This window comes from Mesoflavibacter sp. CH_XMU1404-2, assembly GCF_037029465.1.
Lineage (GTDB): Bacteria > Bacteroidota > Bacteroidia > Flavobacteriales > Flavobacteriaceae > Mesoflavibacter.
The window spans coordinates 1-57,671 of the sequence record NZ_JAYMEM010000026.1 but is presented as its reverse complement, the minus strand read 5'-3'; the positions used below and the strand labels follow the sequence as shown (position 1 = coordinate 57,671).

General features: G+C 31.1%; 57 protein-coding genes and 1 tRNA gene (1 of these 58 running past the window's edge). 33 read left to right on the top strand and 25 right to left on the bottom strand.

Going from position 1 to position 57,671, the window contains the following annotated elements:
- Positions 1-240: the end of an acyl-CoA dehydrogenase family protein gene (locus WA327_RS08715; protein ID WP_336068719.1), read on the top strand. The gene continues 1,569 nt to the left of window position 1, outside the view; only the last 240 of its 1,809 coding nucleotides appear in the window; the start codon falls outside the window, past its left edge; it ends in the stop codon at positions 238-240.
- A gap of 95 nt (positions 241-335) precedes the next feature.
- Positions 336-1,667, top strand: coding sequence for a M28 family metallopeptidase (locus WA327_RS08710; protein WP_336068716.1), 1,332 nt, complete (start codon positions 336-338; stop codon positions 1,665-1,667).
- Between the two features lie 40 nt (positions 1,668-1,707).
- Here the strand turns inward: WA327_RS08710 and WA327_RS08705 are convergent, their stop codons facing one another.
- On the bottom strand, positions 1,708-3,513 hold the full coding sequence (locus tag WA327_RS08705) for a glycoside hydrolase family 15 protein (RefSeq protein ID WP_336068713.1): 1,806 nt from the start codon (positions 3,511-3,513) through the stop codon (positions 1,708-1,710).
- A gap of 79 nt (positions 3,514-3,592) precedes the next feature.
- Here WA327_RS08705 and WA327_RS08700 point away from each other — a divergent pair, with 79 nt between their 5' ends.
- Together WA327_RS08700 and WA327_RS08695 are read left to right on the top strand one after the other, a co-directional pair.
- Positions 3,593-5,803 (top strand): bifunctional alpha,alpha-trehalose-phosphate synthase (UDP-forming)/trehalose-phosphatase, encoded by a 2,211-nt coding sequence (locus WA327_RS08700; RefSeq protein ID WP_336068711.1) that lies wholly within the window; start codon positions 3,593-3,595, stop codon positions 5,801-5,803.
- A gap of 8 nt (positions 5,804-5,811) precedes the next feature.
- The gene (locus tag WA327_RS08695) at positions 5,812-7,455 is read left to right on the top strand and encodes a M1 family metallopeptidase (RefSeq protein ID WP_336068709.1); all 1,644 of its coding nucleotides are present in this window, start codon (positions 5,812-5,814) and stop codon (positions 7,453-7,455) included.
- Positions 7,456-7,492: 37 nt separating this feature from the next.
- On the opposite strand, the gene WA327_RS08690 is transcribed toward WA327_RS08695, so the two are convergent.
- Together WA327_RS08690 and WA327_RS08685 are read right to left on the bottom strand one after the other, a co-directional pair.
- Entirely contained in the window at positions 7,493-8,959 is a 1,467-nt protein-coding gene (locus WA327_RS08690) for a magnesium chelatase (RefSeq protein ID WP_336068706.1), read from the bottom strand.
- Between the two features lie 8 nt (positions 8,960-8,967).
- On the bottom strand, positions 8,968-10,095 hold the full coding sequence (locus WA327_RS08685) for a VWA domain-containing protein (protein ID WP_106689098.1): 1,128 nt from the start codon (positions 10,093-10,095) through the stop codon (positions 8,968-8,970).
- 99 nt (positions 10,096-10,194) lie between these two features.
- Here WA327_RS08685 and WA327_RS08680 point away from each other — a divergent pair, with 99 nt between their 5' ends.
- The 5 genes from WA327_RS08680 to WA327_RS08660 all read left to right on the top strand — a co-directional run bounded on the left by WA327_RS08680 (position 10,195) and on the right by WA327_RS08660 (position 16,131).
- Positions 10,195-13,407 carry a VPS10 domain-containing protein gene (locus tag WA327_RS08680; RefSeq protein ID WP_336068702.1) on the top strand — a complete coding sequence of 1,071 codons (3,213 nt, stop codon included), beginning with the start codon at positions 10,195-10,197 and terminating at the stop codon, positions 13,405-13,407.
- 93 nt (positions 13,408-13,500) lie between these two features.
- Positions 13,501-14,058, top strand: a complete 558-nt coding sequence (locus WA327_RS08675) for a superoxide dismutase family protein (RefSeq protein WP_336068699.1) — start codon at positions 13,501-13,503, stop codon at positions 14,056-14,058.
- A gap of 21 nt (positions 14,059-14,079) precedes the next feature.
- Positions 14,080-14,706 carry a YceI family protein gene (locus tag WA327_RS08670; RefSeq protein WP_336068696.1) on the top strand — a complete coding sequence of 209 codons (627 nt, stop codon included), beginning with the start codon at positions 14,080-14,082 and terminating at the stop codon, positions 14,704-14,706.
- Between the two features lie 99 nt (positions 14,707-14,805).
- Complete coding sequence (locus WA327_RS08665; protein ID WP_336068694.1) at positions 14,806-15,333, top strand: RNA polymerase sigma factor; 528 nt, start codon at positions 14,806-14,808, stop codon at positions 15,331-15,333.
- A gap of 3 nt (positions 15,334-15,336) precedes the next feature.
- Positions 15,337-16,131 (top strand): anti-sigma factor, encoded by a 795-nt coding sequence (locus WA327_RS08660; protein WP_336068692.1) that lies wholly within the window; start codon positions 15,337-15,339, stop codon positions 16,129-16,131.
- A 396-nt stretch (positions 16,132-16,527) separates the two neighbouring features.
- On the opposite strand, the gene WA327_RS08655 is transcribed toward WA327_RS08660, so the two are convergent.
- The 4 genes from WA327_RS08655 to WA327_RS08640 all read right to left on the bottom strand — a co-directional run bounded on the left by WA327_RS08655 (position 16,528) and on the right by WA327_RS08640 (position 21,374).
- Positions 16,528-18,750, bottom strand: coding sequence for a TonB-dependent receptor domain-containing protein (locus tag WA327_RS08655; RefSeq protein WP_336068690.1), 2,223 nt, complete (start codon positions 18,748-18,750; stop codon positions 16,528-16,530).
- A 22-nt stretch (positions 18,751-18,772) separates the two neighbouring features.
- Positions 18,773-20,056, bottom strand: coding sequence for a tetratricopeptide repeat protein (locus tag WA327_RS08650; RefSeq protein WP_336068687.1), 1,284 nt, complete (start codon positions 20,054-20,056; stop codon positions 18,773-18,775).
- Positions 20,057-20,140: 84 nt separating this feature from the next.
- Positions 20,141-20,701, bottom strand: coding sequence for a DUF4331 family protein (locus WA327_RS08645; RefSeq protein ID WP_027878601.1), 561 nt, complete (start codon positions 20,699-20,701; stop codon positions 20,141-20,143).
- A gap of 22 nt (positions 20,702-20,723) precedes the next feature.
- A complete protein-coding gene (locus WA327_RS08640; RefSeq protein WP_336068683.1) occupies positions 20,724-21,374 on the bottom strand; it encodes a DUF4331 family protein in 651 nt (216 codons plus the stop codon).
- Between the two features lie 153 nt (positions 21,375-21,527).
- On the opposite strand from WA327_RS08640, the gene WA327_RS08635 reads away from it, so the two are divergent.
- Positions 21,528-22,715, top strand: coding sequence for an LETM1-related biofilm-associated protein (locus WA327_RS08635; RefSeq protein ID WP_336068682.1), 1,188 nt, complete (start codon positions 21,528-21,530; stop codon positions 22,713-22,715).
- On the opposite strand, the gene WA327_RS08630 is transcribed toward WA327_RS08635, so the two are convergent.
- From WA327_RS08630 to WA327_RS08615, 4 genes are all read right to left on the bottom strand, one after another.
- A complete protein-coding gene (locus WA327_RS08630; RefSeq protein ID WP_336068681.1) occupies positions 22,716-23,471 on the bottom strand; it encodes a LytTR family DNA-binding domain-containing protein in 756 nt (251 codons plus the stop codon). It abuts the gene before it with no gap.
- Positions 23,472-23,606: 135 nt separating this feature from the next.
- Positions 23,607-23,948: a 2TM domain-containing protein gene (locus tag WA327_RS08625; protein ID WP_336068679.1), complete on the bottom strand. Its 342-nt coding sequence runs from the start codon at positions 23,946-23,948 to the stop codon at positions 23,607-23,609.
- A 21-nt stretch (positions 23,949-23,969) separates the two neighbouring features.
- Positions 23,970-25,328, bottom strand: a complete 1,359-nt coding sequence (locus tag WA327_RS08620; protein ID WP_336068677.1) for a histidine kinase — start codon at positions 25,326-25,328, stop codon at positions 23,970-23,972.
- Position 25,329: 1 nt separating this feature from the next.
- The gene (locus WA327_RS08615) at positions 25,330-25,509 is read right to left on the bottom strand and encodes a hypothetical protein (protein WP_336068676.1); all 180 of its coding nucleotides are present in this window, start codon (positions 25,507-25,509) and stop codon (positions 25,330-25,332) included.
- 173 nt (positions 25,510-25,682) lie between these two features.
- Between WA327_RS08615 and WA327_RS08610 the strand changes: the two genes are divergently transcribed.
- Genes WA327_RS08610 through WA327_RS08600 form a run of 3 tightly spaced genes read left to right on the top strand, consistent with a single transcriptional unit; the run spans position 25,683 to position 27,312 of the window.
- A complete protein-coding gene (locus WA327_RS08610) occupies positions 25,683-26,177 on the top strand; it encodes an RNA polymerase sigma factor (protein ID WP_336068674.1) in 495 nt (164 codons plus the stop codon).
- Positions 26,178-26,180: 3 nt separating this feature from the next.
- Positions 26,181-26,813 carry a hypothetical protein gene (locus WA327_RS08605; protein WP_336068672.1) on the top strand — a complete coding sequence of 211 codons (633 nt, stop codon included), beginning with the start codon at positions 26,181-26,183 and terminating at the stop codon, positions 26,811-26,813.
- A 1-nt stretch (position 26,814) separates the two neighbouring features.
- On the top strand, positions 26,815-27,312 hold the full coding sequence (locus tag WA327_RS08600; protein WP_336068669.1) for a hypothetical protein: 498 nt from the start codon (positions 26,815-26,817) through the stop codon (positions 27,310-27,312).
- Here WA327_RS08600 and WA327_RS08595 read toward each other — a convergent pair.
- Positions 27,309-28,112: a lysophospholipid acyltransferase family protein gene (locus WA327_RS08595; RefSeq protein ID WP_336068667.1), complete on the bottom strand. Its 804-nt coding sequence runs from the start codon at positions 28,110-28,112 to the stop codon at positions 27,309-27,311. The two genes, WA327_RS08600 and WA327_RS08595, sit on opposite strands and share 4 nt — an antisense overlap.
- Positions 28,113-28,159: 47 nt before the next feature.
- The gene (locus WA327_RS08590; RefSeq protein ID WP_336068665.1) at positions 28,160-28,801 is read right to left on the bottom strand and encodes a CoA pyrophosphatase; all 642 of its coding nucleotides are present in this window, start codon (positions 28,799-28,801) and stop codon (positions 28,160-28,162) included.
- A gap of 7 nt (positions 28,802-28,808) precedes the next feature.
- Here WA327_RS08590 and WA327_RS08585 point away from each other — a divergent pair, with 7 nt between their 5' ends.
- Positions 28,809-29,516: a peptidylprolyl isomerase gene (locus WA327_RS08585; protein WP_304143739.1), complete on the top strand. Its 708-nt coding sequence runs from the start codon at positions 28,809-28,811 to the stop codon at positions 29,514-29,516.
- 4 nt (positions 29,517-29,520) lie between these two features.
- Here the strand turns inward: WA327_RS08585 and WA327_RS08580 are convergent, their stop codons facing one another.
- Both WA327_RS08580 and WA327_RS08575 read right to left on the bottom strand, forming a co-directional pair.
- Positions 29,521-30,123: a trimeric intracellular cation channel family protein gene (locus WA327_RS08580; RefSeq protein WP_336068659.1), complete on the bottom strand. Its 603-nt coding sequence runs from the start codon at positions 30,121-30,123 to the stop codon at positions 29,521-29,523.
- A gap of 105 nt (positions 30,124-30,228) precedes the next feature.
- Entirely contained in the window at positions 30,229-30,975 is a 747-nt protein-coding gene (locus WA327_RS08575) for an RDD family protein (RefSeq protein WP_336068656.1), read from the bottom strand.
- A gap of 79 nt (positions 30,976-31,054) precedes the next feature.
- Between WA327_RS08575 and WA327_RS08570 the strand changes: the two genes are divergently transcribed.
- The 9 genes from WA327_RS08570 to WA327_RS08530 all read left to right on the top strand — a co-directional run bounded on the left by WA327_RS08570 (position 31,055) and on the right by WA327_RS08530 (position 39,590).
- Complete coding sequence (locus tag WA327_RS08570) at positions 31,055-32,038, top strand: stage II sporulation protein M (protein WP_336068654.1); 984 nt, start codon at positions 31,055-31,057, stop codon at positions 32,036-32,038.
- On the top strand, positions 32,019-32,960 hold the full coding sequence (locus WA327_RS08565) for a hypothetical protein (RefSeq protein ID WP_336068651.1): 942 nt from the start codon (positions 32,019-32,021) through the stop codon (positions 32,958-32,960). The genes WA327_RS08570 and WA327_RS08565 overlap by 20 nt, the downstream gene beginning before the upstream one ends.
- Complete coding sequence (locus WA327_RS08560; RefSeq protein WP_336068649.1) at positions 32,953-33,723, top strand: DUF4129 domain-containing protein; 771 nt, start codon at positions 32,953-32,955, stop codon at positions 33,721-33,723. The genes WA327_RS08565 and WA327_RS08560 overlap by 8 nt, the downstream gene beginning before the upstream one ends.
- On the top strand, positions 33,720-34,916 hold the full coding sequence (locus WA327_RS08555; protein WP_336068646.1) for a DUF4350 domain-containing protein: 1,197 nt from the start codon (positions 33,720-33,722) through the stop codon (positions 34,914-34,916). Before WA327_RS08560 ends, WA327_RS08555 begins: the two co-directional genes overlap by 4 nt.
- Before the next feature lie 3 nt (positions 34,917-34,919).
- The gene (locus tag WA327_RS08550; protein WP_336068644.1) at positions 34,920-36,014 is read left to right on the top strand and encodes a MoxR family ATPase; all 1,095 of its coding nucleotides are present in this window, start codon (positions 34,920-34,922) and stop codon (positions 36,012-36,014) included.
- A gap of 5 nt (positions 36,015-36,019) precedes the next feature.
- A complete protein-coding gene (locus WA327_RS08545; RefSeq protein ID WP_336068642.1) occupies positions 36,020-36,331 on the top strand; it encodes a DUF805 domain-containing protein in 312 nt (103 codons plus the stop codon).
- A gap of 50 nt (positions 36,332-36,381) precedes the next feature.
- Positions 36,382-37,713: a DUF58 domain-containing protein gene (locus WA327_RS08540; protein ID WP_336068639.1), complete on the top strand. Its 1,332-nt coding sequence runs from the start codon at positions 36,382-36,384 to the stop codon at positions 37,711-37,713.
- A 97-nt stretch (positions 37,714-37,810) separates the two neighbouring features.
- A complete protein-coding gene (locus WA327_RS08535) occupies positions 37,811-39,055 on the top strand; it encodes an OmpA family protein (RefSeq protein WP_336068637.1) in 1,245 nt (414 codons plus the stop codon).
- Positions 39,056-39,158: 103 nt separating this feature from the next.
- Positions 39,159-39,590 (top strand): DUF2141 domain-containing protein, encoded by a 432-nt coding sequence (locus WA327_RS08530; RefSeq protein WP_336068635.1) that lies wholly within the window; start codon positions 39,159-39,161, stop codon positions 39,588-39,590.
- 68 nt (positions 39,591-39,658) lie between these two features.
- Here the strand turns inward: WA327_RS08530 and WA327_RS08525 are convergent.
- The 3 genes from WA327_RS08525 to WA327_RS08515 form a co-directional block, all read right to left on the bottom strand.
- Positions 39,659-39,740 (bottom strand) — tRNA-Tyr (locus tag WA327_RS08525).
- A gap of 166 nt (positions 39,741-39,906) precedes the next feature.
- The gene (locus WA327_RS08520; protein WP_336068633.1) at positions 39,907-41,034 is read right to left on the bottom strand and encodes a PepSY-associated TM helix domain-containing protein; all 1,128 of its coding nucleotides are present in this window, start codon (positions 41,032-41,034) and stop codon (positions 39,907-39,909) included.
- 70 nt (positions 41,035-41,104) lie between these two features.
- Entirely contained in the window at positions 41,105-43,483 is a 2,379-nt protein-coding gene (locus WA327_RS08515; RefSeq protein WP_336068632.1) for a TonB-dependent siderophore receptor, read from the bottom strand.
- 173 nt (positions 43,484-43,656) lie between these two features.
- Here WA327_RS08515 and WA327_RS08510 point away from each other — a divergent pair, with 173 nt between their 5' ends.
- Positions 43,657-44,259 (top strand): DUF1801 domain-containing protein, encoded by a 603-nt coding sequence (locus tag WA327_RS08510; protein WP_336068629.1) that lies wholly within the window; start codon positions 43,657-43,659, stop codon positions 44,257-44,259.
- A gap of 102 nt (positions 44,260-44,361) precedes the next feature.
- Here the strand turns inward: WA327_RS08510 and yajC are convergent, their stop codons facing one another.
- The 4 genes from yajC to WA327_RS08490 all read right to left on the bottom strand — a co-directional run bounded on the left by yajC (position 44,362) and on the right by WA327_RS08490 (position 47,393).
- Entirely contained in the window at positions 44,362-44,655 is a 294-nt protein-coding gene (gene yajC, locus WA327_RS08505; protein WP_336068627.1) for a preprotein translocase subunit YajC, read from the bottom strand.
- Positions 44,656-44,657: 2 nt separating this feature from the next.
- Entirely contained in the window at positions 44,658-45,140 is a 483-nt protein-coding gene (locus WA327_RS08500) for a DUF1573 domain-containing protein (protein ID WP_336068625.1), read from the bottom strand.
- Between the two features lie 83 nt (positions 45,141-45,223).
- Positions 45,224-46,168, bottom strand: coding sequence for a transcription antitermination factor NusB (nusB, locus tag WA327_RS08495; RefSeq protein WP_336069837.1), 945 nt, complete (start codon positions 46,166-46,168; stop codon positions 45,224-45,226).
- 121 nt (positions 46,169-46,289) lie between these two features.
- On the bottom strand, positions 46,290-47,393 hold the full coding sequence (locus tag WA327_RS08490) for a Glu/Leu/Phe/Val dehydrogenase (RefSeq protein ID WP_336068622.1): 1,104 nt from the start codon (positions 47,391-47,393) through the stop codon (positions 46,290-46,292).
- A gap of 149 nt (positions 47,394-47,542) precedes the next feature.
- On the opposite strand from WA327_RS08490, the gene WA327_RS08485 reads away from it, so the two are divergent.
- Positions 47,543-49,285: an ABC transporter ATP-binding protein gene (locus WA327_RS08485; RefSeq protein WP_336068619.1), complete on the top strand. Its 1,743-nt coding sequence runs from the start codon at positions 47,543-47,545 to the stop codon at positions 49,283-49,285.
- Between the two features lie 83 nt (positions 49,286-49,368).
- Positions 49,369-49,740: a PUR family DNA/RNA-binding protein gene (locus WA327_RS08480; RefSeq protein ID WP_407942458.1), complete on the top strand. Its 372-nt coding sequence runs from the start codon at positions 49,369-49,371 to the stop codon at positions 49,738-49,740.
- Between the two features lie 265 nt (positions 49,741-50,005).
- On the opposite strand, the gene WA327_RS08475 is transcribed toward WA327_RS08480, so the two are convergent.
- Positions 50,006-50,314, bottom strand: coding sequence for a GIY-YIG nuclease family protein (locus WA327_RS08475; RefSeq protein WP_336068616.1), 309 nt, complete (start codon positions 50,312-50,314; stop codon positions 50,006-50,008).
- Positions 50,315-50,611: 297 nt separating this feature from the next.
- Positions 50,612-50,947, bottom strand: coding sequence for a tRNA-binding protein (locus WA327_RS08470; protein WP_336068613.1), 336 nt, complete (start codon positions 50,945-50,947; stop codon positions 50,612-50,614).
- Between the two features lie 45 nt (positions 50,948-50,992).
- Here WA327_RS08470 and WA327_RS08465 point away from each other — a divergent pair, with 45 nt between their 5' ends.
- Positions 50,993-51,562, top strand: coding sequence for a hypothetical protein (locus WA327_RS08465; RefSeq protein ID WP_336068611.1), 570 nt, complete (start codon positions 50,993-50,995; stop codon positions 51,560-51,562).
- Positions 51,562-52,245 carry a DUF2490 domain-containing protein gene (locus WA327_RS08460; RefSeq protein ID WP_336068608.1) on the top strand — a complete coding sequence of 228 codons (684 nt, stop codon included), beginning with the start codon at positions 51,562-51,564 and terminating at the stop codon, positions 52,243-52,245. Before WA327_RS08465 ends, WA327_RS08460 begins: the two co-directional genes overlap by 1 nt.
- A gap of 386 nt (positions 52,246-52,631) precedes the next feature.
- Here WA327_RS08460 and WA327_RS08455 read toward each other — a convergent pair whose 3' ends face one another.
- The gene (locus WA327_RS08455; protein ID WP_336068605.1) at positions 52,632-53,699 is read right to left on the bottom strand and encodes a tyrosine-type recombinase/integrase; all 1,068 of its coding nucleotides are present in this window, start codon (positions 53,697-53,699) and stop codon (positions 52,632-52,634) included.
- A gap of 203 nt (positions 53,700-53,902) precedes the next feature.
- Between WA327_RS08455 and WA327_RS08450 the strand changes: the two genes are divergently transcribed.
- The 5 genes from WA327_RS08450 (at position 53,903) to WA327_RS15070 (ending at position 57,468) form a co-directional block, all read left to right on the top strand.
- Positions 53,903-54,787 (top strand): hypothetical protein, encoded by an 885-nt coding sequence (locus tag WA327_RS08450; RefSeq protein WP_336068603.1) that lies wholly within the window; start codon positions 53,903-53,905, stop codon positions 54,785-54,787.
- A gap of 149 nt (positions 54,788-54,936) precedes the next feature.
- The gene (locus WA327_RS08445; protein WP_336068601.1) at positions 54,937-55,500 is read left to right on the top strand and encodes a hypothetical protein; all 564 of its coding nucleotides are present in this window, start codon (positions 54,937-54,939) and stop codon (positions 55,498-55,500) included.
- Between the two features lie 155 nt (positions 55,501-55,655).
- Complete coding sequence (locus tag WA327_RS08440) at positions 55,656-56,186, top strand: hypothetical protein (protein WP_336068599.1); 531 nt, start codon at positions 55,656-55,658, stop codon at positions 56,184-56,186.
- Positions 56,187-56,800: 614 nt separating this feature from the next.
- Complete coding sequence (locus tag WA327_RS08435) at positions 56,801-57,112, top strand: DUF3784 domain-containing protein (protein WP_336068597.1); 312 nt, start codon at positions 56,801-56,803, stop codon at positions 57,110-57,112.
- Positions 57,113-57,249: 137 nt separating this feature from the next.
- Positions 57,250-57,468: an SdpI family protein gene (locus tag WA327_RS15070; protein WP_407942457.1), complete on the top strand. Its 219-nt coding sequence runs from the start codon at positions 57,250-57,252 to the stop codon at positions 57,466-57,468.
- Positions 57,469-57,671 lie beyond the last annotated feature (203 nt).

Here is a 57,671-nt window from a genome sequence, read left to right as displayed (position 1 = left end):
TTTGGTGAAGACGCACAATCTGCGCAAATCGCAATGTCTAAATTATACTTATATCACGCTGTAGAAACTATAGAGAAAAAAGGAAAAGAAAGCATTATTTCTTTCGCTGAAGGTGATGAACAACGTATGATGTTAATGGGACTTAAGCGTTTTACTAAGTACCAAAACTATCCAGATATTGTAGACTTACGCAATGAGATTGCCGAAAAAATAAAAGAAGAAAACAAATATTGTTTCTAAGAATTTAAGTGAGTTTTAGTTTTAATTTCGAAAAGGCTGATTCAAGTATTTGAATCAGCTTTTTTATTTTAGTATTTTAGAGAAAAATTAGAAAAATGAAAAGACTAATCATTCTCCCACTACTATTCTTTGCTTACATTTCGTTAGGTCAAACTAGCCAAAAGATTTATGATATTATCGATTCTGTTTCAGCAAAACGAATAGAGAAAGATACACAAACATTAGTAGATTTTGGAACAAGAAATACGTTTAGTGATACTATTTCTGATACTAGAGGAATTGGAGCCGCAAGACGTTGGATAAAATCTGAATTTGAATCAATTTCTAAAAACTGTAATAACTGTCTTGATGTTTTTTATCAAAAAGATTTCGTAACTAAAGAAGGTAATAATCGTGTACCACATGATGCTTGGGTTGTTAATGTTGTTGCTATTCAAAAAGGCACAAAATACCCAAATAGATATATTATAATGAGTGGAGACATAGACTCTAGAGCTAGTGATACTATGGACTTTACCACAGACGCTCCAGGAGCAAATGATAATGCATCTGGTATGGCAGGAACCATTGAAGCTGCAAGAGTCCTATCTAATTATCAATTTGAAAGCAGTATTGTTTATGTAGGTCTTTCTGGTGAAGAACAAGGTCTTTTTGGAGGTAGTGGTTTAGCTAAATATGCTAAAGAAAACAATTGGGATATTATTGGTATTCTTAACAATGACATGATAGGAAATATTAAAGGTGTTGATGGCGTAATAGACAATCGTACTTTTAGAATTTTTTCTGAACCTGTTCCTGCAAACGAAACAGAAAGAGAAAGACAACTTAGACGCTTTTATGGTGGTGAAGTTGACGGAATATCAAGACAATTGGCTAGATATGTACACAAAACGGTGAAGACATATATGCCAGAAATGAATCCTATGATGGTTTACAGATTAGACCGTTTTGGTCGTGGCGGACATCACAGACCTTTTAACGATTTAGGTTTTGCAGGAATTAGAATTATGGAAGCGCATGAAAATTATAATCAGCAACATCAAGATATACGTGAGGAAAACGGAATTAAATATGGTGATGTAATTGAACACGTTAATTTTGAATATGCTAAAAAACTAACTGCTGTTAACGCAATAAATATGGCTAGTTTAGCTTCTGCACCGCCAGCTCCAAAAAACGTTGCTATTGGTGGTATTGTAGAACCTTCTGCTAAATTTAAATGGGATAAAGTTGAAGGTGCTGTTGGCTATAAAATATATTGGAGAGACACAACTTCTCCTACTTGGGATTACAGTAGATATGTAGGTGATGTATCAGTATTTACTTTAGAAGGTATTGTTATAGACAACTTCTTTTTTGGGATTGCTGCTGTAGGAAAAGATGGTTTTGAAAGTCCCGTTGTTTTTCCTAATAAGGTATTTAGATAATAAAAAAGGACTTCAAATTTGAAGTCCTTTTTTTGTTTATTTAATTAGCTATACTACTTTTTACTTTTTCATCTGTTGTAACATTAGACAAGTTAATCGCTGTTTCAATTAAAGCTAAATGAGAATATGCTTGCGGGAAATTACCTAACAATCGTTTTGTTTTAAAGTCTATATCCTCACTAAACAATCCTAAATGATTACTGTAAGATAATAGTTTATCAAACATAGCTTTAGCTTTTTCCTCCTCGCCTATTTTATACAAACTGTTTATAAACCAGAACGTACAAATTGTAAATGATGATGATGGTAAACCAAAATCGTCTTTATTTTTATATCTATAAAGTAATCCGTCGTTACTTAACTCTCTTTCTATTGCGTTAACTGTGCTAACATATTTTGGGTCTTTAGCATCTATAAATCCATAAGGTTCCATTAATAATACAGACGCATCTAAATCTTCTACACCATAAGCTTGTGTAAATGCATTAGCAGTATCACTCCAAGCATTACTCATAATGTCATTTTTAATTTCTTCTTTAATAATTTTCCATTTATTTGCTTTATGGTATTTATTCAGTATTTCAGCAACTTTAATAGCACGATCTATAGCAACCCAACATAACACTTTAGAAAACGTAAAATGCCTATCCTCACCTCTAAATTCCCAAATTCCTTTATCTGGTTCTTTCCAGTGTTTGTTTACTACCCAAACAATTCCTTTAGTAATTGTCCAAAGTTCTTCGGTATTTTCTATGTCTAAAGAAAAAGACACAAATTGCTGATGGATTACATCCATTAAAATACCATAAATATCATTTTGTTTTTGCTTATAAGCAGCATTACCAACACGCACAGGTTTAGAATCTTTATAACCGCTTAAATGATCTAAACTATACTCGGTTAACTTTTTCTCCTTATTGATTCCATACATGATTTGCAGTTTTTCATCTTTATCAGGAATCAAATCGATAATAAAATTTAAGTAGCGTTTAGCCATATTTTTATGACCTAATTGTGATACTACTTTTATCACCATAGATGCATCTCTAATCCAGCAAAAACGGTAATCCCAGTTTCTTACTTCACCTATTGTTTCTGGTAAAGAAGTCGTTGCTGCTGCAAGTACAGCACCAGATTTATCGTAGGATAATAATTTTAATGTTAATGCACTGCGTAAAATTTGTGCGTTATACATATTATATTTTGGTGTTTTATCTATCCAATTTAACCAATATACTTTGGTACGTTGGTGATCTAGATAAATACTTTCTACTGTCGGATTAAAAATCTTTTCGTTGTAACCGACTAAAAAGTAACCGTCTTCGGTTAAAGTAATTTCTTTTTTATCTACAATTGCATTTTTATCAAATGACGTATATAAAAAAAGCGTATCAAACTTTTCACCATGAGTTAGGCTAGCTATAAAATCATCTTTTACGTAAATTTCTGTTTTACCTTTAGCATACTCTAATTTTGGGTTATAATCCACTGTAAATGTAGGTTTACCTGAAATATGTTTAAAATATCTTACTAATTCTGGTGGATAATAATAAGTTCCGTCTTGCTTATGAAATCTTGGCATAAAATCATGCACTTCAAAAACATCCATACCATTACTAAATCTAGTAACCAAGATATTTGTTTTATCAATGTAAAATTGATTAATTGTATAACTTTCATCTACATTAATAGAAAAGTGACCACCAATTTTTTCATCTAAAAGTTTAGCAAAAACAGATGACGAATCAAATTCTGGCAAGCAACACCAATCTACAGATCCTGTTTTTGATATTAATGCTGCACTTCTACAATTTCCTACAATTCCGTAATCTAAATTATTTCCCAAATCTTTTGTTTTATAATGTTTTCAATCAATTTTTCATTAAATTAACGAAAATCTTAACTTTAAACCAAAGCAAACCCTTATGAATAAAACAATTATTGTTTCTAATCGTCTTCCTTTACAAGTCAAAATTGAAAATAATACTTTAAACATAAAACCTAGTGTTGGCGGATTAGCTACAGGTTTAAAATCGGTTCATGAAGAAGGGAATGGTATTTGGATTGGTTGGTCAGGATTGACCGAAGAAGAGTTAAATAAAGACTTGTCTAATCAAGTTAATAAAGAAGTTACTAAAGCAAAATGTGCTACTGTACCGTTAACACAAGATGATGTAGACAATTTTTACTTCGGATTTAGCAACAAAACCCTTTGGCCTTTATTTCATTATTTTATGGAATATACCGAGTTTGACAACGACCAATGGGAAGCTTATAAAACCGTTAATCAAAAATTTGCAGATGTTGTTTTAGACAATATCGAAGATGGTGACACAGTTTGGGTACATGATTATCAATTGCTGTTACTGCCAAAGCTTATCAAAGACAAAAAACCAAATACGACCATTGGTTTCTTTTTACATATTCCTTATCCGTCTTATGAAATTTTTAGAACGTTTCCTTGGCGTGAAGAATTGCTGCACGGTATGCTTGGTGCCGATCTTTTAGGATTTCATACGTATGATTATGAGCGTCACTTTTTAAGTTCTGTAAAACGAATTTTAAGATTAGATGTTCAGTTTAACGAAATTTCATATTTAGATCGTGTTGTTAAGGTAGATTCATTCCCAATGGGAATAGATTACAAAAAATTTCATAACGCAGCGCTTTCTCATTTAAATCAATCAAATACTGAAAAATCCGAGCTTCAAAAACGATTAGACGATCATATTCAGGCTGGTCCAGACACCAAATTAATCTTGTCTATAGACCGTATGGATTACACCAAAGGTATTCCAAATCGTATTCGCGCTTTTGAATATTTCCTTAATAAATATCCGCAGTTTAAAGAAAAAGTAAGGTTGGTGATGTTGGCGGTTCCGTCGCGTTCTGATGTGCCTCAATATCAAAAATTGAAACGAGAAACAGACGAACTTGTTGGTCGTGTTAACGGAGAATTTTCTACCGTTAGTTGGACGCCAATCTGGTATTTTTATAGATCTATGCCTTTTGATAATTTAATAGACTTGTATACCTCATCACAAATTGCATTAATTACGCCAGTAAGAGATGGAATGAATCTTGTTGCTAAAGAATACGTTGCAACACGCGTTAACCAAGATGGTGTTTTGATTTTAAGTGAAATGGCTGGCGCATCTAAAGAAATGAACGAAGCATTACTTATTAATCCTAATAACTTCGAACAACTAGCTGATACTTTAAAACATGCTATTGAAATGCCTGCTGAAGAGCAATCTAAAAGAATAAAAATTCTTCAAAAACGTCTACAACGTTACAGCGTAGAAAAATGGGCAGATGAGTTTATGAAATCCTTAAACGACACCAAAAAAATAGGCAAGACAATTGTTGCTAAAAAAATGGATAAAGACCATCAAGCAACTATGATTTCAGATTTTAAAAAGGCTAAAAGAAAGCTATTATTCTTAGATTATGATGGCACTTTGGTTGGGTTTAAAGACAATCCTCAAGATGCTAAACCAGACGATAAATTAATACAACTTTTAGACCAATTAAATCAAACAGAACATACAGATGTGGTTATTGTTAGTGGTCGCGATCGCGAAACTTTTGAAGACTGGTTTGCAGACAAATCTTATAACCTAATCACAGACCACGGAGTATGGTTAAAGGCTAAAAACGACGATTGGCAAATGTTAGAAATCTTAAAAACTAACTGGATGGATAACATACAACCGATACTTCAAACCTTTGTAGATCGTACTCCAGGAACATTTATCGAACAAAAAAAATACTCGTTAGCTTGGCATTACCGCAAAGCCGATCCAGAATTAGCTCAAATAAGAACTATAGAATTAAATACAGTTTTAACACATTTAATATCTAACAACGATCTATCTGTTTTAAAAGGAAATAAAGTCATCGAAATTAAAAGTAGTAGCGTTAATAAAGGTCGTGCAACTTCACGCTGGTTAACAAAAGCTAATTACGATTTTGTGTTTGCTATTGGTGATGATTGGACAGACGAATTTATGTTTGAAGATTTACCAGAAAACACCTATTCTGTAAAAGTTGGCTTTAAAAAAACAAAAGCAAAATATTACGTAAAAGATACAGACAAAGTCAGAGATTTATTAGCTAATTTTACGCAACAATAATTTATTAAATGAAATCAATTTTCACCTTTGCTATTTGCTGTTTGGCATTTACAATATCTCACGCACAATTACTTCATAAAAAGAAAAATTTTACACGACAAGATACGCTGCGCGGAAGCATTACACCAGAGCGAGAATGGTGGGATTTATCATATTACCATTTGGATATAAAAGTAGAACCAGAAACCAAAACAATTTCGGGTAAAAACACCATTCAATACAAAGTGTTACAACCATATCAAGTCATGCAAATAGATTTGCAACCGCCTTTAGAGCTGACTAAAGTCACTCAAAATGGAGAACAACTTAATATTAAACATGATGGAAACGCTCATTTTGTCACACTTAAAAACACCCAAAAAATAGGAGAAGTAAATAGCGTCGTAGCCTATTACGAAGGTCAACCACGTGAAGCTGTTCGTGCACCTTGGGATGGCGGTATTTCTTGGAAAAAAGATAAAAATGGTAATCATTTTATAGCATCATCTTGTCAAGGACTTGGCGCAAGTGTTTGGTGGCCAAATAAAGATCACATGTATGATGAAGTAGATAGTATGTTGATTAGTGTTGAAGTCCCAAAAGGATTAACAGATGTATCCAACGGAAGACTAAGAAGCGTTGAAGAACATAAAAACACTACTACATTTAATTGGTTTGTAAATAACCCAATTAATAATTACGGAGTTAATATTAACATAGGTGATTACGCTAATTTCTCTGAAGTTTATGAAGGTGAAAAAGGCGATTTAGACATGAATTATTATATACTAAATTACAATCTAGACAAAGCCAAAACACACTTTACAGATGCTCCAAAAATGATGAAAGCTTTTGAGCATTGGTTTGGTCCGTATCCATTTTACGAAGATAGTTTTAAGCTAGTTGAAGTACCATATTTAGGCATGGAACATCAAAGTTCTGTTACCTACGGAAATCAATATTTAAAAGGATATTTAGGTAACGATCTGTCTGGTACAGGTTGGGGATTAAAATTTGATTTTATCATTATTCATGAAGCTGGACACGAATGGTTTGCTAACAATATTACAAATGTAGATATTGCAGACATGTGGATTCATGAGAGCTTTACAGCATATTCCGAAAGTTTATTTTTAGATTATTACTATGGTAAACAAGCAGCATCAGAATATGTAATTGGAACCAGAGGAAGCATACAAAACGACAGACCTATTATTGGACATTACAACGTAAATAATGAAGGCTCTGGAGACATGTATTACAAAGGTGCTAACATGCTTCATACCCTAAGAACTATGGTGAATGACGACGAAAAATGGCGTCAGATTTTGAGGACTTTAAATAAAAAATTCTATCATCAAACTGTTACAACACAGCAAATTGAGAATTTTTTAGCTGAAGAAACTGGTTTAGACCTAACAGGTTTCTTTAATCAATATTTACGCACGACTATAATTCCTGTGTTTGAGTATAAAATTGAAAACAAAACTCTGAAATTCAGATTTTCAAACACTGTAGAACATTTTAAAATACCTTTACTAATTAATATTGATGAAAAAGAACATTGGATCAATCCAACTAATGAATGGAAATCTATTAAAATCCCTTCAGCAAATTCTTCAATTAGTGTTAACAACAATTTTTATATAAAATCATTACAAATAAAGTCTTAGATAAAAAAAGCATCGTAATAACGATGCTTTTTTTTATTTACAAACCTTTAATAAAGCTTCCGTAAGGATCTTTAAATTGAATTCCTTTTGTAAATCTGTATTTACTCAATTGCTTATATTCTACTAAAGCCCAAAGCACAAACTCTTTCATAAAGTAGCTATCTTCTTTACTTAAATTTGATTGATGTTTTGCAATTAAATCATCTAAAGGTGAAACAGCTTCTAGTAACGATTTATATTCTTTATCTCTTAAATCATCCAGCAATTCAAAACCATCAGATTGGTTAAAAAACCAAGATATAATATCATCATATGGATCAACATCATCTTGTTTTTTAAGTTTTTCAATTTCAGGAAAGTATTGAATAAATAATGTTTTTACCGCTTCTCCAATTAAATTATAAGCCACATTTGCTGCGCCTTCTTGTTCGCCTTCATAAACCAATTCTACTTTACCAGTTATTGCAGGAATAATTCCTAAAAAATCAGATAAACGTACAGCAGTTTTCTCTTCATTGTTTTTTAATGCTCTTAGTTCGGCAGCACTTAATAAGTTTTCATAAGCTGTAATACTTAAACGTGCGCTCACTCCACTTTTTTCGTCTATAAAATCGCTATGTCTTGCTTCAAAAACTACTTGTTCTAAAACATCTTTTGCTAATTCTGGTACGTAAATAGCCTCTTGTTGTCTTATGTCCGATTTTGCTTCTTGCTGTGTAATGGTTTTTGCGGTTTCTATATCACTTGGATAGTGCGTTAATATTTGCGAGCCAATTCTATCCTTTAAAGGCGTTACAATACTTCCTCTGTTGGTATAATCTTCTGGATTTGCGGTAAACACAAATTGCATATCTAATGGCAATCTTAGTTTAAAACCACGAATTTGAATATCGCCTTCTTGTAAAATATTAAATAATGCCACTTGTATTCTGGCTTGTAAATCTGGTAATTCGTTAATCACGAAAATACAACGGTTAGCACGTGGAATCATTCCGTAGTGAATAACACGATCATCTGCATAACTTAATTTTAAATTGGCTGCTTTTATAGGATCAACATCACCAATAATATCTGCTACAGTAACATCTGGCGTTGCTAATTTTTCGGCAAAACGCTCGCTTCTATGTAACCAACTAATCGGTGTATCATCACCTTTTTCTTCAACTAATTGAATAGCGTATCTTGAAATGGGTTGTAACGGATCGTCATTAATCTCGCTACCTTCAACAACAGGAATGTATTCATCTAACAAAGTCAACATTAATCGTGCTAATCGTGTTTTTGCTTGACCACGTAATCCTAGCAAATTAATGTTATGTCTTGATAAAATGGCACGTTGTAATTCTGGAATTACTGTGTTTTCATAACCATGAACACCGTTAAAAATGGTTTCCTTATTTTTTATTTTTTCTATTAGATTATCTCTTAATTCATCTTTTATAGATTTTGGTTGATAACCAGATTTTTTTAGTTCTCCTAAAGTTGTTATGTTTTCTATTTTCATTTTAGCTTTTATCTTCTAATTCTTTTTTTTCTGTTGGTTTCGTAATCTTCAAAAATCATTTCCCCCAAACCTTTTAAACCTGTATAAAATGCTTTTCCTTGATTGGCTTGTGTAAATTCTCTTACAAATTGCATTAAATAACGGTCTTGAGCAATCATAAACGTTGTGATAGGGATATGTAATTTTCTGGCTTGTTGCGCCATAGCATAACACTTATTAGTAATGTATGGGTTTAGTCCGTTACTATCTTTATAATATGTACCATCAGGTAAGCGCAAGCAACTTGGTTTACCATCTGTAATCATAAAAATTTGCTTATTGGTGTTTCGTTTTCGTCTTAATAAATCCATTGCTAATTGCAAACCAGCAACTGTATTTGTGTGATACGGACCAACGTTTAAATACGGTAAATCTTTAATTTTTATTGGCCAAGCATCGTTACCAAAAACCAAAATATCTAAAGTGTCTTTTGGGTATCTAGTCGTTATTAATTCGGCTAACGCCATAGCCACTTTTTTAGCTGGCGTGATTCGGTCTTCACCATACAAAATCATACTGTGACTAATGTCTATCATTAATACCGTACTCATTTGTGATTTGTGGTTAGTTTCTTCTACAACCAAATCGTTTTCAGTAAGATTAAAATTACCTATACCATGATTGATTTGCGCATTTTTTAAGCTTTCAGTAACTGAAACTTTATCTAAGTTATCACCAAATTGGTATGCTCTAAAATCGCCAGTATGCTCGTCTCCTACTCCAATACTTTTGCTTTTGTGGTTTCCGCTACCGCTCTTTTTAATATTCCCAAAAATTTGCTCTAAAGCAGATTGTCTAATAGCTCTTTCGGTTTTAGCGGTAATGGCGTTACCTTTTTTTCCGTCAGGTTTAATTTCTTCTCTTATGTAACCTTTCTTTTTTAGGTCTTCTATAAAGTCGTCTATGGTATACTCTGCTGTGGTTAAGTTATACTCGTCGTCAAGTTGTCTTAACCAATCTATAGCTTCATCAAAATCACCAGAAGTATGTGTAATTAACTCTTTAAAAATTTCAAAAAGTTTTTCGAAAGGTGTTTGCGAAGGTGCTTCGTAGGGTTTAAAAACAAAGCCTTTTCTATGTGTTTTTTCGTTTTTCATTGCACTATAAAAATACAATAATTTAAAGTGAATTTAACCGCCTTAACAGCTTTTTAATAATTTGTTACTTAACTTTAAGGCTGACTAAATTGACTAATTATGAAAAAACTTTCCCTTTTACTGCTTTTAATGATTTCTTTTTCAGGTTTTTCACAAGAAATAAACTTGGATTTACTTAAAAATATGAAACCAAGAAATATTGGTCCTGGCGGAATGTCTGGTCGTGTAACTGCTATAGATGTTGTACATAAAAATCCAGACATAATGTATGTTGGTACAGCTTCAGGTGGACTTTGGAAATCTACTTCTGGCGGCATAAATTGGGAACCTATTTTTGAAAAAGAAGCGACTGCATCTATTGGTGCTGTGGCTATCCAACAATCAAATCCTAGCGTGATTTGGGTTGGAACTGGTGAAGGAAATCCTAGAAACAGTTTAAATGGCGGTTATGGTATTTATAAATCTTTAGACGCCGGAAAAACATGGCAACTTATGGGATTGGAAAAAACAAGACATATCCATCGCGTCATTGTAGACCCTACAAATCCTAATATTGTTTACGTAGCTGCTATTGGTAGTCCATGGGGAGAACATCCAGAACGTGGTGTTTTTAAAACTATTGATGGCGGAAAAACATGGAACAAAATCTTATTTGCTAATAATAAAACTGGTGCTGCAGATTTAGTAATGGATCCATCAAATCCTAACAAATTAATTGCTGCACTTTGGGAACATAAACGCGATCCTTGGTTCTTTAAATCTGGTGGAGAAGGTTCTGGTTTACACATTACCCATGATGGTGGAGAAACTTGGAAAAAAATAACCGACGAAGACGGTTTCCCTAAAGGCGAATTAGGTCGTATTGGTGTTGCGATTGCTAAAAATAAACCTAATGTTATTTATGCTTTAGTCGAAGCTAAAAAAAATGCACTTTATAAAAGTGAAGATGGTGGTTTTAAATGGAAAAAAATAAACGATAAATCTGATATTGGTAACAGACCTTTTTACTATTCTGAAATTTATGTTGATCCAGAAAATGAAAACCGTGTTTACTCTGTTTTCACCTATGTAAATGTAAGTGAAGATGGTGGTAAAAACTTTGATCAATTAATGCCAGCATATGGTTCTAGTAACGGTGTACATCCAGATCATCATGCATGGTGGATACATCCAGATAATGGTAATTTTATGATCGATGGTAATGATGGAGGATTGAATATTACTAAAGATGGCGGAAAAAATTGGCGCTTTATTGGCAACTTACCTGTGGCGCAATTTTATCATATTAATGTAGATAACGAGTTTCCTTATAACGTTTATGGCGGAATGCAAGATAATGGATCATGGCGCGGACCAGCTTATGTATGGAAAGCACAAGGTATTCGTAACAGTTATTGGCAAGAAATAAGTTTTGGAGATGGTTTTGATGTTATTCCTGATAGAGATAACTCACAATATGGATGGACCATGAGTCAACAAGGATATGTAAGTCGTTACGACTGGAAAACAGGTAATAATTATACTGTACAACCAACACATCCAGATAAAGATGTAAGACTTCGTTTTAATTGGAATGCTGCCATAAATATCGATCCCTTTGATAATAGCACGATTTATTTTGGTAGTCAGTTTGTACATAAATCTACTGACAAAGGTTTAACATGGGAAGTAATTTCACCAGACTTAACCACTAATGACCCAGAAAAATTAAAACAACACGAAAGTGGTGGTTTAACGATGGATGCAACAGGTGCAGAAAACCATTGTACAATATTAGTTATAGAACCGTCTCCTGTAGAAAAAGATGTATTTTGGGTTGGTACTGACGATGGTAAAGTGCATATCACACAAAATGGTGGAGCCACTTACGACGACGTATCTAATAACTTACCTGATTTACCTAAAGGAAGTTGGATTGCACAGATAAAAGCAAGTAACAAAAATAAAGGTGAAGCATTGCTAGTAGCAAACGATTATAGACGTTTTAACTATACTCCTTATGCTTACAGAACTAAAAACTACGGAAAAACTTGGCAACGTATTGTAGACCAAAACGATGTAAAAAGTTATGCTCTTGCTATAATTGAAGATTTAGAAGAACCAAACCTTATGTTTTTAGGAACAGATGAAGGTTTATACATGTCGATAGATGCCGGAAACCAATGGACCAAATGGACTAATAACTTCCCTACTACATCTGTAAAAGATTTGGTAATTCATCCTCGTGAACATGATTTAGTCATTGGTACTTTTGGTCGCGCTGCATGGGTTTTAGACGATATTAGACCGTTAAGAGCAATTGCAAAAAATAAAAACACTCTAACAGAAACCATAACTTTATTTAATCCTCCAACTGCTTATCAAGCTGCTTACCAACAACCAACAGGAAGTCGTTTTGGTGCAGATGCTATGTTTAATGGCGAAAATCGTGGTAGCGGCGCACGTTTTAGCTACTTCATTAATCCAAAAGATATTAAAAAAGAAAACGATAAAGACGAAGAAAACAATGATGAAGCTGAAGAAGATAGTCTAGAAACTGAAAATAAAGAAGACATCAAATGGGATTCTATTTCACTAAAAATCTATGACAACAACAAGCTAATTAGGACTTTAAAACAAAAAGCGCCAAAAGAAAAAGGCTTACAAAAATGGACGTGGTATATGGATGAAAAAGGTGTAGACAGACCTTCGCGTTCAACAAGAAAAAGAAAAAGTGAACCTAGCGGAGTTGATGTAAAACCTGGTACTTATAAGGCAGTTTTAGAATATGGCGATCAAACTTCAGAAACAACAATCACCGTAAAATCTGACCCTAGATTAGAGGTTTCAACAACACATATCAATGAAGTCTATACTACTTTAAAGCAATTAGAACAAATGCAACAAGTAGCTGCAGATGCCACAAAACAACTCGCTGAAAGTAAAGCATTAGCCGAAAAATATAAAAAAGAACTTACAGATAAAGATAAATATGAAGATGAAATAAAAGCATCTAAAGACATCATTAAAAAAATAGATGAAATTTTAGATATTTATCTTGGTAAGCAAGATAAAAGACAAGGTATAACAATGACTTTAGACGTAAGTATAACAGACAGATTAAGTACTGCAAGATGGTACGTAAGCTCACGAAAAACAGGAGTTACAGACACAGAAAGAACTTTAATCTCTCATGTGAAAACAGATTTAGAAGCAGCTTTACAAACAACAAATTCATTTTTTGAAGACAACTTTAAACCTTATTATCAAAACATGCAAACTATAAATATGACTAAATCTTTAGAGAATATCAAAAACTTTAATTTAGACTAAAAGTTCAATTTTTAAACAATTATTAACTCTTGATATTTGCATAAGCCTTTATTACTGCTTAACTTTCTAATTCGAACCAAAACCATATTTATAATGAAAAAAATAAGCCTTATTACACTAATATTAACTTTGGCAGTTATTGTTGGATGTAAAGAAGATAAAAAGAAAATGGACACCGAAAAAACGGTTGCTGAAACTTCAAAAAAAGTAAAACTAAAGCTTGAGCCAAAAAGCGGAAGTAACGTTTCTGGATCTGCAGTATTTACAGAAACTAATGGTGTTGTAGAGTTTACAGCATTGCTAAGCGGTTTAGAACCAGGTACGCACGCTATCCATATTCACGAAAAAGCAGATTGCTCTTCAGACGATGGAAAAAGTACTGGCGGACATTGGAATCCTACAGGAGCACCACACGGAAAATGGGGTAGCCCGGATGGTTTTCATAAAGGAGATATTGGAAATTTAACTGCTGATGAAAACGGTAACGCAACCGTAACTGTAAAAACAGATTTATGGTGTATTGGTTGCCAAGACGACACTAAAAATATAGTTGATAAAGCCATCATTGTACATGCAGGAACAGACGACTTTACAACTCAACCTACTGGCGCTGCTGGTGGACGCGTAAGTTGTGGAGGAATAATTAGATAATCAAATATAAACAAACAACAAATGAGAAAAATTTCAATTTTACTATTAGCTATTACATTAAGTGTTTTTGTTAGTTGTAAAGAAGAAAAAAAAGAAACAACTACAACTGAAGAAGTTAAAACCTCAACACAGTTTGTAGTTAAACCAGAAGCTACTTCTGTTAAATGGACAGCCTATAAAACTACCGATAAAGTTGGTGTTAATGGAGAATTTACAACTGTAAAATTTGATGATAAATCAGGAGCTACACCAGAAGAAGCTTTAAATAATTTAAGTTTTTCAATTCCTGTAAGTAGTCTTTTTACAAACGATGCTACCAATACAAGAGATGCAAAAATCAAAACTTCCTTTTTTGGATCTATGATAGATACAGATTTGATTTCAGGTAAATTAATGTATAAAGATTCTAAGTATATAGCAAGCTTGACTATGAATGGTGTAACCCATGATTTACCTTTAGAAGCTACCATTAAAGATGAAAGACGCGTTACCTTAAAAGGAATAATGGATTTAAAAAATTGGAATGCTATTGATGCATTAAATGCATTAAATAAAGTATGTTTTGACCTACATAAAGGTGCCGATGGTGTTAGTAAAACTTGGGAAGACGTTGCAATAGAAATTGAAACTTACCTAAGAGAAAATTAATTATAAGATTTAAATTATTGTTACAAATAAAAAATCGCTTTCCAGCGATTTTTTTTTGGCTTTTATCCTTATCTTTAAAAAATAACCTCAAACCAAACTATGCAATTAGAATTTTTAGTTTCACAATTTCAAAAGAAAGACGAAAAAGCTTTTGAAAAACTTTATAACATGTACAGTAAAAGTATGCATGGTGTAATATTTAATATTGTTAGAGACCACGAATTAGCCGAAGAAGTCATGCAAGACGTATTTATAAAAGCATGGGAAAAAGCAGATAGTTATAACTCAAGTAAAGGCAGATTTTTCACTTGGCTTTTAAATATTTCTCGTAACGCTGCAATTGATAAAACAAGATCTAAGGCTTTTAAAAAATCTAGTAAAAACCTCAACTCCGATTATTTCGTAGATATAATACACTCATCAGATAACTTAGGAAGTAAAACTGATGCTATAGGTATAAAAAAGTTTGTAGATAAGTTAGCCGATAAGTGTATAAAAATTATCGAGCTACTTTACTTTAAAGGTTACACACAAAAAGAAGCCTCTAAAGAACTTGATATGCCTATAGGAACAATAAAAACAAGAAATAGAAATTGTATCCAAGAATTAAGAGATTCAGTATTATAAAAAATGAATATTAACGAATATATACAGTCCGGAATATTAGAGCTTTATGTTGCAGGTCAACTTTCTGAAGAAGAAAACAAGGAAGTTTATAACCTAATGCTAAAACATCCAGAAGTTTTAAAAGAAGTTTTAGAAATTGAAGCTGCTTTTATTAAACTTTCTAACAGTTTAGCACCAGAAAAAAATGTAGACTTTAACCTTATTAAAGCGCATATAGATCACAACAATAAAGTAGTAAGCTTACCAAAACAGAAAAACAGAAACTGGATAACTTACACAGGTTGGGCAGCAGCAGTAATTGTTGGTGCTGGATTATTTTGGACTTTAAACCAAAAACAGCAGTTAGAAACTGAAATTACAACAATAAATACAGAAAAAGAGTTTTTAGAAATTCAGATAGAAGAATCTAGAGACAAGTTAGCCGAAACTAAAAATCTACTTAACGTCATAAGAGATAGAAATATCATCAAAGTACCTTTAGAAGGACAAGCAGCTTATCCTGATGCTTACGCTACAGTATATTGGGATGAAAGTAATGATCAAGTCTATTTAGATTTACAAGGCTTACCAGAACCTCCAGAAGGCAAAGTCTATCAAGTATGGTCTTTATTATTAGATCCGCTTACTCCAACTAGTTTAGGTACTATAGACGACTTTTTACAAGACGACAACAAAATCTTTAAGTTAGATAACGCTAATCAATCTCAAGCATTTGGTATAACGCTAGAACCTGCTGGTGGTAGCCAATCACCAACATTAGAGCAACTATATACTTTAGGTGCTTTAGCTTCTAATTAAAAATCATTTTAATACATAAATAAAAAGCACTTCTTTGTAGAAGTGCTTTTTATTTATACCTTATTTATGTTTGCTAGAATCGCTTTAAGAACGAAATAAAGCTTATCAAAACTTATTCTACTGCTTATAAATTGCCTTACAGCTATTCTAATTTCAGTATTAAAACTTAATTTTAATTAGCTATTTTTTTATCTAACCCAATAAAAATTTTTATAAAAAAGAAATGCCTAAAAAGTGTTTACTAATTAGACATTTCCTACAAACTAACAAAAAACAAACCTTACTTTTTCATAGCATTAACCTATTTGTTAGTTGTATTTATCAATTCCCTTAAATCGATAGCTAACATACATACGTAATAATTATGAGCAAGGTTTTACTTTTTTACTCTTTTTTTTAAAAAGAATAACTTAATGTTGTTTTAAAGTTGAAAGGTGTACCTGGTATAAAGTGAATTTCTTCTACTGGTGCAACTTCATTTTGTAATCTAGACTCGGTTAAAAACTGAGTTTCTTTCCAGTCAGTATCAAATAAGTTTTCAATAATAACACCTAGTTTCCAGTGTTTATCAAAACTATAATTTAAGTTAAAATCGGTTACAAAATACCCTTCTGCAATCACGCTATTATCTTCATTTGCTGGTCTATCATCAATATATCTATAGTTAATTGCTCCAGAAAATTTATGAAAATCTTTAACCGATAATCCACCAACTAAAGTAAAATCTGGAGCTAATGGGATATAATCTTCACCATCTTCTGCCTCAAGACTTCTTGCTTTTGTAAGCGTTGCATCTGTGTTGAAATAGAAATAATCATTTAACTGAAATCTTACGCCTAAATCTAACCCGTAGCGTTCAGATTTTCCGCTAGGTTCAACAATTCCGGCATCACCTACGTAAACAAATTCTTCTTCAGAAAATAAATACCACAACGTTGTATTAAGCACAATTTTTTGTGATGGTTTCCAGATATTTCCAAAATCTACACCATACGCTTTTGGTAAAGCTTTATCTACTTCGTTATTAAGAACAATTCTGGCATCGTTAGAGTGAAATCCTATTCCTGATTTTAAAAACCATTGTAAATTTTCATTTTGATTAAATTGAAAATTAAGTTTTGGCAATACAGCAACTTCTGTATTTGTTTGCAAATCATAAGCTTCACTTAATTTATTATTGTATTGAAAGTTGAAATATTCGACTCTTAAACCTGTAGTAATGCTAAATTTTCCTAAGTCAATTTCGGCATTAAAAAAGGCATTCATATTACGTTGATACACATCTCCTAACTGAATATAGTCTAAAGTTGTTTTTCTGTTTAAAGTGTGTGATAACTCTATATCTTTAATATCATCAAAACGCAACCCTAAACCAGCTGTATAGTTTACGTCAAAAGAATTATAGTCTACGGTCTTTCTAAATTGGGTATTTAACCCAAAAATATCACGATTTTCTTTTTGTTTGATTTGGTCACCGTTTACAGGATCTTCTAAAAAGAAGGTAAAGTTTGAGTATAATTCAAAATTATATTTAGAGTAAAACACATTGCTTTGCATAGCAATATCATTTTCTAATACAGTACTAAATTGCACATTAGCATTACTTCTGCTTGTGTAACCACCTTCTGTATCGTCTATTGCTCCAAAGTTGGAAATGTTACCATTATTAACTTCTCTAACTGGAATTTGACCTGATGCGTCCCATTTACTTGTAAAATGACTAACCGTTAACCCTATTTTAGAATTATCATTTAAATACGCATTATACTTACCCATAAGATTGATTCTGTCAAAATTTTGAGGCGACTCAAAAGGTCCATCAGTTTCTATATATTCTAAAGCTACATAAGCATTTTGCGATGCTTTTTTATCTAAAAGGTTGAATAAACCTAAGGTGCGTAACGTGTTGAATTGTCCAGCAGTAAAACTAATCGTACTAAAATCTAAGCTGCTTTTTGTTTTAAAATCTACAAAACCTGCAGTATTAAAATCGCCATGGTCTGAGTAATATGGACCTTTACCAAAGTTTATTTTTTCAATAGTTTCTGGTATTAAGAAGTGTAAATCACTATAACCTTGTCCGTGTGCGTGAGACACCATATTTACTGGCATACCATCTACAGATAATGCTACATCTGTACCATGATCTACATCAAAACCACGTAAAAATATTTGTTCTGCTTTACCACCACCAGCATGTTGACCGATGATTAACCCTGGAACTTTTCTTAAAATTTCTTGAGAAGAATTTATTGGATTAGTTTCTAAATCTATTTGTACAATGCTGTTTAGCACATCTATAGGCTGAGATAAAACCAACTCATCTAAAACAAATGCTTTTGGTTTTAAATTTATGGTTAAGCTTTCTATTAAATTTTGTGTTAATCTTATTTCTTGCTTTTCATAACCTAATAATCCAACTAGTAAAGTATCTCCTACTTTAGTATTATTGATTTCAAATTGACCAAACTGATTAGAATGCGCATGATTATTTGAGGTTTTATTATAAACATAAGCAGATTCTAAGGGTTTGTTTTCGCTTGTAACTGTTCCTTTAATTTGTGCAGATAAGGACATAGTCATCCCTATCATTACAAACAGTAATAATAATTTTTTCATGTTTTTTGTTGTTTAGGTTTGTTTACAGTTGAGCGACCTGTTTCGTAGTTACTGGTCCAAGCTCGTAACTACTATTTAGTAGTTCTTCTTTTAAAGCTGTTACTTTGTCAAATTGACCGTTTGCTTTATAGATTTTTGCCATATGGTATTGCGCTTCTGGTTCAAAGGTTTTGTTTGCCACAAAAGTATCAATAATTTCTAAAGCTTTTTGCTTTTTACCTATGTTAAAATAACTCCAAGCCAGTAAATCATAAGACATTGGTGTTGGTCTATTTTGCACTTCTATTTTAGCTAATTCTACTGCTTTTTCATTGTTGCTGTCTGCCAATAATTTAGAAGTATACACATTATACATGTCTCCATAATTTGGATTATTTACTTCTTCTAAATAGGCTTTAAGATGAAGGTTTTTTTGCTCATCAAGACCTTCAAATTCAGCTAACTCTGCTTTAAACAAATAGTAATCTGGAGATTGATGCTGTTTTTCAATCTTTTCTAAGATTCTTTTAGCCTCTTCAGGATTATTTTCATGTGCGTAAACAATCCAAGCTATTCCTTTTTTTGCGTAAGCATTATCTGGGTTTAATTGTAATGCTTTTAAATAATTATTATAAGAGTTTTCTATTTGACCATCATGACCATAAAAATCGGCTAGATTAGTATATGTCCATTGTTTAATTTCGTTTAATTGAGAAGATTCTGCTATAGTCTGTGCTTTTTCTAGATATTTAATTGCAGAAGCTAAGTCTCCTTTATAGTCACTCCATTTTGACAATCTAATTAAATACCCAAAATCACTTAAGTCTTTAACTTTAGTTAAATAGTCTTTTGCTTGTTCATAATTACCAAGTTCCATGTGCACATCAAAAAGCATTTTTTGTGTTCCTTCAAGGTTTTCTCCATTAATTTTAGCTTTTTCTAATACGTTTAAAGCTTCTTTAAATTTGTGTTGAGAAATGTAATTTCTTGCTAAGCTTCGTAAATAGCCTGCATTGTTGTATTTGGTAATTTTATTTACCTCTAAAAGATTTTCTTCAGCTTTTTTTAAGTAGTCTATATTTCCTGTAGCTGTAAACAACTTACTTTCTGCAGCTGCTAACTTAGCTAGATATGGATATTGGTTTGGAGTCTCTTTATATTTGTTTTTCCAGAAACTATAATCTTCTTCTATTTTACTTAATATCGTATTATCTGGATTAGTAATGTAGATTTCGTAATCTGATGTTTTAGTAATCTTACTGGGTTTTTCTTTACAACTACTTGCCAAGACAAATGCAAATAGTAATAATATAATATTGGTTTTCATTGTTTTTGTTTTTTGTGTTTGTTTGTTGTAATAAGTAGGTAAATTAAGGAGTACTTTGGGGAAATACTCCTTAATTAAAATAGTCTACCAAGGAGATGCTAAGTAAGGAAAAGACGTCAAAAACGGCTTATCATTTGCATCTACATGATCATCTGAAAGCGAAGGGTTTTCTGTACCATCTTCACCACCAAAGATAAGTAGTAGTTCTACTGAAATAACATCGTCTGCTAATGCACGACCTGTTAATACGTTAGTCCCGTCAAAGAAAGTAGTTGTACCATCTAGTGACACATTAAGTACATCTGTAGCTAATAACCCAGTAAATGTTGGCGCATCTAAACCTAATGCATTTTGGTCTCCTGGATTTGCATATGCAGGACTTAAACCTGTTAAGTTAGTTTCGAACATAGATTGAAACGCTGCATTTTGATCTGTAGGAATAGTTGTATTAAACATATCTTTTGAAGAAGAAGATACAAATACTGTATTTACAGCTGGTCTACCCATTTGATCATTTTGAGCATACGTCCCTGAAAAATCTGGTTCTTGTTGCGTTGGTATTTGAGTAAAGTCATCGTCGTTAGAACAACTAACAGCAGCTAATGCAAATACTGCGATGCTAAATATTTTATATATAGATTTCATAATTTTTAATTTAAAAGTTTAATTATTGTTTAGTTTTAGTTTCTACCCAAGTATTGATAGTTCCTGATCCTCCAATAGAAGATTTTGGCACTTCAATAACAACAGACATTACATTTGTTCCTGCAAAAGTATCTGTACCTGGATCATTAAAACCTGAAGCATTTCCTGCAATAATTTCGCCATATTGCGCAAAATCCATAAAGAAAGGATCGTCTCTTGGTCCTGCAAATGCTTTAATGTTTCCGTTAGTTTCTACAATAGCATTGCTTCCGTAAGAAGTAATATCTACAACTGTCACATCGGCATTAGTATTAATCATACTATTTAAGCCTGTTGAAGAAGGTGCAAATGGACCAAAAAAGTACATTTTCCCATCTCTTGGCACAGCTTGTATTACTAAATCTTCAACATTGTCGCCTGTGTTATCAATATTAAATTCTATCATAACATTTTCGTCAAAAGCAGCACTTGATGTCGCAGAAGGACTTAATAATCCTTGTACATTTGCTGCAAAAACTAAATTGTTATTGTCTTGACCTTGAAAGGCATAAAAATCTGTGATATCACTTGTACCACCTGAAACTGCAGGCGCGTCAATATGGTCTGCAGATAAAAAGAAGTAGCCTGCTATTGCAAAAATGCTAACTCCTAATACTAGTTTTAAATTTTTCATAATGTTTGAGATTTTGTTAATTATTATTTTTGGTTCTCTATTCTACCTACGCAATAAAAACAGTGTCGGTTTTATTAAAATTTTGTTAAAGAAGAAATCAGGCAATAAAATGAGATTAATAATATATCTTTACGACCTATTTATTTTTAAGGCATGAACCCATCGGCAACAGGTTGGATAAAAAAATTAATTAAAGACTTAAATCCTAACAAAGTCTTAAATAACACGAGTCTTGAAAACTACTACGAAGCATTTAGACATTGTGGTTTTATCTATGGAAGCAATGTGGAAATTGTAGCAAACCTGATAAAAAACAGAGATTACGAAAGCGAAGAACTTTGTAAAATAAATCTTGTAATTGCCTTACTTATTATTCATATTAATAGTGAAAGTGACAATGATTTTTATACAGATGTAGATGCTTTTTACAATGCACTAAATAAAAAAAGACCTTCTTTTCTTAATATTTTTATAGGAAACAAAGACAAAGAAGACAGCGTTGAAAGAATTATTAATAAACGCATACAAATAGACGACAACTTAATTGACAAAAGCTTTAACTACTTTATAACCAATGCGCTTTTATTTATAGATGTTATTGCATTTAGAGTCTATTTAGAAAATCAAAACATTAGTGATGACTTTTTAAAAGATCACGAAATTATTATTGAAAGTATCGTTATTAATACGCTTAACGCGAAAAAGAATAAATCTGATTACGACGAAAATTTAATTGCTCTTTTTGAACAATCTGCAAGATATGAACACGAAAAAGTATTAGATTTTGACCAAGCTATCACTAAGATAGAAACTGAGATTTTTGCAAAATACTGTTTAGATATGGCAGCTATGGCAACTTGGACAGATGCAAAAATAGATAGTAAAGAAGAAAACTTTTTGTCTCAATTAGGAAGTAGATTAGATTTAAGTGAGCTGCATGTACATCAAGCCGCAAGTAGCATTGAAAGTTTCTATAAAAAGTTTAAAGAAGATGTACCTTTATTAGGATCTAAAAATATTGTAAAAACCTTTTATGATAATTCTACTAGCTTTGTTTTAAAATTAATTAAAAGAAACGGAAAACGTTTAACCAAAGAACTTGTTGAAAGTAAAGAACTACTACTTTTATTATCACAATCTACAATAAGAGACCTATCTAAAGAAGAACAGAAAAAAGTACAAGATCAACTATTAGATATTTTTAAATCCATACCAAGCCTTGCTATCTTTTTATTACCTGGCGGCGCATTGTTATTACCAATCGTCGTAAAGTTTATACCTAAGTTATTGCCAAGTGCTTTTGATGACAACCGTATTGAAGAAGAAGAAAAAAAGGAATAGTTAATTTAACCATTCCTTAAAATCTTTTACGCGTTCTCTAGCTACAATTACTTCGCTTTCATTATAAGTCTTTAGCTTTATTTGCAACCTAGAGTTGGTGTAACTAATAATATCCTTGATAGCTTCTATATTTACGTAAAACTTTCTATTTACTCTAAAAAATTGTGTTGGATCTATCTCGTCTTCTAATGCTTCTAAAGTGTTTTCTAGCAAATAATTTCTGTTATCTGTGGTATGTAAATAAGTGCCTTTATTTTCACTATAAAAACATTCAATTTCATCAGTATTAACAAGCTTAATATGTTGTCCAACTTTTATCGAAAAACGCTTTTTATACGCTCTGTCTATTGGATTGACCAATAACTTTTTTATGTCTTCAAAATCTAAAGACATATTAGTTTTTTGTGGTAATCTTGACTTATATTTTTGTACCGCTTGTTCTAAATCTTCAGCATCAATTGGTTTTAACAAATAGTCAATACTGTTTAACTTAAAAGCTTGCAAAGCATACTCATCATAAGCTGTTGTAAAGATTATTGCTGAGTTAATTTCTATGGTTTCAAAAATTTCAAACGATAAACCATCACTTAATTGAATGTCTAAAAATATCAAATCTGGATGCGTGTTATTTTTAAACCAATTAATAGACTCTTCTACAGAATGCAAAAGCGTTTCGGCTTCTACATTTAGGTTGGTTAGCATACGCTGTAGACGTCTTGCTGATGGTTTTTCGTCTTCTATAATTATAACTTTCATGTTTATTATTTAATGAATGGTTGATGATTGTTGACAGAAGTAATAAATTGCTTACTGCTTACTGCTTACTGCTTACTGCTTACTGCTTACTGCTTACTGCTTACTGCTTACTGCTTACTGCTTACTGAAAACTAACTATTCCCACATGGATTCTTCTTTATCCATAAATTCTTTAATTTTTCGTTGTTCCCAATCTTTTCCAAAGAATACTCTTGGTCCAAATACACCAAGAAAGTGAAATAATAAACCTACGCCCCAAAACAATGGTGTTGATAATGTACCAAAGTGCCATAATGGTCCGCCATTTAATACAATAACTAAAATAATTAGAACATTAATAACAATGTAAACCGCTAAATGCCAGTAAAAACCAACTATTTTTTTCACTTTTTCTTTAGCTCTTTGGTAGGCTTCTTCTTTTAAAAATTCTTTTCTAGAAAAATTATCTTCGTAAGGTTGTATATCTGTATTTCTCATGATTTTTAATGTTTTTTTTTATTAATTCCAACGTTTTTCTTGTTCTTCTTCTCTCATAAATTGGTCTATTTTTCTTTGTTCCCAGCTGCGTCCAAATTTGCCGTTATTTACAAATACTCTAAAGGCTTGTGCTGTTAGTCCAAATCCCCAACCTATCATAGGAAACCAAAACCATTGAATTGCAAATGGTGTAAATTTGTACCAAATAAAGTATAAACTTGGTATAACAATACAGTAAGCTGCTAGGCTAAAATAAAACCCTTTTAGTTCTTCTACGTGTTGTCTTGCTCGTGCATAACTGTCAAGCATTTTTGATTGTGATAATTGTTGTTGTCTCATAACTGATACTTGTTTTGTAAGCATTGGTAATGCTACTGCAAAACTGTTTGCTTCTTGATTGATGATTACTTTTTTATTTGTTAATAATTGGTAGCGTTGTCTAATGTTTGCTAATCCAACACCACTACTCTTTTTCAATATTTTTTTGGGTTGCAGATTATTTTCTACAACTAAATTTCCTCTGCTTTCAAATATTTTAATGTGTAACGGTTTACTACTTGTTACTACATTATGTTTTACAGCATTTTCTAATAGTAATTGTAATGAAAGTGGTACAACTTTACTTTCTGGATTTTGTGCTTGTTCTGGGATTTCAAAAATTATACTATCTTCAAATCTGTTTTTTAATAAAGACATGTAGGTTTTTGCAAACTTTAGCTCTTCGTCTACTGTCACTAATTCTTTATTTTTCTGCTCTAATACATATCTATATACTTTTGATAAACTGGTTGTAAATTGCTGTGCTTTGTCTGGATTCTCTTCAATTAAACTGGTTAATACATTTAAGCTATTAAATAAAAAATGTGGATCTAATTGATTTTTTAAAGCATCAAACTTAGCACTTGCTGTTCCTGCAATTACTTTTTGCTCTTTTACCTTAGTTTCTTGTTTAGATTTTATATAGTAAACCGTATAAAATATAGCTGTTATGACTACAGATATAGTTAAAGACATCCAATAAAAAACTACTTTCTCGTTTTGTAAAAACGATGTAGCGTCTTGGTTATACCCATAAACTATTATTAAAAATCTAAGTATAAAAATGGTTGCTAATGATATAAATACTGAAGACAATAAAGCAACTAAAAGACGATTAAGTTTAAATAAATCTTGCTTGTATTTATTCATCATAAACGTCACAAAATAGGCGTTAGCTAGATATAAACACACTGCAAATAATTGATTGTAAAAAAACTCTAAAGCTAAATCTTGGTTAAAATCTAATGTGGTACCATTAGCCAACATAAATATGCCTCTAATTAAAAAGACTAATACACCAATTGAAAAGGCTTTAGCGGTTTCTCTTAAAAATTTAATCATCTTACTTTTTGTTAGTTTCTAAAATTAACAAGCATTTATTTTTGCTGTAAATATTAGTGTTTTGACATGGATTAAAGGTAGTAAAAATAGGTGTTTTATCTGCCTTTACCACTAAAGGTTTGTTTAAGCTTTTTACTTGTCCTGTTAGTGCCATTACAATTATTAATACGAGTTTAAACATGGTTTGTGTTTTAATTACAAGGCAAATATCTATCAAGAGTTTAAGTTTTTAAAAAGTGAAATACTGAACTGTTATTTTTTTATGATGAATTGTAGCTGCACAAAAAATAATTCTAAATTTGTGTAACAACTTCTTTATTTAAGCTACAAATAAGTACAACTAACTAAAATATATTGGATAAACCATCAGAACATAATTTTGTAGAATTACTAGAAAAGCATCAAAATATTGTGCATAAAGTATGTAGACTTTATACAGATAATTATGATGCGCATAACGACTTATTTCAGGAGATAACCATACAATTATGGAAAGCGTTCCCGAAGTTTAGAGGCGATAGTAAATTTACAACTTGGATGTACAGAGTTGGCTTAAACACTGCTATTACCTTGTATCGTAAATCAAAACGTCGTATAAAAACGCAAGAGTTTGATGCCATACAATTTAAAATTAGTGCAGAAGAATATGATAGTACAGAAGAAGAACAATTAAAATTAATGTATCAAGCTGTACACCAATTAAACGATATTGAAAAAGCTCTGGTATTTTTATATCTAGAGGATAAAGATTATAGAGAAATAAGCGACACTTTGGGAATTAGCGAAGTTAATGCAAGAGTGAAAATGAATAGAGTGAAAAAAAAGCTAAAAACCATTTTAAATCCGTAAGCTATGGATGAATTAGAGTTATTAAAAAAAGATTGGCAAAAAAGTGATAACACTTTTGAAAAAAAATCAAGTAGTGATTTGTATGCCATGTTACATAAAAAATCGTCAAGCATAGTTAAAACATTGTTTTACATTAGTATAGCTGAACTTGCGTTTTGGATACTGATTAATACAATTCCAATGTTTTCTTCAGATGGCTATAAGCAGCAGCTTCAAGACATGTACAAAGACAACCTATTTATTGGTATTACAATTTTCACCTATGCTGTAATTTTACTTTTTGTTTATCTGTTGTATAAATCATACAAAAACATTTCGGTTACAGATAGCGCCAGAAAGCTAATGAAAAACATACTTAAAACTAGAAAAGTTATAAGATATTATGTGATTTATAACCTTGCAATGGTATTTGTTTCTATGGTATTTGGATTTGTTTATACTTCTGGTCACGATCCACAATTAGCCGCTCAAATAGAGCACTTTAACACTAAACAATACATTTTTATGATAGGTGCTTTTGTTATAGCTACTTTAATTTTTGGAGTTGTAATTTGGTTGTTTTATAAATTACTTTATGGTATTTTATTAAAACGTCTTAATAAGAATTATAACGAACTTAAGAAAATGGAAGTTTAGTTTGGAGAGTTTAAAAAAGTATGAAATAATTACTCTTTTAGGGATAGGTGTTTTTGGAATTTATTTCATTTTTGAATCTTCAATTTTCCTAACAGAAAACATTAAAAACATACTTATAATTAATGATTTAGATGCAATCTATATTTCATTAATTGAGAACATTGTATATGTCCTATATTTTATAATAGCTTCAAATTTTGCTATTAATTGGATTACAAAAAACAGTAAAAAAATACTAGAGAAACCTTTAAGATACTTAGTCTTAGTAATAGTAACTTTTTTTACAATACAACCTTTAGAGTTTTTTCAGTTTTCATTTATCAATTCTTATGTAAATGATACATATGCTGATAATTTCAAAAACTACATTGAAGGACAAAAATCAAATATTTACCTACACGGAATCCGTTCAATTACTTACTATATTAATTTGATATATCTAGCAATTTTATTTTATCAAAAAACAAAAAATGAAATTGCAGAAAATGAAGAATTTTAACCTAAAAATTCTCGTTGCTTATTAAGTTCTTCTTGAGCAAGTAATTCTTTTTCTGGGATTACTTTTAAAAATGAAGGATGCTGCTCTATAGCGTATTCTATTTTTTCAACAATATCTTGGATACTTTCATTCTCGTAATCAATTTGTAAAGGTTCTTTAATTTCAAAAGTTTGATAGACGTTTTTCTTTTTAATTCTTAGTCCTTTTTTATCAAAACTTCTTCTAAAACCATCAATTACAATAGGTACAACTACTGGTTTGTAATGTTTTATAATATGAGCTGTTCCTTTTCTAATAGGCTTAAAAGGTGTTGTGGTTCCTTGCGGAAATGTAACAACCCAACCATCATCTAAAGCGCGTTTTATTGCAGAAATATCACTCATTTTTACTTGACGATTAACATCTTTTCCTTGACTACGCCAAGTACGCTCTATACTTATAGATCCAGTGTAAGCAAAAATCTTTGGTATTAAACCAGATTTCATGGTCTCTTTTGCTGCCACATAATACATATTAAGCTTAGGATTCCATAAATAACCTACATTTTTAATATTATCTTGACGGTTTGATAATGCAGCGTTAAACACATGAAACATAGCAATAACATCTGCAAAATACGTTTGATGATTTGATATAAATAAAACGTTTGTATCTGGTAATTGTCTAATAATTTCAGAACCTTCAATTTGTAGCTCATTAAAGCCTCTATAGCGTCTGTGCGTTAAAAGACCTAAGATTCTGATTAACCATTTTTTTACAAAAAGTATATGTCCGAAAGGATTTTTTTTAAATAATCCCATAGTGTAATTTCATTTTTAGGAGATACAAATATAATAAATCAAAGCACTTATAACGCTTGTTTTAGTAAGTCTTTAACTTCACTAAGCATCATTGCTGTTGCTCCCCAAACTAAATGATTGTTTAAATAAAAAGCAGGCACCTCAACCTCAATACCGTAACTGGTCTGTACTTTTTTGTGTGTTAGGTTGTTATCACTTAGCAAATCTTTTAAGTAAACTTCTATCAAATCTTCTACTTCCGTCTCTTGTTTGACAAATTTTGGTGTTTGCTCTGCAATGCCTAAATAAGGCTGAACTACAAAGTTGCTTGGCGGAATATAAACTTGCGTCATTTCTTTATACACCTTAATTATTTTTGGATGTACACCAACTTCTTCGTGGGTTTCTCTTAAAGCAGTTTGCATTAAATTTTGGTCAGAATGTTCTACTTTTCCACCAGGAAAACCAACTTGTGCCGAGTGTACACCTTTGTAAGTTTTTCTTAGAATTAAAATAAGCTTGGTTTGTAACTCTAAATCTGGGTAAAACAACGCCATAACAGCACTTTGCCTAGCATGTTTCATCTTCTCTTTTTGCTGTTTTAATAGCGCTTCACGATATGGTGGCGCCATTTTAAATTGAGATGCTTCGGCTGGTAGTGGGATATTTTTTATTTTTGGCAATGCTATGCTAAAATCCTTAAAATTCATTTTAAAAATGCGCCTATTACTTTTTTTTAGTCTTTGTCTTGTTTTATTTAATTGTGAAGATAAGCAATCTAAGACTAAATCTAATAATACCGAAACCAAACAAGTTATAGATACAGTAAAAACTGAAACTAAAACAGTAAAAAAAGATACCGTTAAGAAAAAGAAATATCCTTACCTAACGGAAGAAAACGCAATGGACTTTTTCTTAGAATACGAAAAAGACAACCCAGAAAATAAAGTGCGAATTAAAACAAATAAAGGCAATATTGATATTTTATTGTTTAATGAAACTAAGTTTCATCGTGCTAACTTTATCTATCTAGCAAAAATTGGTGCTTTTGACAATACTCAGTTTCATCGTGTGGTTAAAAACTTTATTATTCAAGGTGGAAATACAGATGATATTAGAGTTGCAAGAAAACGCAGAAAAATAGGTCATTATCTATTACCAACCGATACAAAACGCGGATTTACACACCATCGTGGTGTCATTTCTATGCCTAGTAGTGAAATTGAAAACCCTCATAAATTGGCGTCTCCATACGAGTTTTTTATCACGCAACAAGACGCTTTTCATCTTGATGGTGATTATACCATTTTTGGAAAAGTGATTGAAGGCATGGACGTTGTTGATAAAATAAACACCGTAAAAACAGACGAGTCTGATTGGCCTTTTATTAATGTATATATAGAAACTGTAGAGGTTTTAGAGTAGTCTTTTAATCTTTGTAAAGACTTGGTAAACTTACTTTAAACTTTACTGCAATTAACCTAACAATAATAACAACTGCTCCAGAAATTACAAACACAAAATTAGTAACAATTGGTAATTGGCTAACTGCAAAGTATGTAACGCCTCCTAAAATACATGCTGTTGCATAAACTTCTTTTCTGAAAATTACAGGTATTTCGTTACATAAAATATCTCTTATTACGCCGCCAAAACACGCACTCATCGTACCTAAAAAAACACAAATTACGGGATGTAAATCTGCTGAAATTCCTTTTTCAATTCCAATGACAGTATATAAACCAATACCGATAGTATCAAATAAAAACAGTGATTTACGTAAGTAATCTATTTTATTTCTGAAGACAACAGCAAAAACAGTTGCTCCAAAAATAAAGTAAGCATAGCTCATGTCTTTCATCCAACTTACAGGTGTTTCGCCAATTAAAACATCTCTTAACGTTCCGCCACCAACAGCTGTTACAAACGCAATTATTAAAATACCAAATGCATCCATACGCTTATTTAGCGCAACAAGTACTCCAGAAATTGCAAAAGCAATGGTTCCTAAAATATCGATGATGTAAAACATTGGATTGTAATTGTATTTAAAGTTTTAATTGTAAAAGATACTTCGAATTTGCTCAATATGAAACTCAGTAAAAATGATTCAAACTTAAAAAAAGTGGTTCTCTGCTTACATGTTTTGGGTGTAATAGTTGTAATCTTTTATAACTGTTGAAATAAATTCCATATCATTACTTTCAACTTGTTGTCTTATTTCCATTACATCTATTACCTTGGTTCTTAACTTAATTAAAGTAGCGTAGTCTTTAGATTTTTTTGCCGCTAAATAGGTTTCTTTAATTATACGTACATCATTATCAGACAACTTAATAACTGATGGATATGTTGGTGTATAATCTTCCTTTAATTCTTCTAAAATAGTATGACTAATATTTACTTTATTTTTTAAAGCAATAACACCTGTTCCTGCGGTCATATCTCCTATTCTTTGGTTTTTATTGCTAGTAACAACAGCTATTAAACCAATAATACCAGAAAACATATTTAAGTCTACTATTCTAAAAAACCATCTTACGATAAAATCTGGAAAAGAGGCTTGATAACCATCAATTTTAACCACTTTTATTTTTAATACGCGCTTACCTGGTGTTTGTCCGTCTAAAACAGATTCAAAAATTAGAGAGTAAAAAATAACAGGAAGATAAAAGAAAACTACTACCGCACCGATAGACCATTGGTCCATATCTCTTGCCCAATCTTCAAAATTAAAAGCATTAAACATAATTTGGTATACAACAATTGAATATGCTATTTTAATAATCCAATCTATGATATATGCGAGTAAACGTTCGCCAACACTAGCAGCGACAAAGTTTATGTTAACGTTTTGTGTGGTATTTATTGATATATTGACCATAAGCTAAGGTCAAATGTAAGCATTTTTTTAACGCTTAAAAGTGGTTTTAAAATAAAAAATATGTAGATTTGGTTGCTTTATGAGAGAAGTCGCTTTTATCAAAACCAACAAAGAAAAATGGCTAGAATTTGAACAAGCTATTTTTGGAAAACAACTAAAAAACCCTGACGAATTAGCCTCACTTTACACACAATTGGTTAATGATTTGTCCTACGCACAAACGTATTATCCAAAAAGTAAAACGGTTTTATATCTTAATAATCTTGCGGCAAAAGCATTTCAGAAAATTTATAAAACCAAGCGACAAGACACTAATAGGTTTGTGTATTTCTGGAAAACTGAAGTCCCTTTAATAGTTTATGAATATAGACGTTACGTGGCTTATGCCTTTATTGTCTTTTTAAGTTTTGTTGCTATTGGCGCACTTTCAGCTGAATTTGATGATGCTTTTATCAGATTAGTTTTAGGTGATCACTATGTTAATCTTACTTTAGAAAATATTGAAAAAGGTGATCCAGTTGCTATATACAAAAGCGGTAGTAATTGGGGAAGCGCTTTTGGTATTACCTTAAACAACCTTTACGTAGGTATTTTATCTTTTGTTTTAGGTATTTTTGGAGGTTTAGGTACAGGTTATGTTTTAATGGAGAATGGGATTATGCTAGGTTCATTTCAATATATGTTTGTAAAAGAAGATGTGTTTTGGGAAAGCGTTAGAGGTATCTGGATACATGGCGCTATGGAAATTTTTGCCATAGTTATAGAAGGTGCTGCTGGTTTTATTTTAGGAGCTAGCATATTGTTTCCTAAAACATTTTCCAGGATGACTTCTTTTAAAAGAGGCGTGAAAATTGGTGTAAAAATTTTAATTAGCACATTTCCTTTTACCATTGCTGCTGGTTTTTTAGAAGGTTATGTGACTAGATATTCTAATGTGATGCCTAACTGGTTGTCTATTGGTATCATACTTTCAACATTAAGCTTAATTTCATTTTACTATTTAATATATCCGTTTATTGTTAACAGAAAAGCAAAACTAAACTATGCAACTATATCAAAATAGAGACTTTAACTCGTTTTTTCAAGATACATTCACCTTTTTAAAAGAACATGGTAAACATTTCTTTACTCATTTTTTCACTATTAGTGGCGCATTAATTATTGTTTTAGCTGTTGTAAGCTACTATATTACTAAAACTTATACAGAATCTTTGATGTATAACTTTTCTACTAGAGGAACTGCTTCAGATGCTTTTGATCAGTTTGCTAATGAAAACTTTGGTGCATTTATACTTACCATTATTGGTGTAGTTATACTAACTATAGTGTTTTGGGTTATAGTTTATGCCTTCACTCCTATTTATTTCAAACTTTTTGAAAAACATAACGGTACTAATTTTGGGATGAAAGAAATTACAGATAGTTACAAAGCTAACATTGGTAAGCTTTTAGGCTTTGTTGTATTTGGATTTATTCTTGCAATTCCGCTAGCTATTGTCTTTGGTATTGTTGGTTTTATACTTGCAATTACTATTGTTGGTATTTTAGCGCTACCTTTTTTAGTGGGTATATTTAGTAGCCTTTACCACATGACGCTTTTAGAGCAATTAGATAACAAACGTAACTTTTGGGATAGTTTTGGTTATGCTTGGCAACTAATTAGTAGCAAGTTTTGGCATGCTGTTGGTTGTATTGGTATTTTTTATTTAATGGCTTACGTCATACAAATGGGTATTGGTTTTATACAAGGTGTTGTGCAAGGTGTGCAAAGCATAACTGTTATACAAGAACCTGTAGGTATGGAAGATATGTCTATTGGAAGTTTAATTTTAGCTATCGTTATTTCGGTAATATCTTTTATTATCAGTACAACTTTACAAACTATTATACAGGTTAATCAAAGTATTGTTTACTATGGTTTAAAAGAAACCAGCGAAAACGTAAACACTAAAAGCGTTATTGACCAAATAGGATCTGGTGAGTAAACTATTAAAATTACATATCATCTTATTTTTATTAGCTTTTGGTACAGCTAATGCACTTCAAAAACACTCGCAAGACGTGTATGAAGACTATGAGTACTTAGAAGCTATAGATTCGGTTGCAACCGATAGTGGCTATGTTTCACCAAAACAATTTGATGATTTATCTAAAAAATATACAGATGATGATTTTGTTTACCAACGTAGCGAAGCTAGTTCTGGTTGGTGGACTCGATTTAAAAAAGCGGTTTCAGATTTTCTAAAAAGTCTATTTAACATTCAAAACGCTGGTCAAGCCTCTAGAGCTACAGATTTAGCGCTAAAAATTGCTGGTGTTATCATTTTCTTGTTGGTTATTTATTTCATCTTTAAAGCTATTGTAAATAAAGAAGGGACTTGGGTTTTTGGCAAATCGTCAGACAAAAGTATTATTCCTGTTACTGATGTAGAAAACAACATTCATCACACCAATTTTAAAGCTTTAATTAGTGAAGCCGAAAGCAATAATAATTACAGACTTGCTATTAGATATTACTATTTGTGGCTCTTAAAAGGTTTATCTGAAAAAGAAATAATAGACTACGATCCAGAAAAAACAAACAGCGATTATCAATACGAAATAAAAACACCTGAAATCTCAGAACAATTTGCCTACACATCCTATTTGTACAATTACATTTGGTATGGCGAATTTAATGTAGATCAAACTCAATTTGATAAAGCCAAACGTGCTTTTACTAACTTTTTAAACTCGGTAAAAGCATGAACAGAACAATAAAAATTTACATCGGTTTATTGATATTCATCTTTGGACTAATAGCGTTTATCGAACTTACTCGAGAGCGACCAATAAACTGGAAACCAACCTATAACGAAAGACACAAAATTCCTTTTGGTACGTATATCTTTCATGAAGAATTAGAAGCTGTTTTTCCTAATCAAGAGTTTACAGATGTAAGAAAAACACCTTACGAGTTTTTTGACGCCTATTACGATTGGGAAGAAGACGAATATACCACAACTGGTAATTTTATACACGTAGCGCAATACTCAGAAATGGACGAAATCTCAGCACAAGAGCTTTTAGATTTTGTATCCTATGGTAACACCGTTTTTATGTCTAGCAATTATTTTCCTAACCGATTAAAAGACTCGTTAGGATTTAATACAACTAACCAATATGATTTAAAAGGTAATAGCTATTTCACATTAACTAATCCAAGATTTAAAACAGATAGTATTACCATAGATAGAGGTATTAACAACTTTCATTTTTCAAAACTTGACAAAGATCTTACAACGGTTTTAGGGCATCAAACATTTGATAGTATTGCGTTTCCTAACTTTATAAAAGTTAATTATTATCAAGGTTCGTTTTTACTTCATTTACAACCAATTGCGTTTACAAATTATAATTTATTAAAGAAAAACAATAAAAAATATGCCGAAGCGGTTTTGGGCTATCTGCCAGAAGATAATATTTTTTACAACTCGCTAAACAAAGCAAACACTAACGTTAGCAGCTCTAAACTTAGATATATCTTAAGTCAAGATGCACTGCGTTACGCTTGGTATTTAGGCTTGATTAGTTTGGTGTTATTCTTAATTTTTAACGCAAAACGAAGACAACGCATTGTTAAAGAAATTAAACCGCACGAAAATACAACCGTAGCATTTACAAAAACCATTGGTAATTTATACTACGAAACTAAAGACCATAACAATTTAGTTGAAAAGAAAATAACCTACTTTTTAGAATATTTAAGACGTGTTTACTTTTTAGACACTCAAGTTTTAGACGAACGTTTTACCAAGCTACTGATTCAAAAATCAGGAAAAGACATAGAACAAATACAACAGTTAGTTAAATCTATAGTACATTTAAAAGCAAAACCACAATGTACAGAAGCAGATTTAATCAATTTAAATAAGCAAATAGAAGATTTTTATACCGCATAAATTATGGAAGAATTTAATAACGAAGAAGCAAAAAAATACATTCCGTCAGAAGCTGAAAACACTGAGAATTCTGTACCAACAAATGATGTTACTTCAGATCATGTTACACCAGAAACAACTGATGAAAATGTAAACTTTACTAACCGTATTGACCTAACCGAACTGCAACAAGGTGTTGCGCAAATAAAGTCAGAAATTAGTAAAGTAATCGTTGGTCAAAAAGGAATGATTGATATGCTAATTGCTGCTATTTTAGCCAACGGTCATGCTTTAATAGAAGGTGTTCCTGGTGTTGCAAAAACAATATCGGCACGTTTATTAGCCAAATCTTTGGCAATAGATTTTAGTCGTATTCAATTTACACCCGATTTAATGCCGAGTGATATTTTAGGAACTTCGGTTTTTGACATGAAAAAATCTGAATTTGAGTTTAAAAAAGGTCCTATTTTTTCTAACATGGTTTTAATTGACGAGATTAACCGTGCACCTGCAAAAACACAAGCTGCACTGTTTGAGGTTATGGAAGAACGCCAAATAACTATAGACGGTAATAAATATCAAATGAGTTTACCTTTTATTGTTTTAGCTACTCAAAACCCTGTAGAGCAAGAAGGAACGTATCGTTTACCAGAAGCACAATTAGACCGTTTTCTTTTCAAAATAGATATTGATTACCCTAATTTAGAAGAAGAAATAGAAATCTTAAATCGTGAACACGACTTAAAAGGCGATAAAAAAATTAATCAAATCACAACCTATTTAAGTGAAGCAAAAATTAAAGAGTTTCAAGGTTTAGTCAATCAGATTATTATCGAAAGTCATTTGATAAAATACATCGCAGATATTATAGTAAACACACGTAACAATCCATTTTTATATTTAGGTGCATCACCAAGAGCATCTATAGCTATTCTAAAATCTAGTAAAGCTTTTGCTGCAATGAATGGACGCGATTTTGTAACTCCAGAAGACATTAAACAAGCAGCAATACCTGTGTTACAACATCGTGTTATTGTGACGCCAGAACGCGAAATGGAAGGTGTAACAAGCAAACAAATTATAAAACAAATTATAGAAGCTGTAGAAATACCAAGGTAATTGATATGTTTAAAAATCCATTTTCATTTCAAGGTAGAATTAGAAGAACTGAATTTATAATAAGCGTTTTTATTTGTAAAATTTTTGGATTAACATTTAACATAATCGAAAACATTTATTTCTATAAAATTCCACAGATTCTTGGGTTGATTATAGTAATTCCTTTATTCTGGTTTCTGTTTGCTCAAGGTGCTAAAAGATGTCATGATAGAGGTAATAATGGTTGGTATCAATTTATACCATTTTACATTTTTGTAATGTTGTTAGGAAATAGTGAATATGGAATAAATCAATTTGGACCAAATCCAAAAAATTAGATTTATACAAAACAAATAATAATCGTAATATCTCATAGAAGAATAATTAGATGAAACTCTTAAAACCATTTTACATACAAAACCGTTTTTTCTATGCATGCATTGCCATAATGATATTGTATGTGGTTAGCTTTTTGTTTCCAAGATTACTCAATATTGTATCATTATTGCTATTAGGTTTAGTTGCACTAATAGTATTAGATACACTGCTATTATTTTCAGCTAAAAAAGGAATTTCAGCCTCAAGAATTTTACCCGAAAAACTCTCAAATGGAGATCAAAACCCAATTCAACTTCAAATTGAAAACTTTTATACATTTCCTGTATACACTAATATTATAGACGAAATTCCTGAACAATTTCAAGTAAGAGATTTTAATATTGAAAGAAAACTAGACGCATCTTCATCATCTAAATTAGAATACCAATTACGTCCCGTAGAACGTGGCGAATATCATTTTGGTAAACTAAATATATACGCAAAATCGGTGTTTGGTTTAGTCGCAAGGCGTTTTACTTTTAACGATAATGCAATGGTACCTAACTACCCAAGTTTTATTCAATTAAAAAAATACGACTTGATGGCTTTTAGTAATAATTTACTACAATACGGTATCAAAAAAGTGCGTAGACTTGGTCACACAATGGAATTTGAACAAATTAAAGAATATGTTTTAGGTGATGATTTGCGTACCATTAACTGGAAAGCTACCGCAAAACGAAATGCGTTAATGGTTAATCAATTTCAAGATGAAAAATCGCAACCAGTTTATTCTGTAATAGACAAAGGTCGTGTTATGAAAATGCCTTTTAACCAGTTAACCCTTCTGGATTATGCCATAAATGCGTCTTTAGTGATTAGTAATGTTGCATTAAAAAAGCAAGACAAAGCAGGAATTTTCACTTTTTCAAAACGTGTTGAAAATCGTGTCGTTGCTGAAAGGAGAACATCTCAAATGAATTTAATTCTTGAAGGCTTATACAACGTTAATACCGATTTTTTTGAAAGTGACTTTGGTAGATTATATGCAGATATAAAAAGAAACATTACACATAGAAGTTTAATATTACTCTATACAAACTTCGAAACATTAGACAGTTTACACAGACAATTACCGTATTTAAAAGGAATTGCAAAAAACCATTTACTAGTCGTTATTTTCTTTGAAAATACAGAGCTAGATAAATTTATCAAAGCACCTGCCGAAACCATACAGCAAACTTATGATAAGGTAGTTGCAGAAAAATTTGCTTTTGAAAAACGCTTAATCGTTAACGAGCTTAAAAAGTACGGCATCTACTCTATTTTAACCACTCCAGAAAACCTTACTTTAGATACTATTAATAAGTATTTAGAAATTAAAGCACGTGGTTTATTGTAAGCTAATCGCTAATCTTTAACCTATTATCTATTTATTTTTATTATTCTATTTTTTTAGTTTATATTGGCTTTGCTATTAATCAATTTACTAAAAACACATGAAACGCTTAGTTTTACTACTAACTGTAATTCTCTCTCTATCTTTTTTTAAAACAACTTTTGCTCAAGATAAATATTCTCCTTGGACAGCAAGTTTAAGTACAAACGCAGTAAATAATCCTGTAAGAAAACTACCTGGTGAAAAGGGTAAATTTCAAACATGGAATATGGATCCTGCTGGTTTTAAACTAGCATTATCAAGACATTTAAAGAATAAATTTTCTTTTGAAACACTAGTATCTTTAAATAGTGTAAGGCAAGAACATATTAATAGAGACGAAAAATTTCCTTACATTTCTATTGACGGTATGTTTAAATATAAACTAACTAATAGCTTTGTGGTTAATCCTTATGTAAGTCTTGGTGGTGGATACACGTGGTTAGACGAAATTGGTGCAGGAACAGTAAACGGTGCAGTAGGTATAGACTTTTGGGTAACTTATAATTTTGGGTTAACAGCACAAAGCGTTTACAAACATGCTTTTGAAGACTACGGTTTAAGTCATTATCAACATTCTGCAGGAATTATTTTCAAATTTGGAGGGTCAGACAATGATAATGATGGTATTTTTAATCAGGAAGATGAGTGTCCTAATACCTTTGGTTTAGCCGAGTTTAATGGTTGCCCCGATACCGATAAAGATGGCATACCAGACAAAGAAGATAATTGTCCTGATACACCAGGCACAAATAACGGTTGTCCTGATCAAGATAACGATGGAGTTCCTGATTTATACGACAGATGTCCAGAAACAGCTGGCGACACTAGCAACAAAGGTTGTCCGCTACCAGATTATGATAAAGATGGTGTGCCAGACAAATATGATAAATGTCCAGAATTACAAGGCACAGAAGATGGTTGTCCTAAAAAAGAAATTAAAGATAGTTATTCTAAAGACGATTTAAATAGACTGAAGCCTGTCTATATCTACTTTGATTTAAGTAAGGCAGACATAAATGAAGCAGGCAAAAAAAGTCTTGATAATATGGCTGAATTTATCAAAAAAGGAAAGTTTAAAAAATATTTAATTTCTGGTCATACAGATAATACCTCATCAAACACTACCAATAAGAGGTTATCCTTAGAGAGAGCAAACGCTGTAAAAGACTATCTTATAACTAAAGGTGTTAACCCTGATATCTTAATAGCTAAAGGTTTTGGAGAACTTTACCCTATAGATATGAGTAATACTGAAGAAGGTAGACAAAAAAACAGACGTGTAGAGATTATCCCTGTAGAATAAAACAATTCATCTAAAAAAATCTACAGTTCGGTTACTTAGTTTATGTAAGCATCATGTTTTGTTAGACATTTGAACTATCAAAAAACAACAAAACCGATTAATTATGAAAACTATTTACACACTTTTTATAGCATTTATATTTGCCTTAAATGTGAATGCTCAAACAGAAACAAAAACGACTTCTAATGGTCAAAATATTACAGTGACTATTAAAAATATTAAAAACAACAAAGGTAGTGTTCTGTTAGGTTTACATACCGAAGACACATTTATGAAAGGTGCTGGTGTAAAAAATTTAACTTCTAAAATAGAAAACGGACAAGTTACTGTAACTTTTACTAATGTTGAAGCTGGTACTTACGCAATAATGGTCATGCATGATGAAAATGACAACAAACGTATGGATTTTGAAAACGGTATGCCTTTAGAAAGTTACGGTATGTCAAACAACCCAATGTCTTATGGTCCACCTCAATATAGTGACGCTAAATTTGAAGTAACAGATAAGGACCTAGAGTTTAACATTATATTTTAATCAATAAACCAACCAGATCAATCAATCAAAAAACCAAAAAAGCGCTCTAAATAGAGCGCTTTTTTTTGTGGGGAGAGCAGGATTCGAACCTGCGAAGACATAGTCAGCAGATTTACAGTCTGCCCTCGTTGGCCGCTTGAGTATCTCCCCAAAACCGTCGGCAAATATATTTAAGAAATTCTTTTAAACAAAGTAAAATTCACACCTTTTTAAGTTAAAACTTAAATAAAGTTGATTTTTAAATAGTTATAAAAAAAGCCTCAATCTCTTGAGGCTAATTTTGAAAATCAAATCAATTAAAATGAAAATAAGGGATTCACTTTCTTTTCTTTTTCTTTTTCAATTTATTAATCCATATTAACGTACCAGTAACAGGTAGACTTGTTGCTATTAAACACGCTAAAAAGTATATAATTTTTGAAAACATACCATAAACTTCTCCTGTATGAATTGGACGTATTAACGATGCTATTTGTTGATTAAGTGGTTTGTCAGAAAAATAATCTACTGCTAACACCTTTCCTGTCTTACTAAGATATAACCTATCTGAAGTTACTGGTGACCAATTATCTTCGTTAGATTTTCTAAAACTGAAATAATCAGCTCTTTTATTAGGAAAACTCACAGATAAATCTCCTTTATAATCTAATGTTTTGTTGGCTATTTTTATTGCTTCATCTATTGTTATAGCTTCTTCAGTATTATTGTCAACTTTTAATTCAGGTGAAGATCTATCAAAAATTTTAGCTCCTATTAAATTACCTAATCCTTCGCGATACCCTTCAAAAGACCAACATAAACCAGTAATCCCCATGATTAAAACAATAATACACGAATAGAAACCTAAAGTGTTATGTAAATCGTGGTTGATACGTTTCCAATTGGCATTGGTTTTAATTTTAAATCCTTGTTTAAAATTTCGCCATTTAAACTTTTTAGGAAACCATAAGACAATACCTGAAATTGAAAGAATTAAAAATATAATTGTGGCAACTCCAACAATTGGTCTTCCTATATTAATATCTAACAATAACCACCTGTGTAACTTAAACATGCTAAATAAAAAGGCATCTGCGCTAGATTTTTCAACTGTTTTAACTTCTGAGTTATATGGATTTACTAAAACTGTAGCACCACGTCTTTGCTTTAAATCTTTCTTTACGCTAAAAGCATAAGGTTGATTAGCTTCACTTGGTATTTGTAAACCTGTAACAAAACCTTCATTTTTTTCTTTTAAGGTAGAAACCAATTGTGTTACTGTTTGCGTATTAGCTTCTGGAGTGACTACAAATTCTTCTGAAAAGAACTCTTTTATTTCGTGTTCAAAAGCTAAAATCGTTCCGCTAAAACATACTAAAAACAAAATTATTCCGCTAGCTAATCCTAGCCATAAATGAATATCGTTAATTAGTTTTCTTACTGTGTATGGTTTCTTTTTTTTCATTTAATAGTTTTTAAGAAAAGTCATTCTGAAGATGGCAAATTTACATCAATCAGAATGACTTATAGAAAGATTAAAACGAATAAGTTAATACACCTGCAAAACTTCTTGGATCTGTTTGGTTAATAAAACGTGTTCTGTAGGCATTGTAACCTATTTCGTTAAACACGTTGTTTAATAAGACTCTAAAGTTCCAGTGTTGATCAAATTTATAAGCAACTTGAGCATTTACAAGTGTATAAGCATCTACATTAAATGGTTTTTGGTTTGGCACAATACCTTCGTGTGTTACAGCACCAGCACTCCAATCGTTAATTGGTCTTTCTCCTGTGTAATACACTCCTGCTCCAACAGATAATCCTTCTAACTGTTGTTTAAAGCTATAGTTTGCATAAGCATTAAATGTATGCTTTGGTGTGTTTAATGGTGAAGAACCGTAAACAAAAGACGTATGTTCTTTGTACTGTGCATCTATGTAAGAGTAACCTGTAATCACTTCTAAATTTTCTAATATACGTCCACTTAATTCAACCTCTATACCTTGTCTTTGGTCGTTTCCTCCTTTTTGGTAATAGCCTGTTGCTACCCAGTTTTCGTCATACACAGGAAGGTTGATGTCTCTGTTATTAATTTTGAAATACGTTAAGTTAAAACGTAGTCTATTGTTTAACCAGTTGGTTTTAATACCTGTTTCAAATTGATCAAATCTTTCGTTACCAAGTTCGTTTCCGTTAGCATCTAAACGAGTTGCTGTTCTTGGGTACGAGCTGTTTGTGTACGAAGCAAATAGGTTAATGTTTTTAAATGGTGACACTATAATTCCTCCTAAAGGATTAAAAGCATCACTTTGAGTAGTTTCTGTTTCAGTAATTGTTTGAGTTTTACTGTAACGAACACCTAAAAAGGTTTTAAACCATTTGTTAAATGTAATAACGTCTTGTGCAACAAAACCGATTGCTTTTGATTTTGCACCACCAATATTTACTGCCGAAAAACTTAAATTATCTGGTAAAGTATGCGTGTTTTCTGTAAAAACATCTATGGTATCAATTGCTGAAACACGTTGAGATGTTGTACTAAAATTAGAGGTACGATAATCAAATCCTACTTGAAAACTGTGCTTTAATTTACCTGTTTCAAGCTCATCTCCTATTAAATCAAACTGTAAAACACTATTATCATCACTTCTTGTAGACACTGAATAACCTCTTACTCTTTGATTGTAAATAGGATTTCCGTTAGTGTCTTCTACTACATTTCCTAAACTAGTTCCTTTATCATCTAAATCTAAACTAGATTTATAAAAAGCTCCTTTTAAGCTTAATTTATCGGTTAATTTTCTGTCTAAACGAATGGCATAAGTAGCATTTGTTGTTAAAGACTTATCGTTTTCATATCCTAAAAACTGACTATCTGGAAGATCATAAATAGCGTTTACATCATTTTCACCAAGATTAACTGTCCCTACATCTGGCGTACGGCTATCTTCAAAATAATCCATTTCAAAAGTGAATGTTGTTTTATCATCTGCTTTCCATTCAAAAGAAGGATTGATATAAAAACGGTCGCTAGACACATTATCTCTGAAACTATCTGCACGCTCTAAAGCACCGTTAATTCTAAATGCTGTGTTTTGAGATTTGGTTAATGGACCGTACACATCAAAAGTAGTACGTGCTTGACCAAAACTACCTGCACGCAATGATGCATTACCACCAAAAGTATACTTAGGTGTTTTTGTAACTAAATTAATAACTCCACCAGGACTTCCTAAATCTGTTGCTACACCTTGAGTGATTGATGCTGCACCTTTTAATACTTGTATATTATCTACACCTTGCATATCTGTAAGAACACCAACACCTCTAAAATCTGAATGTACTCTAACGCCATTTTTTAAGATAGGAATACCTCTAAATCCACGTGAAGACATACTTTCTCTCTTATTACCATACGTAGCAAACGTATATACACCTGGTACATTTTTAGTTGCTTCAGAAATGGTTAAGTTACCTTGTTGCATAATTAACTTATCAGAAATTATAGAAATGCTCTGTATTTGCTCATAAGGCGCTAATGGTAATCTGGTTAATGCTTCAATTTTATCAGGATGCTCAAAACGACTTCCAAAAACTTCAACTTCTTCTAAATCTGTATCACCTTTTAGTTGAAAGTTAACTGTCAAATTTTGATTCTCTTCTAAGTTTACTGTCTTAGTTTGAGCTACAAAACCTACGTAAGACACTTTTATATTATACGTTCCTTTTGGTAGGTTTTCTAATAAATAATACCCTTCTTGATTTGCAGATGTTCCTTTTGAAGTACCTTCAATAATAACATTTGCAAATGGAATAACTTCGTTGGTCTGACTTGTAATACGACCTTCTATTTTTGATTGTGCAAATGCAAATTGCACACATAACATTAATAATAGACTTATATTTTTTATCATAACTTATTTAGATTGGTTTTAAATAATGCCGCAAATATATATCTGAAAACAAATAAAACAAAGTTTATTTAGACTAAATTTAAATAATAATTATACAAAACTGAATAACAAACACTTACAAAGTGTTAAAATTTAAAATAGAATTTGTGTACCTTAGTACAAAAGAGAATATGATGAAAAAAGTAAGCTCAGTTGAAGAGTATATAGAGAACCATTCTGATTTTTCTAATCAATTAAACACCTTAAGGCAACTTTTGATTTCAACAGAATTAGAAGAACATATAAAATGGAATGCACCAACCTACTCTATAAATGGGAAAAATGTCATTGGCTTAGGTGCGTTTAAAAACCATTATTGTTTATGGTTTTTTAATGGCGTATTTTTAAAAGACGAAGCTAATATGTTGGTAAACGCTCAAGAAGGAAAAACAAAAGCATTACGACAAATGCGCTTTGAGAGTGACGACAAATTAAAAGCTGATTTAATTTTATCTTATATAAAAGAAGCAATACAAAATCAAAAATTAGGAAAAGAAATTAAAGCCGCTCGAACTAAAAAAGCAGATATTACGATTCCTACAGAATTAAAAGATGCTTTTAAAAACAACGCTAATCTAAAAGTAGCTTTTGATAAACTAAGCCCTTCTAAGCAAAAAGAATATTGTAATTATATAAATGAAGCTAAACGAGAGGTTACAAAAATTAGTCGTTTAGAAAAAATTACACCTATGATTATTGAATTAAAAGGCTTACACGATAAGTATAAAAACTGCTAATCAACATCCTTCTTTAGTTATGAATTTTGACTATTGTTTGAAGTGATAACAAATAAAAAAGGCGACCAATTTGGTCGCCTTTTTTTAAATATGTTGTAATAATTACTTCTTTTCTAATGTTGGATTGTTTAATGTTTTACTCATTTCCATAGAAATAGCAGAACGATCAAACTTTAACTTACCAGACATAGTTTCTATAATACAGCTGTTATCTTTTTCGTTAAGATCTACAACTTTACCATGTAAACCACTTTTTGTAATTACTTTGTCACCACGTTTTAATTCTGCTGCAAACTTTTTTTCTTGCTTAGCACGTCTCATTTGAGGTGCAATCATAAAAAAGTACACCACAGCAAACATTAAAATTATTGGTAAAAAACTTCCTAATTCTCCCATAATTATTGAACTGTAGGCATTCCTTTTTGAGGTGCATTAGGATCTGGCTTAACAAAAGCAGAGATTTTTACAGTTTCTCTACCTGTTTTTGTATTTGCTGTTACAGTAACAACTTTAGTTACTTTGTTAGCACCTTTTCCGTTAAATTTAACTGTAAATTTTCCTGACTCACCTGGAGCTAATGGCTCTCTTGACCAGTCTTTAGGGATAGTACATCCACAAGAACTTTTTACATCTGTAATTACTAACGGAGCTTCACCTACGTTTTTGTAAGAGAAAACAGTTTCTACTGGTGTACCTGATTCGATTTCACCAAAATCATGTTCTGTTTTATCAAATTCCATTACAGGAAATACGTTTGCTTTTGCATCTCTTTCTGCTGCTGCTGCTACATTTTCTGCATCAATTTTTTTGGTTGCATCTTCTTTACAAGATGTAAATCCTACTAAGCAAATTGCACTTAATACCACTAGTACTTTTTTCATAATATAATTTTTTAATAGTTATTTATTGCCAAATTGGCTAAGGGTTAAAATTTTAGATTGGTAAAAGTAAGAATATTTTTTTACTACATCAATCCTCTACCTACTTTATTTAGTTTTCCGTCGTTTTGATATTCTTTTAAAAGTTTATCTAAAATACCATTAATAAAGATGCTACTTTTTGGTGTTGAGTATTCTTTAGAAATCTCTAAATACTCATTTATAGTTACCTTAGTTGGTATTGAAGGAAAGTGTAACAACTCACAAATTGCCATTTTTAATAGGACCATGTCTAATGATGCAATACGGTCTCTATCCCAATTGTTGGTTTTTCCTGAGATTTCTTCACCTAGTTTACTTTGATTAAGTAATGTCTTTTTAAACAAGTTAATTGCGTACTCTTTGTCTTCTATATCTTTGTATAGCTTTGGTGTTAAAGTTACAGGATCACTAGTTTCTTTAAGTTTTCTTAATAATTTAAGGATAAATGTATTTACTGTTGGTAAATCGTCTAACCATGTTAGATTTTTATCTTCTAGATAATCGTAAAGTTTATCGTTTGGTGCTATAATTTCTTTAAAGATATCTATTACAAAGTTTTTATCTTCTTTAAAAGTAGAGGTCTTTGTTGACATGTAATCTTTGTACAAGTCACTGTTTTTAATTTCTTTGTAAAGTAAATCTACGTACTCGTTATCTAGTTGCCAATTTGTTATTTTTCTGTCTTCTAATTGAACTTTTAGTCTTTCGTTATTAACGATTAATTGTAGTAATTGGTTGTTAATAAACTTTTTGTTTGGATTTTTTTCTTCTTCTGTAGCTAGATGTTTTTTTTGTGCGGTTTCTAGATGATTTGTCGCTTTTTTATTGATTTCTATTAATAAAGACATTAATAGTAAATACAGGTTATACATATTGTCTATACTGTACAATAAAAACTTTTGATCTTTTGTAAAATCATCACTTTCTGTACCATTAAATGCAAATAGTGTTTGCATTACTTTTACACGAATATGTCTTCTTGTTAACATCATTACAAAGAACTTTTTGGGTTGTGCACTATTTAGTTTAAAATGCTTTTCTTGTTAAATTAAAAAAGGCGAAAGATTGGTTTCTTTCGCCTTGCAAAAATAATATAATTTATAGGATAACCTATTGTTGATTTTCTTTTTTTCTTGCTTCTATTCTACTTTGTGCAATATTTAAAGCAGCTTGATGTGTCGTGATATTATTAACATCTGCATTGTTTAAAATCTCAATAGTTGTATTGTATATGTTTTCTGTTTTGCGCATAATTTCTGTTTTGTCATAATTTTCTAATTCTGCGTAAACATTAATTATTCCTCCAGCGTTAATTAAAAAGTCTGGTGCGTAAACAATACCTTTTTCTTGTAGTAGACGACCGTGTTTAATCTCGTCTGCTAATTGGTTATTTGCTGCTCCTGCTACAACTTTTGCTTTTAATGTTTGGATAGTAGCATCGTTAATTGTTGCTCCTAATGCACATGGTGCGTAAATATCTACTTCTTCTGCATAAATATTTTCACCTTTATAAATTGTTGCACCGTACTTTTTACTAATAGCTTCAAGACGCTCTTGGTTAATATCGTCTATAATTACTTTTGCTCCTTCTTGTACTAAGTGTTCTACTAAAGTTTCGCCAACATGACCAATACCTTGTACAATTACTTTTTTTCCTTCTAAAATATCTGTACCAAATTTAAATTTAGCAGCAGCTTTCATACCCATAAACACACCATAAGCAGTGATTGGAGATGGATTACCTGCGCCTCCTTTTTCTTCAGAAATACCAGTAACATAAGGTGTTACTTCTCTCACTAAATCCATATCTGCAGTTTCCATACCAACATCTTCTGCTGTGATGTATTTTCCGCTTAGGCTGTGAACAAACTCACCAAAACGTTTCATTAACTCTGGTGTTTTTTGTGTTTTAGCATCACCAATAATTACTGCTTTTCCTCCACCAAGATTTAAACCAGTAATTGCAGATTTAAAGCTCATACCGCGCGATAAACGTAGTACGTCATTAAGTGCTTCCCATTCGTTAGCATACTGCCACATTCTGGTACCACCTAAAGCAGGTCCTAATACTGTATTATGTATCCCAATTATTGCTTTTAATCCTGTATCTTTGTCGTTGCAAAAAACAACTTGTTCGTGATTGTCAAAAGATAATTGCCCAAAAACAGGGTCTGCTTTTTGTAATTGATTTGTATTGATTAATTCTGAAATCATTTTTAATTGATATTAATTTTAGACCTAGTCACATTATAAATTTTATAAAATGACGGTGCAAAATTAGACTATAATTAATATATGTACAATTATTTTAGTGTTAAAATACGAATTTGATAATATAATTTATTTCAATTATTAATTTCTTAATGAAAGAACTACAACATCTTAATAAATATTTTTATAAATACAGAAGCCGAATTATCATCGGTATTTTTATAACTATTGCTTCTAAAGTCTTTTCGGTTTTTGTACCAAAGTATATTGGATCCATAATTGACGTGGTTAATCAACAACTTCAAAATGAAAATGTAAATGAAGCGCTTTTTAAAAGTACACTTCTTAAATACATTTTAATTATTGTTGGTGCTGCTGCTTTTTCAGGAATTATGACCTTTTTAATGCGACAAACATTAATTAATGTATCTAGATTTATCGAAGCTGATCTAAAAAATGAAGTCTACCAACAGTACCAAAGACTATCGCTTAATTTCTACAAAAAAAATAGAACTGGAGATTTAATGAATCGTATTAGCGAAGATGTTGGTAAAGTACGTATGTATGTTGGTCCTGCATTAATGTATAGTATTAACACATTAACGCTTTTTGTGGTCGTTATTATTTTTATGTACAGACAATCGCCAACATTGACAATGTACACGTTAATTCCGTTACCAATTTTATCGGTTATTATCTATAAAATTAGTTCCGAAATACATAAAAGAAGTACCGTTGTACAGCAATTTTTATCAAAACTATCTACGTTTTCTCAAGAAACTTTTAGCGGAATTTCAGTAATTAAAGCCTACGGAATCGAGCCTCAAACCTATACCAACTTTGAAGATTTAGCTGAAACTAGCAAACAAAAACAACTAAGTTTGGTGCGTATTCAAGCGTTTTTCTTCCCAATGATGATTTTACTAATTGGTTTAAGTAACATCGTAGTAATCTACTTTGGCGGTAAACAATATATGGCTGGAGAAATTACTTTAGGAACCATTTCTGAATTTATCATGTACGTAAACATGCTAACTTGGCCAGTTGCTACTGTTGGTTGGGTAACCTCTATTGTACAAGAAGCAGAAGCATCACAAAAAAGAATAAACGAGTTTTTAAAGACCGAACCTGAAATTAAAAACAACAATCCAAAACCTTCGACCATAAAAGGTAATATCGAGTTTAAAAACGTATCTTTTACTTATGACGACACTAACATACAAGCCTTAAAAGATGTAAGTTTTAAAGTGAATTCTGGAGAAACACTTGCTATAATTGGTAAAACAGGATCTGGTAAATCTACCGTTTTAGATTTGGTTGGTAGATTGTATGATGTAGAAAAAGGAGAAATTAGTATTGACCAAAACCCAATAGAACAACTTAACTTAAACAGTTTAAGAAACGCAATTGGTTACGTACCACAAGATGCCTTTTTATTTAGTGACACTATTAATAATAACATCAAATTTGGTAAAGAAAATGCTACTGATGAAGAGGTTATTGAAGCTGCAAAACAAGCACAAGTCCATAAAAACATTATAAAGTTTAATAAAAAATATGACACTGTTTTAGGCGAACGTGGTATTACTCTTTCTGGCGGACAAAAACAGCGTGTATCTATTGCTAGAGCGTTAATAAAGCAGCCACAAATTATGTTATTTGACGACTGTTTATCTGCTGTAGATACAGAAACTGAAGAAAAAATATTAAATAATCTTAAAAAAATAACCGAAGGTAAAACCACAATTATTGTAAGTCACCGTATTTCTGCAGCAAAAAATGCACATAAAATTATTGTTTTAGACAACGGTAATATTGTGCAATCTGGCACACACGATCAGCTTATAAACATAGATGGTTACTACAAAGAGCTGTATCTAAAAACCACGAAGTAAAAAGATTTGCATTAAATTGTTGTGACATTCAACTTTTTTTTTGATTTTTGATTTAGAAATTTTTAATAAACACAACTCATATTATGAATAACGAAATGATGGAGAAAGAGGAAATTTTTTCTAAAGTACTTAGAGCCGGAAGACGTACTTATTTTTTTGATGTAAGAGCTACAAAAGCAGACGATTATTATTTAACCATCACCGAAAGTAAAAAGTTTACAAATGATGATGGATCATTTCACTACAAAAAGCACAAAATCTATTTATACAAAGAAGATTTTAGCGAATTCAACACTATTTTACAAGAAATGACCGATTATATTGTAAATGAAAAAGGTGAAGAAGTAATTAGCGAGCGTCATCAAAAAGACTTTAAAAAAGAGTACAATACTGAAGAAACTACTTCTGAAAGTGCAGAAAGCAGATTTACAGATGTAGATTTTGACGATATATAAAAAACAACTAAACTAAACTAATTAAAAAAGCACTTTTAAAATTAAAAGTGCTTTTTTTATCTTACTTTTTAAGATTCTTCGCTTTCGCTCTGAATGACAATTACATTCTAAAAACATTCCTTTGTCATTCAGAAGGAGAAACGACTGAAGAATCTTTGTTAGTCAAAACTCTTGTTTTAGATTCTTCGCTATCGCTCTGAATGACATTCTAAACCTTAATACAACTAACTTGTCATTCAGAAGAAAGCATGACTGATGAATCTTTTTATTGTATTTTTTGATTTAAAAACTTCCAATTTGGATTAAAACTGCTTATCAAATTTTCTTTTTTAGCTCTACTCTTTCCTTTTATTTCTTTCTCTCTTTTAATTGCTGCTTCTATTTCAGTAAAATGTTCAAAATATAATAAAAAGAAACACTTATACTTAGCTGTAAATGACTTTGAAAAAGGTAATGGGTTATTATGGTAATATAATCTTTCAACTAAATTATTAGTAACACCTGTATACAATACTGTTCTATTCTTATTTGTAAGTATGTAAACATAATAATTATGTGTTCCTAATGGTTTCAATATTTAAGAATTTTTAGAAGCTAAATTTACTTTTAATAATTTAAAGATACTTTATTAAAACATTCCTTTGTCATTCAGAAGGAGGAACGACTGATGAATCTCCATAAAAAGCAATCACTACAATAGATTCTTCGCTTTCGCTCTGAATGACAGTCTCAACCTTAATAAAACTCACTTGTCATTCAGAAGGAAGCATGACTGATGAATCTTTGTAATTAAAGCTCTTATTATAGATTCTTTGCTATCGCTCTTAATGATAGATAAAATTTTATAAGAAATATTTTAAGTGGTTAAATATTAATTTACACTACTACCATTAGGTACTTTTTGTTCTGGATTAAGTAAAAACACATCTTTTTCTTTTACTGCTCCAATCACCAAACACTCGCTCATAAAATTGGCAATTTGCTTTTTAGGAAAATTTACAACAGCAACAATCTGTTTATTAAGCAAATCTTCTTTTTTATAAATAGTCGTTATTTGAGCAGATGTTTTTTTAACACCTAAATCTCCAAAATCTATCTTTAACTGAAACGCTGGTCTGCGCGCTTCAGGAAAATCATTAACCTCAACGATAGTTCCAACTCTTAAATCTACTTTGGTAAAATCTTCAAATTGAATGCTATTACTCATAATTATCTGTTTCAATGTTTATCTTTGCAAGATAACCGTTTACTCATGAAAAAATTAATTTTTCTACTACTACTTTTCTTGGCTGTGCTTCAACTTTCAGCACAAACAAAATATGAGCAAGAGTCTAAAATTTCGTTTACAAACGTACCTAAAAAAGCCAGATTATTTGTTTCAAAAATCATTCAATCTAAAAAAGTAAAATGGTACAAAGAACAAAGTAATAATGGTATTAGCTTTGAAGCAAAATCTAAATTTAAGGGTAAAAATTACAGTATTGAATTTGATAAAAACGGAAATATTCAAGATGTTGAAATTGAAAACTCCTGGAATATTTTACCCGAAATTACACAACAAAACATTAAAAAATCTTTAAAAAACACCTTTAAAAAACATAAGATTAGAAAAATACAAATTCAGTTTTCTGGTGAAGAAAAAGACCTAATCAACTATTTTAATAATGACATTAAAAATAATATTACAATTAAGTACGAAATTGTTTTAAAAGGAAAAACCGATTCTGGCAAACACCTTTATGAGTTTTTGTTTAATCACGATGGACAATTAGAATCTACCTCTAAAATTGTTTTTAGAAACACAGATAATATCGAGTTTTAATGAAAAAACGTTACGCTTTTTTAGTTTTATTTCTGCTTGTTATTTCGATTAGTTTTGGACAAAATAGATACCAAATTGGTACGTTGCCTACGCTAAACATTCGTAAATCATTAAATAATAATTGGCAACTAAATTTCAAATCAGAATTTAGGCAACTTTTTGCAGAAGGGATAACCAACAGCAATCAAAATTCTGGTTACGATTACGTGCATACAGATGCTGCTTTTATTGTTTCAAAAAAAGTAGGATTAAATAATAAATTGGCTGGCGGATTTTTACTTCGATTTACCGATAATGATGTTATAAAACGTAGCATACAGCAGTTTACTGTAATTAAATCTTTAAACACATATCGATTAGGACATAGGTTTGCTTCTGATCAAACTTTTGAAACTGATCAAGACATGCAGTTTAGACTTCGTTATCGATTAACTTTTGATTTACCATTAAATGGACAAACCGTAGATCCAACCGAATGGTATTTTAAAATTAGCAACGAATATTTGAATATTTTTAAAGGAAATATATACGATTTAGAGCTAAGATTATCGCCTAATTTTGGCTATGTATTTACAGATAATAACAAACTTGAACTTGGCTTAGAATACCGTATTAACAACTTTATTAATAATGATACCCGACAAAGATATTGGTTAACTATTGGTTGGTATTTAAGTTTATAACTGTCATTCAGAGCAAAGCGAAGAATCTATAATAAGCGTTTTGAATGAAATAGATTCATCAGTCGTTCCTCCTTCTGAATGACAAAGTAATGTTTTTAGAATGAGACTGTCATTAAGACCGAAAGCAAATAATCTCTACTTAAAAAATCAATTTATTTTAGATTCATCAGTCATACATCACTTAGACTATGCTTAGCGCAAAAGCTTCTGAATGAAAAGTGAATTTTGTTAAGATTAAGAATGTCATTCAGAGCAAAGCGAAGAATCTTTAATTGACATATTCTAAAAATAGATTTTTTAGTCATGCATCACTTCGACTACGCTCAGTGAGCAGCGTTATTAAAGACAAAAGACATTTTTAGATTCCTATTTTTACAAGAATGTGTTTACAAATAATCCAAAGGACTTTTAATTTTATGCTTAGAAAGATTAGTTACATTGGTGTAAACCTGCGTAGTTTTAATGCTATAATGCCCTAATAATTCTTGAATAAACCTAATATCTGCGCCACTTTCTAAAAGGTGAGTTGCGTAGCTGTGTCGTAACCCATGTATACCAATACGTTTATTAATTCTGGCTTTTTTCATTGCGGTTTTAAAAATACTTTGCACGCTTCTTGTCGAATATTTTCCGCCGTATTGACCGTTAAACAAATAATGTTCTGGTTTATATTTTTGGTAGTAATCTCGCATTTCTTCCAAAATACTTTCGGGTAAATTTACTACACGATCTTTTTTTCCTTTTGCTCCTTCTATTCTAACCATCATATTTTCGCTATCAATATCGGTTATTTTAAGATTAGTCACTTCGCTTAAGCGTAAACCCATGCCATAAACCAGTTTTAAAATGAGTAGATGCTTTTCATTTTCAACTTGTTTAAATAAGCGTTTAATTTCGTTTTTAGATAAATGTTTGGGTAAAGTGATAGGCTTTTTGGGTCTTGGTATGTCAAAAAACATTCGTGGTTGATGTAATACTTGCTCGTAGTAGAATTTTATGGCATTAATCTTACCGTTTAACTTTCGTTCTTTCATTTTATCATGCTCTAAGCAGAACAAAAAGTAGGATTTAAGTTTTTCTGGAGTAAGCTTATTTACATCATAATTTTTTATCAATTTAAGTAAATGGGCAAACTCATAAAGGTAAGTTTTTATGGTGTTTGGGCTATATGCTTTAAGTTTAAGTAACTGATGAAAATTTATAAATGCTTCGTGATTTTTTGGATGAATTTCTTGCAGATGACCAACAGATTGGTCTTTGCTTGGTAGCTGTAACGCTTCTCTAACAGAAGCACCATCTAACATATACCAACACTTTTGAGTTTTACTCCATTTTGCTGAAGGAAAACGTTTTTTAAGTTGATTTATGAGCGTTGTCGAGTATGGAAACTGAATCCAAATAACATTTTTGTCATTATGTTTACCAAACTGAAACGAATAATTACTTAAAATCAAAACTTGCGTAATTTGTATATCTATTTATCAAAAATAGAAAATAATTTTAATTAGATATACAAATTGCGCAATTAATTTAAAATCTGCTAACCTACTATAAACATTAAGATTTGAAACATTTTGACGTTTAGATTGAATATTTATTTTATTTTTAGTATTATTGCGTATATATACGTGTTAGCAAACATTTAAACCAACCAATAATGAAAAAACATAAGTTAATTTTAAAAGCTTTATTGATATTAATAATAATGTCTTGTTCATCAGAAGATAATAATAGTGTAGTTGATAATGAGATTACTGATAATATCTTGGTAAAAAAGGAACATGCAAGTAACAATATAAATTTAGAATACTTATATAACCAGAATAATCAACTAATAAAAATTATTGACACTTACACTTCCGAAAACATTGATACTGAAACTGATTTTTATTATAACTCAAACAATGTCGCTTCTAGAAATTTGATTTCAAATAACTCCAACTTTAGTTCAAACACAATATTCACATATGATTCGTACAACAGACTATTAAATGTAACCGAAACAATTAATCAACCTAGCAATTCTATTAATCCAACAATAATAAGAACAGAAGAATACTCATATGATAATAATTTAATTTATATCAATACGAGTTCAAATACAGGTAGCATCGGAATTATAACATTAGAACAAAATAATGGTTTGATTGTCAAAATTACAAAAGATCAAAATTATGCTTCAATTGAGTATGATAATAATCAAAATATTAAAAAAATAAGTGTTTTTAACAGCAATAACAGTTTATTACATATCTCAGAATATGAATATGATAATAATACAAATCCATTTTTTGGACATTTAAGTTCAATTTATCTTCATAAGTTTTTAAATTCTTTCGATCACTTTTTAGTTGGGGATTTTGGTTGGGATGGTTACGAAGGATACTCTTTCCCTTTTTTAAAAAACAATATCATTTCAATATACGAAAATGGTAACTTAGACCGAAATTATGAATATTCCTATAATAGTCAAAACAATCCGATTAATGTAGTTGAAGTTTTTAATGGAATGAATAGTTTTCAATTTAATATTGAATATTAAAAACGTCTGCTAACAATGTATAAATTCAATTGCGGCTGAAATTCCTACGGAATTTCTTTGCAATTTACTATCTTTCAGTCTAAATCGGAAAATCGTACCGATTTTCCGCAACTGAAATTTATACACAAACGTTGTACGCAAGTTGAGCAATGAACACAGATTACAAATTAAAGTCAAAAGATAAACTAACGGAACTTGCAAAAAGTACCGGAATTGAAACGTGGAATGAATTGACCGAGTTCATTAAAAACTTACCATACGGACGAAATAAAAATCGGACTGATTTTGGACTCGTTATATCTGAACAAAAAGGAACTTGTAGCTCAAAACACGCTCTTTTAAAAAGAATTGCGGATTTAAATAGCATACCAAATATTGATTTAGTAATCGGAATTTATCGAATGACCGAATTAAACACACCAAAAATTGGAACTGAACTAACTAAAAACTCTATTGAATTTATTCCAGAAGCACATTGTTATCTAAAAATAAATAATAAGCGAACTGACTTAACAAGTGAGCAATCGGAATTCAAAAAAATTGAAAAAGACATAATCCAAGAAAAACTAATCGAACCAAATCAGGTTACGGAATTTAAAGTTGATTATCACAAAGAGTTCTTGAGAAATTGGCTAAACGAAATAAATTCGCAATTTGAGTTTGACCAAATTTGGAGAATAAGAGAGAAATGTATTGCAAATTTAACCGAATAAAAAACCTGCGTACAACAATGTATAACCGCAATTACGGCGGATTCGACTACGTCCGAATCCACTCGGAATTGCTAAAGTCTGTGCTAAACCGAAAATAAACGCTAATTTAACCCGTAACTGACGGTTATACGAGACCGTTGTGCAACATTAGAAAAATGAAAATTCAAGATAAAATATTACTGATTTTAACTGTAGTTCTATTCTACAGTTGCAATGAAAAACAAAATAAAGTTGAAACTTCCAGTATAAAAATTGCCGAGGCTAAAACTGACTTTAACAAAACAGACATATCTAAAACGGAAGAAAAATTAGAATCGGATAAAATTATTGGAAAGTATTACGTGGATAACTTCTATCATTATTTAAAAAGTGGATTTGAACTAAAAATCAAAAAACCAAAAGATGATTTTATACTCTACACTTTTGAATTTAAAAATGATGGAAAAGTTATTTTTAAAGACTTAACCGAATTCTATGATTGCGGAAATGGAATTTTATCAATTAAAAAAGGTAATTGGAAATCGAATGGAAATGGAATTTACGAATTGACTTTTGACGGAGAATATGGTCTTGAATCAGAGTTTCATACTGTTTCCGAGTACCAATTAGCTGACTTGAAAAATGGAAATTTAAGAATGAAATTGATTAAGGTTATTGAAAACAAGAAAAAACTCGCGTGGGAATAAAGAAACGTTGCACAACAATGTATAACCGCAATTACGGCGGATTCGACTGCGTCCGAATCCACTCGGAATTGCTAACGTCAGTGCTTAACCGAAAAACACTATCTTTAATCCCGTAACTGACGGTTATACGAGACCGTTGGTTGCAATAGCGGAATTAAAAACTAAACGTATAAATCGTGTGAATTCTGAACTTTGAAAACAGCGGAACTTTGCGCAGAAACTGAATTTAAAACTCGAGACCGAAACGTAACGCTGAATTGAAAAATGTAAAACGGAACTGTGCGCAGAAATCAACTTGAGCGGAATTAAAAAAACGTGAATTGATCACTGCTACTCTATCGAATTCCAAAATTGCGGAATCATAACGTGGAATTGAATAGCAGAACGCAAAACAAACTCTGAATGAACCTCAAAAAACTGAATTAAAACTGCAACCAACAATGTATAAATTCAATTGCGGCTGAATTTCCTACGGAAATTCATTGCAATTTTCTATCTTTCAGTCTCAATCGGAAAATCGTACCGATTTTCCGCAACTGAAATTTATACGCTAACGTTGTGGTGCATTATGACCGAACGTTTAGAAATCAACGGAAAACGTAAAATATTTTAAAATGATAGTAACAGCAATAATTTTTATAGTTCTTGGGTTTTTAATAAAATACGGAAAAATGTATTGGCTGATTGCTGGCTACAATACAATGCCGAAAGAAGAAAAGGAAAAATACAATATTGAAGGAATAGCAAATTTATTTCGAAATGTGATGTTTGGAATGGCTTTAATTATCATTTTTGGGTATTTAATATCTGTATTGACTGAAAATCCAAGTATTCAAAATTATGCTTTTTGGACTTCAATGATTGTCGGAATACCATACTTGTTAATAAAATCAAACTCGAAAAAATATAAAATCAAGAATCAATAATGAATTTACCCTTTGACAATCCCTTATTTCTAATTCCGTCATCGTCTGGAATAATTTTTATGCTCGCAGGATTTTTAATGCTAAAATTTCCACCGAAAAAAATAAATGGACTTTATGGATACAGAACCTCAAGTTCTATGAAAAGTCAAGAAAGATGGGATTTCTCTCAAAAATACTCTTCCATTGAAATGATTAAGCTTGGAGCTCTTTTGACTTTAAGTTCGACTATTGGATTAATATTTGAACCCGATGGGAAAATTGGAATGTTTTTAGGATTGGGATTAATGATATTAATGGTCGTATTTTTATTAATACGAGTTGAAAAAGCAATTAAGAATAAATTTGCGAATGAATAATAACGACACCACAACAATGGCTATAAGTAATTGCTTGTTCTCGCCTACTTCTGAAAATCCTCGCGGATTTTCAGTTTCGTGTATACTTGCAATGTTAACCGCTAAACCACGCAACTACTCATAGCCCAAACCGTTGGTTGCAATAGCGAAATTAAAAACTAAACGTAAAAATCGTGCGAATTCCGAACTTTGAAAACAGCAGA

Bases quoted from the DNA above. Each gene is read 5' to 3' on its own strand.
- WA327_RS08565 (WP_336068651.1), top strand. From the start codon at position 32,019: ATGCAACTATATCAAAATAGAGACTTTAACTCGTTTTTTCAAGATACA.
- WA327_RS08710 (WP_336068716.1), top strand. From the start codon at position 336: ATGAAAAGACTAATCATTCTCCCACTACTATTCTTTGCTTACATTTCG.
- WA327_RS08685 (WP_106689098.1), bottom strand. From the start codon at position 10,095: ATGAAAAACGAAAAAACACATAGAAAAGGCTTTGTTTTTAAACCCTAC.
- WA327_RS08595 (WP_336068667.1), bottom strand. From the start codon at position 28,112: ATGGGATTATTTAAAAAAAATCCTTTCGGACATATACTTTTTGTAAAA.
- WA327_RS08540 (WP_336068639.1), top strand. From the start codon at position 36,382: ATGAAACTCTTAAAACCATTTTACATACAAAACCGTTTTTTCTATGCA.
- WA327_RS08660 (WP_336068692.1), top strand. From the start codon at position 15,337: ATGAATATTAACGAATATATACAGTCCGGAATATTAGAGCTTTATGTT.
- WA327_RS08645 (WP_027878601.1), bottom strand. From the start codon at position 20,701: ATGAAATCTATATATAAAATATTTAGCATCGCAGTATTTGCATTAGCT.
- WA327_RS08500 (WP_336068625.1), bottom strand. From the start codon at position 45,140: ATGAAAAAAGTACTAGTGGTATTAAGTGCAATTTGCTTAGTAGGATTT.
- WA327_RS15070 (WP_407942457.1), top strand. From the start codon at position 57,250: ATGAAAAGTCAAGAAAGATGGGATTTCTCTCAAAAATACTCTTCCATT.
- WA327_RS08700 (WP_336068711.1), top strand. From the start codon at position 3,593: ATGAATAAAACAATTATTGTTTCTAATCGTCTTCCTTTACAAGTCAAA.
- WA327_RS08550 (WP_336068644.1), top strand. From the start codon at position 34,920: ATGGAAGAATTTAATAACGAAGAAGCAAAAAAATACATTCCGTCAGAA.
- WA327_RS08665 (WP_336068694.1), top strand. From the start codon at position 14,806: ATGCAATTAGAATTTTTAGTTTCACAATTTCAAAAGAAAGACGAAAAA.
- WA327_RS08535 (WP_336068637.1), top strand. From the start codon at position 37,811: ATGAAACGCTTAGTTTTACTACTAACTGTAATTCTCTCTCTATCTTTT.
- WA327_RS08440 (WP_336068599.1), top strand. From the start codon at position 55,656: ATGAAAATTCAAGATAAAATATTACTGATTTTAACTGTAGTTCTATTC.
- WA327_RS08605 (WP_336068672.1), top strand. From the start codon at position 26,181: ATGGATGAATTAGAGTTATTAAAAAAAGATTGGCAAAAAAGTGATAAC.
- nusB (WP_336069837.1), bottom strand. From the start codon at position 46,168: ATGTTAACAAGAAGACATATTCGTGTAAAAGTAATGCAAACACTATTT.
- WA327_RS08690 (WP_336068706.1), bottom strand. From the start codon at position 8,959: ATGAAAATAGAAAACATAACAACTTTAGGAGAACTAAAAAAATCTGGT.
- WA327_RS08545 (WP_336068642.1), top strand. From the start codon at position 36,020: ATGTTTAAAAATCCATTTTCATTTCAAGGTAGAATTAGAAGAACTGAA.
- WA327_RS08450 (WP_336068603.1), top strand. From the start codon at position 53,903: ATGAAAAAACATAAGTTAATTTTAAAAGCTTTATTGATATTAATAATA.
- WA327_RS08435 (WP_336068597.1), top strand. From the start codon at position 56,801: ATGATAGTAACAGCAATAATTTTTATAGTTCTTGGGTTTTTAATAAAA.
- WA327_RS08650 (WP_336068687.1), bottom strand. From the start codon at position 20,056: ATGAAAACCAATATTATATTATTACTATTTGCATTTGTCTTGGCAAGT.
- yajC (WP_336068627.1), bottom strand. From the start codon at position 44,655: ATGGGAGAATTAGGAAGTTTTTTACCAATAATTTTAATGTTTGCTGTG.
- WA327_RS08575 (WP_336068656.1), bottom strand. From the start codon at position 30,975: ATGGTCAATATATCAATAAATACCACACAAAACGTTAACATAAACTTT.
- WA327_RS08630 (WP_336068681.1), bottom strand. From the start codon at position 23,471: ATGAAAGTTATAATTATAGAAGACGAAAAACCATCAGCAAGACGTCTA.
- WA327_RS08555 (WP_336068646.1), top strand. From the start codon at position 33,720: ATGAACAGAACAATAAAAATTTACATCGGTTTATTGATATTCATCTTT.
- WA327_RS08670 (WP_336068696.1), top strand. From the start codon at position 14,080: ATGAGAAAAATTTCAATTTTACTATTAGCTATTACATTAAGTGTTTTT.
- WA327_RS08490 (WP_336068622.1), bottom strand. From the start codon at position 47,393: ATGATTTCAGAATTAATCAATACAAATCAATTACAAAAAGCAGACCCT.
- WA327_RS08580 (WP_336068659.1), bottom strand. From the start codon at position 30,123: ATGTTTTACATCATCGATATTTTAGGAACCATTGCTTTTGCAATTTCT.
- WA327_RS08445 (WP_336068601.1), top strand. From the start codon at position 54,937: ATGAACACAGATTACAAATTAAAGTCAAAAGATAAACTAACGGAACTT.
- WA327_RS08465 (WP_336068611.1), top strand. From the start codon at position 50,993: ATGAAAAAATTAATTTTTCTACTACTACTTTTCTTGGCTGTGCTTCAA.
- WA327_RS08640 (WP_336068683.1), bottom strand. From the start codon at position 21,374: ATGAAAAATTTAAAACTAGTATTAGGAGTTAGCATTTTTGCAATAGCA.
- WA327_RS08570 (WP_336068654.1), top strand. From the start codon at position 31,055: ATGAGAGAAGTCGCTTTTATCAAAACCAACAAAGAAAAATGGCTAGAA.
- WA327_RS08635 (WP_336068682.1), top strand. From the start codon at position 21,528: ATGAACCCATCGGCAACAGGTTGGATAAAAAAATTAATTAAAGACTTA.
- WA327_RS08460 (WP_336068608.1), top strand. From the start codon at position 51,562: ATGAAAAAACGTTACGCTTTTTTAGTTTTATTTCTGCTTGTTATTTCG.
- WA327_RS08515 (WP_336068632.1), bottom strand. From the start codon at position 43,483: ATGATAAAAAATATAAGTCTATTATTAATGTTATGTGTGCAATTTGCA.
- WA327_RS08615 (WP_336068676.1), bottom strand. From the start codon at position 25,509: ATGTTTAAACTCGTATTAATAATTGTAATGGCACTAACAGGACAAGTA.
- WA327_RS08480 (WP_407942458.1), top strand. From the start codon at position 49,369: ATGAATAACGAAATGATGGAGAAAGAGGAAATTTTTTCTAAAGTACTT.
- WA327_RS08625 (WP_336068679.1), bottom strand. From the start codon at position 23,948: ATGAGAAATACAGATATACAACCTTACGAAGATAATTTTTCTAGAAAA.
- WA327_RS08485 (WP_336068619.1), top strand. From the start codon at position 47,543: ATGAAAGAACTACAACATCTTAATAAATATTTTTATAAATACAGAAGC.
- WA327_RS08520 (WP_336068633.1), bottom strand. From the start codon at position 41,034: ATGAAAAAAAAGAAACCATACACAGTAAGAAAACTAATTAACGATATT.
- WA327_RS08510 (WP_336068629.1), top strand. From the start codon at position 43,657: ATGAAAAAAGTAAGCTCAGTTGAAGAGTATATAGAGAACCATTCTGAT.
- WA327_RS08695 (WP_336068709.1), top strand. From the start codon at position 5,812: ATGAAATCAATTTTCACCTTTGCTATTTGCTGTTTGGCATTTACAATA.
- WA327_RS08470 (WP_336068613.1), bottom strand. From the start codon at position 50,947: ATGAGTAATAGCATTCAATTTGAAGATTTTACCAAAGTAGATTTAAGA.
- WA327_RS08590 (WP_336068665.1), bottom strand. From the start codon at position 28,801: ATGAATTTTAAGGATTTTAGCATAGCATTGCCAAAAATAAAAAATATC.
- WA327_RS08680 (WP_336068702.1), top strand. From the start codon at position 10,195: ATGAAAAAACTTTCCCTTTTACTGCTTTTAATGATTTCTTTTTCAGGT.
- WA327_RS08530 (WP_336068635.1), top strand. From the start codon at position 39,159: ATGAAAACTATTTACACACTTTTTATAGCATTTATATTTGCCTTAAAT.
- WA327_RS08585 (WP_304143739.1), top strand. From the start codon at position 28,809: ATGCGCCTATTACTTTTTTTTAGTCTTTGTCTTGTTTTATTTAATTGT.
- WA327_RS08655 (WP_336068690.1), bottom strand. From the start codon at position 18,750: ATGAAAAAATTATTATTACTGTTTGTAATGATAGGGATGACTATGTCC.
- WA327_RS08675 (WP_336068699.1), top strand. From the start codon at position 13,501: ATGAAAAAAATAAGCCTTATTACACTAATATTAACTTTGGCAGTTATT.
- WA327_RS08620 (WP_336068677.1), bottom strand. From the start codon at position 25,328: ATGATTAAATTTTTAAGAGAAACCGCTAAAGCCTTTTCAATTGGTGTA.